The organism is Ruthenibacterium lactatiformans (assembly GCF_000949455.1).
GTDB lineage: Bacteria > Bacillota > Clostridia > Oscillospirales > Ruminococcaceae > Ruthenibacterium > Ruthenibacterium lactatiformans.
The window spans coordinates 1-56,645 of sequence record NZ_JXXK01000011.1; the positions used below are offsets into that span (position 1 = coordinate 1).

Consider the following 56,645-nt stretch of genomic DNA (forward strand, 5'->3'; position numbering starts at 1 on the left):
TGATGCTGATGGGTTTTCCCTCCAGGATGTTGTGGGCCATATCGTACAGCACGCCGTACCGCAGGTCCACCGCGTAGTTCAAACGGTACACCGCCACCCGCGTGCCGTAGGTCTTTGCCGCGTACTCAAACATCCGCTCGCGCCCCTGGCAGGACATGCAGTACTCGCCCACCGGCTCCGTCCGCGTCTCCTCCGTGGCACCCCCGCTGTGCACACCCACCTTCGGGTACAGGTTCCCGCTGGAGAACACCACGATGCGGCTGTTTTGGTACCGCTCGGCTACCCGGCTGGGCAGCCAGGTGTTCATCGCCCAGGTGGCGTATTCATTGCCGTCCGTGCCGAACTTTTTGCCCGCCATGTAGATGACGTTCTCCGCGTCCGGCAGACTGTCCAGCGCGCCGGGCGCCAGCAGGTCCGCGCTGATCATCTCCACCCCGTTCTCCCGCAGCAGCTCCACCACCAGCGGGTCGCTGAAGCGCGACACCGCGATGACTCGCTTTTCCACTCCCGCTGCCCGCAGCGCGTTCTTTGCCAGAACGCACAGCGTCGGCCCCATTTTTCCGCCCGCGCCCAGCACCAGGATGTCTCCCTCCAACCTTCCCAGCTCCACGCTCAGCGCCTCGCTCGGCGTCGTCAGCATTTTGTTCAGTCTTTCTTCCGTCCACATTTCCGTCGTTCCCCTCTCTCTATTCAACAAACTGTCCGCGTGCCATAACGGCTTTCACGTTCAGCTGCTTGTCCATCAGCACGATGTCCGCGTCAAAGCCCGGCGCAAGGCTCCCCTTCCTGTCCGCCAGGCCGATCACTCTGGCCGGCGTGGCCGTGGCCATCGCCACCGCATCCCATAACGGCACCCCCGCCAGATGCACCATATTGCGCACAAGACGGTCCATTGTGGCGACGCTGCCTGCAAACGCCTGACGGTCCGGCAGCTTCATCACGCCGTCCTCCAAAACCGTTTCCATGCCGTTGGCCTGCCGCAGCACCGAGCCGTCCGGCAAATCGCTTCCTGCAGCGAACAGCGCATCTGTGATGAGCGATATCCGGTCTGCACCCTTGCATTTGACGATCAGCCGCAGCAGCTCCGGCGGCAGATGCTTACCGTCTGCGATGACCTGAACGGTGAACGCATCCTCCAGCAGCCCCGCCTCCACCACGCCGCCGAAGCGGTAGCCGTTTTTGCGGTGCACCATGGAACAGCCGGAATAAATATGGGTGATATCGGTAAAGCCGCACGCCAGCGCCCGGCGGCAGGTCTCGTAATCAGCGTCCGAATGAGCAATGCTCGCCACGACGCCGCGGGCCCGCAGCGCCTCGCCCAAGGCCATTGCGCCGGGCAGCTCGGGCGCTGCGCCCATGATACGCACGCCGCCGGGCCATTCGTCCAGCAGCCTGTCCCACAGCCCCGACGTGGGCAGGGACAGCGCGTCCGGGCTTTGAGCCCCGCTTTGCGCGGGCGAAAGGAACGGGCCTTCCAGATGGACACCCGCGATGGTGCATTCCGTTGTGGCGGCCTGTGCCTGCCGTACCGCGCGGATCATGCGCAGCGTCAGTTCCGGCGATGCGGCAAGCGTGGTGGGCAGCAGCGTGGTGGTGCCGTGACGGGCATGAGCCGCACAGCCGGCCCGGATCCGTTCGGGCGTGGCGTCCATGAATTCCACCCCGCCACCCCCGTGCAGATGGATGTCGATGAAACCGGGCGCGGCGTATGCGCCCTTTGCGTCGACGCTCCTCACGCCCGGCTCTTCCGCAGGCAGCGTATCGTAAACGGCGGTAATCGCACCATCCTCTGCGTCGATGGCGCTGTGGGGCACCAGCCCTGTGCGCGTTATGCGCGTAACATCATACAAACGGATACGCATTTTTTATTCCTCCTTAAGCAGTACATGCAGCGCCGCGGCATCCTGCAAAAATTGTTCCTCATTGTCCCCCATCACGAACTCCAGCGTGGCATACCGCTGTGTGCCGTCCTTTTGGGCCGCGGCAAAATAGGCGTGCCAGTCAGCTGTTCCCTCCGCCAGAGGGCGGCAGGCGCCTTCTCTGTCCCGATGATAAACGTGCAGATTTTCCACTCGGCCTTCCAGCGCGTGCAGCGCGTGCAGATTTTCTGCGGCCGTAAGGCCAACAGGCGGCTGCCAGAGCGTGCGCAGCCCCGGCGCTTCACCCAGCAGAGCCAGCGCTGAAGCCAGCGTATCCGTAAGCGTATCGGCATGGTACTCTGTCGCTACCACGCATCCGGCCTGCGCCGCCCGTTCCGCAGCGCGGGCAAGGCAGGCGGTCACGGCGCGCCGTTCTTCCTGCGTGCAGAGCGCGCTGCCCTGCCGCCCGGCCCAAACGCGGATCACACGGCATCCAAGTGAAAGCGCAGTTTCCAGCACGGGACCGAAATCCTCCTCTGCACCTGCCCGGTAATACGAGCCATAAGCGGATACGGTGAGCCCGTTTTCCCGCGTACAGTGCAGCGCCGCACGCGCCGCTTGGGCGTTTCCCGGCGGCACATGGATGTCCCCGCCCCACTCGATGGCGTCGAGCCCGGCGCGGCGGGCAAGCTCCGCCACCTCACAAACGGATTTCCGCCGAAATGTAACGGATGCAACGCTAGTTTTCATAAATCTGCTTCCCCCTCATTTTTAAAAATTCCTTGACAAAACAAAACCAGAATGAAAGAATAAATTATGACTTCGGGCCCGCCGTCCCCACCTTGACACAGAAAGGAGCCCCTCCCTTGAAAAAATGGCGCAACTTGTCCTTGAACCTTAAATTGATGGCCTGCTTTCTCTCGGCTATCTTCGTGCTCTCTGCATTTCATCTCGGCTCCTACATGCGTCTGCTGAACACCATGACCCACGAAGCGGAAGCCAGCGCCAACGAACGGATGACAAGCGCTGTGACCCGGCTTGACGAGAGCCTTTCCCATATCCGCAACAGTTATTTCTCCCTGACCTATACCCCCGCCTTCCGCACGGCCAGCAGGTCCGGAGATCCATCGGAATACGAGCTGGTGGACCTGTATGACAAAGCTGAACTTTATCTGGGCAACAACGAAAATATTTCTGCGTTCGCCATCTTTTTCCGTAACAGCAGCAAGGTCGTTACATCCAGCGGAAACTATCTGGATACCGAGTTCTTTTCCCGTTATTATACAAGCACGCAGTATGACGCGAATTTCTGGCGTGAAGAAAAACTGGCCGCCTTTGCCCAGCGGTATTATCCCGCCGCCGCGTTTTCCCGCAACAGCCCTCTTTCAACCAGGCCCGGCAGCGATCTTCTGCCGGTTGCCTTCAAGCCGTACTGGAACAGCAACATCATGGTGCTGCTGTTTTTGGATATTGATGCGCTCTGCGCCGAAGCGGACCAGTATCTGACGGAAGATTTTTACCTTTTCAGCACGGATGGGCGGATGCTGTATTCCGCCCAGGAAGAGCCTGTGCTCACCGCGCTGCCAGAGCGGAAGGACGCGCTGTTTGAAGCACCGGAAGGCGGTTATACGGCCCAGCGCCCTTCTTCTCATGGGGATTTCATCTATCTCAAACAGCTTCCTAAAAACACTGTGGTGGGCCAGATTACAAACAGCCTGTACTTTAGCCTGTTCACCGCGGCGGCGGCGCTGATTTTTGGCGCTGCCATCGCCGTCGTATCGGTGTGGCGCGTTCTCCATCCCGTGCAGGACATCCTGCAGCTTTTTTCCAGCGGCGATGCGCCGCCCTCCGGCAAGGTGGACGAGCTGCATTATATCCAGGCAAACGTGGAGACCATGCTGCGCCAGCGCGAACAGTATGTACAGCAGATATCCAAAAAGGACGCGGCGCTTTCAGGCTTCCTGCTCCAGTCCCAATTGAAAAATATTTATGTGGAGCTGGACGTGCCGGACCAGATATCCAGTGCCGAGGATCTCGTTTTCTATATTCTCTATTTCCGTATCCATTACCGCAACGGTGCGCTGGATACCATCACCGCCGAGCCGCCGGCCGTGTCGCATATGCTCCTGGAGAACCTGCGGCAGACCCTGTCGCTGCTGTTCGTCACGGCACTGATCTTCCAGCTGGAGCCCAACCAGTTCGTGGCCAAGGTCAGCCTGCCCGCTGCCCGGCAGGATATTAGCGATCAAATGCAGTATCTGCTGCAACGGCTGGACAATGAACGGGAATTTGCATTTTTTACTGTGGTCCAAAGCGGCGCGCTGGGTGCGGACGGCGATTTTACCGCCATCTATGACCAGGTGCTGGACGCGGCGCAATACGCTGTTGTGGAAGACCGCACCCAGCTTCTGCACCTGCCGCTGGGGCTGGATGTTGTGAACACGTTCTTTTTCCCTTCGGAGATGGAGCAGCAGCTCCGCGCCCTGGTATGCGGCGGTCATTCGGACGAAGCCGCGGCGTTGGCCGAACGCATCATCGCGCAAAATCTTTCCGCAGGGATCCGCCGCATTCATATGATCCTGTTGGGCTCCGCCATCGCGAACGTTACGCTGCGAGCCTTGTCCGACCTGCACCTTGAGGGAGGCCTGCCCAACCTGAACAGCGGCAGCGTATACAATGAGCTGCCCCAATGCGACACTGCACAGGATTACCGTGAGCTGATGTCCGGCTTCGTGCGCAGCGCGGCTTTGTGCGCAGCCGCCCAGCCACGGGCCGAGGAACCGATTCTCGAAGGCGTTCAGGCATTTTTGGAAAAAAACTATCAGCGTGAATTTTCCATGGATGAGCTTGCAGAAGCGCTCCATCTTTCCAAAAGCTATCTGTCTACCTATTATAAAAGCAAGACCGGAGCGAACCTGAGCGACCGCATCCAGTGCTTCCGGATTCAGAAAGCGGTGGAGCTTCTGGCGGACCCCAAGCTGCGCATCGGCGATATCGGCGCGCTGGTGGGGATCAATAACGTCAACACTTTCCTGCGGCAATTCAAAAAATACACCGGTATGACGCCAAGGGAATACAGGCTCCGTAAGCTTTCCATGCAGTAAGCCGCACCGGGACGGCCCGTCACGACGGGCCGTCCCTTTTTATTATCCTGTCACGACACATCCGCTTTGTCCATCGTCAATCAATTGGGTTATCATCAAATAATTGGATTTTGTTTTTTTCGGTGCAGATGATAAAAATCGTTTTGATTGTAAATTGATTTTAGCACATTCTGCGGTTACGATAAAGACACCGGTGATGCATCACGTCAATTAAAACAAACTTTTTGAAAAGGAAGGATCGATACGATGAAAAAGCATTTGCATAAAGGCATTGCGCTTCTTTGTTCCGCCGCGATCGCCGCGGGGATGCTCGTTGGCTGTTCCTCCGGGTCCTCCAGCGCAGCGGCGCCCGGCTCCTCTTCTTCTGCCTCTGCTTCCGTTTCCAATTCCGAAAGCGGCCCTCTGTTTTCCGAGCCTGTCACGTTATCCATGCTGACACCCTCTCACGCGAGCTGGCCGTTCCAGGAAGACTGGTATGTTGTTGATTTGATCAAGGAATACACCAATGTCGATTTAAAAGTGACCGCTGTCGATACCAGCGGGTTCAAAGAAAAGCTGAATCTGACCATGGCATCCGGCGAATTGCCTGACTTGATGTTTCTGACGAATAATACCACTGTGCAGCAATATGCGCCGCAGGGAGCCTTCATTAACATCCTGGATCATCTTGATAAAATGCCGAATTTCAAGGCCTGGTACGAGGAGAACCAGCAATATGCCGCCAACTATCTGTCCGCCGACGGCGGCCTGTATCAGTTCCCGCAGCAGGGGGTAGAAGAAACCGAACGCCGCGGCTGGCTGTACCGTGCCGACATTTTCGAAGAATTGGGCCTGGAAATGCCGACCAACAAGGACGAATTTTATGATGTCCTTGTCAAGCTGAAGGAAGCTTATCCTGACAGTTACCCGCTGGCTTTCCGCTCCTTCGCCGGATCCATGGACCAGATGAACATGATTGCACCGTCCTGGGGAACCTATTATTTGTACTTTGGCTATGACTATGACGCCCAGGAGTGGACCTTCGGCCCCACTTCTCCCGAATTCAAAGAAATGCTTGAATTTTATAACAAGCTTTACAAAGAGGGCCTGCTGCTGCCCAACTTCCTGACCATCGACACCAAGGGCTGGCAGGACGTAATGGCCAACAGCGATTCTTTCATCACCATCGATTACCTCAGCCGCATCGACTTCTTCAACAAAGCCATGCGTGAGAGCAACCCTGAGTTCACGATGGCCTATATGGTACCGCCCGCATTCAACGAGGATGTCGGCAACCAGTTCGCGTATTCCGCAAAGGTTTTGCTCGGCTTTGTCGTTTCCAGCCAGACAAAACATCTGGACGAAGCGCTTGCTTACATTGACTGGATGTACTCCGACGAGGGACGGGAGCTTTTGACCTGGGGCCGCCCGGGTGACCTGTATACAGAAGATGCCGCAGGCAACCGCACTTGGAAAGAATTTTCCACAGCTGCCGAGATGAAACAGGCCACCGGCTTTGAGACATTCGGATTCTATCAGCGCTATGATTTCAACGGCGAGCTTTCCACCTTCTCTCCGGAGTGCCGCTCCGCCACCGAAGAAGCCCGTAAGTATGATCTTCCCCAGCAGCCTGTACTGGCTTTCAACGATGAAGAGCAAAGCATCGTCAACACGGTCGGCACCAACGTCAAGACGTTTGTGGACGAACAGGTATCCAAATTCCTGCTGGGCGAACGCAGCTTTGACGAATGGGACAGCTACGTCGCAGAGGTTGAAGCGCTGGGCCTCGCAGATCTGAAAGCGGTTCATGAATCCAGCTATGCGCGTGTTCTGGCTTTGCTGGAGGGCTGATCAGCCCTCCTCCCCCCAGTCTGCTTTGTCGCCTCTTGATTTGATTTTTTTCAAATCATTCGATTTTACTCGCGTTCAACATATTTTGAGAAAATCGTTCTAGGCGAGCGCAGCATGGACGAATGGGACACTTATGTCGCTGAGATCGAGGCCATGGGGCTGGATGAGCTGAAGGCCATCCATGAATCCAGCTACGCCCGCGTTCTGGCCGCACAGCAGGGTTAACGTTACCCCCTATCCATAAAAAATCTACCCGAATTTGATTTGTAAGGGCCATGCGCAGGCGGCGTCCGCCGTGGGCCGCGCATGGCCCCTCATTTTGGAAAGCGAGGATCGCTATGTTCTCCGTTGGTATGATCGGCGCCGGCATCATCGGCGCAAGCCATCTGGCCGCTGTTGCGGGCCACCCCGACACGCGCCTGGCGGCCGTGGCGGATATCGCGCCCGGCCGCGCGCAGCAGGCGGCCGCACCCTACGGCGCGCACGCTTATGAAAGCTATGAAGAAATGCTGGAGCGGGAAAAGCTGGAGCTTGTGATCATTAATCTTCCCCACGGCCTGCATGAAGCATGTGTTTTGGCCTGTGCGGAAAAAGGAATCCATATCCTGCTGGAAAAACCCATGTCCGTTTCCTACGCCTCCTGCCTCCGGATGAACGAGGCCTGCGAAAAAAACGGAGTTCTTTTGCAGGTGGGCCATGTGCAGCGCTATATTCCCCAGAACCGGGCCGCCCGCGCGCTGATTGAGAGCGGAAAGCTTGGCGCGCTTGCCATGATCAGCGATCTGCGCACCAACAACTATTTTCAGCCCGGCCGTCCGCGCTGGTTTTTGGAAAAAGCGATGGCTGGGGGCGGCATTTCCATAAATTATGCCGCCCATTCCCTGGATAAGATTTGTTATCTGACGCAAAGCGATATCGCATGGGCCACGGGAAGCTGCACCTATTTGCAGCCCGGCACCGATGTGGACGGCAGCGCGCAGATGCTGCTGCGCACCAGCAGCGGTATCAGCGCTTCCATTTCCCTGTGCGGCTATTCCGTGGTGCCCATCGACGAAACGATGCTGTTTTTTGCCAATGGCTCCCTGCGTCTTCACACCGGCAGCGACTTGTCGGTCACCTGCGGCAGCGGCTATGAAACCGTCGATACCAGCAGTTATCCCAACGCATTTGAAGCGCAATGGGCAGACTTCATTTCCGGCGTGCGCGCCGGACGTATCCTGTATTGCGACGGCACTTACGGAGCGTCCATCGTGCGCACCATCGAGCTACTCTATCACTAAAAGGGGGTCATCTGTGTGACAAGCACTTCCACCACAGCAAAACGCCGTTTTTCTTTCCGCCGTAAGGCGGCATCCCCGCTGGCCGACGGCCACCACAAAAAAACGTTCTGGCAGCGCGTTTACAGGGACCGCTATCTGCTCCTTCTGTTCCTGCCCTGCCTGATTTACTACATCCTTTTCAAATATGTTCCCATGTGGGGCGTGCTGATCTCATTTAAGGATTTTAAGCCCTTTATCGGCTTTATGGGCAGCGACTGGGTGGGGCTGAAGCACTATGTAAACTTTTTCTCCAACCCGGATGCCTGGCGCATCATCCGCAACACGCTGTTTCTGGGCGTGTATTCCCTTGTATGGTGTTTCCCGTTCCCCATTATCTTTGCTCTGGCGCTGAACGAGGTCACCCGTACCCGGTTCAAAAAGTTTGTCCAAACCATCAGCTATATGCCGCACTTTTTATCTGCCGTGGTCGTCTGCGGCATGCTTGTGAGCTTCCTCTCCCCCATCCGCGGCATTATCAATACCATCATTACAATGTTCGGCGGAGAAGCCATCAACTTTTTGTCCAGTCCTGCCTGGTTCCGCACCATTTATGTGGCATCCGAAGTCTGGCAGACATTGGGCTGGGGCGCCATTGTCTATCTGGCTGCTATCAGTAATGTGGACCCGCAGTATTATGAAGCCGCCAAGCTGGATGGTGCCTCCCGTCTGCGCCAGATCTGGTCCATCACACTGCCCTGCATCGCCCCCACTGTGGCGACGATGCTGATCCTGCGCGTGGGCTCCATTCTGGAAGTCGGCCTCGAAAAGGTGCTGCTCCTGTATTCTCCCACCATCTACGAGACCTCCGACATCATCGCTACTTATGTTTACCGGCAGGGCATGGTATCCGGCAATATGAGCTACGCATCGGCCATCGGCCTGTTCAGTTCGATCATCAACCTCGTCCTGCTTGTCACTGCGAACTATTTCTCCAAAAAGTTCAGCGACACCGGGCTTTTCTGATGCTGAAGGAGGGCTTTTAAATGTTGACAAAAAAGAAATTCCGTTTTTCACTTTTTGATTTCTTTCTATATATCTTTATGATCATTGTCGTGCTGCTTGTCCTGCTGCCGATGATCCATATGCTGGCGGTCTCGTTCTCGTCGGACGTTTACGTCATGCAGAGCAAAGTAGGGCTTTGGCCCAAGGGCTTCACAGCCAAAACCTACGGCTATGTGTTCGAGGACGACCGTATTTTCCGTTCCTACGGCAACACCATCCTGTACACTGTGCTGGGCACCACCATCTCTCTGAGCATCACGGCCATGGGCGCTTACGCGCTGAGCGCCAAGCGCATGATCGGCCACAAGTTCTTTTCCATGATGATCGTATTCACGATGTTCTTCCAGGGCGGCATGATCCCCACCTATCTGGTAGTGAAAAGCTATGGGCTGCTGGATACCATCTGGGGCGTGATTCTGCCCGGCGCCGTGTCCACCTGGAATTTTATCGTCATGCGCAGCTTCTTTGACAACTATCCCTCTGAGATAGAGGAATCCGGCAAAGTGGACGGGCTTACGGACGCGGGCGTTTTCTTCCGCCTGGTGCTTCCCACCTCCAAGGCGGTGCTTGCCACCATCGGCCTTTACTATGCCGTGAGCCTTTGGAACGCCTATTTCATTCCGTTCATCTATCTGAACGACCCCGATCTGTTCTCTTTGCAGCTCATCCTGCACGAGCTGCTGTCGGCCGGTTCGTCCAACAATGCCACCGTGGGCGTGGGCGACGTGCTTGTCGTGGAAGAATCGCTGAAATATGCTACTGTTCTGGTGTCCATCGCGCCCATCATGTGCGTGTATCCGTTCCTGCAAAAATACTTTGTCAAAGGCGTCATGATCGGCGCTGTTAAGGGCTGACCGCCCCAAGGAGGAAATTTACCATGGAACCTGTCCGTTCTTTTTGCAAGGATTCTCTTGCCGTCCGCATCTATGCCGACCGCACCGCAATGGGCGCGGCGGCCGCGAGGGACGGGGCTGCTCTGCTGCGCCGTCTGCTGGCGCAGCAGGACACCGTGCGCGCCGTATTTGCCGCCGCTCCTTCTCAGAATGAATTTCTGGAAGCACTGTGCGCCGCGCCGGATATCGACTGGAAACGCGTTACCGCATTCCACATGGATGAATATGTGGGCCTGGATGCAGCGGCGCCCCAAGGCTTCGGCAACTTTTTGCGCGCCCGCGTGTTCGACCGTTTGCCCTTTGGCCAAGTATGCTATCTGAACGGCAACGCGCCCGACATTGAGGCCGAATGCAGCCGCTACGCCGGGCTGCTGGCACAGGCGCCAATCGACATTGTATTCATGGGCATCGGTGAAAACGGCCATATCGCTTTCAATGACCCGCCTGTGGCGGAATTCGACGATCCGGCCGCGGTAAAGGTTGTCGCCCTGGACGAAGTGTGCCGCAACCAGCAGGTACACGACGGATGCTTTGCTGATATCGGCCAGGTGCCCACCCACGCCTTGACACTGACAGTACCCACGCTGGCCGGCGCAAAGCATCATCTGTGCATCGTTCCCGCGCCCACCAAAGCAAAAGCTGTCCGCGACACTCTGGAAGGGCCTGTCTCCACCGCGTGCCCGGCATCCATCCTTCGCACCTGCCCTGGTGCGGTGCTTTATCTGGAGCGCGAGAGCGCCCATCTTCTGACGGAGGTATAAGATCATGAACCTGTTTTTCATCCCCCAGCCCCAGCGGTGCATCTGTCTGACCGGAAGCGCGGACATTGGGCGGGAAACGCCTGTTGTGCTCTGCATGCCGCAGCCGGACGAGCGGCTGGTGCTGGCTGCCGGGAAACTGTTTGAACATGTGCGCACGGAACAGGGGCCTTTCGCGCTGTATTCGGAAAACAGCTTTGCCCCCGAGTGTCCCGTACGGCGTCCGGAGGGATACTTACTGAATGTGCGCGGCCCCGCCGTTCAACTTGCCGCTCATGATGCGCCGGGGTTGTTTTACGGTATACAGACGCTGCGCCAGTATCTGGAAATGCCGGAGCATCCCGCGATGGAGATCAACGATTGGCCTGAACTGGCGATGCGCAGCGATTATCTGGATATGCGCGGCCTGTTTCCAAAGTTCGAGAATCTTTTGAAATATGTGGAGGAAATGGCCCGGTATAAGCTGAACACGCTGGTGATCGAATACGAAGATAAGCTGCCCCGCAGCCGGAAGGAATTCTGTCATCCGCTGGATGCTCTGACGCCGGAGCAGCATGCGCTGCTTTTGAAAACGGCCCACGACCATTTTATCGATGTGATCCCGCTGCAGCAGAGCTTCGGCCATTTGGAGTATGCGCTCAAGCTGCCGGAGTACCAGCATCTGCGCGAACTGCCGGAGGCTCCCGGCGAGATGTGTCCGCTTCGGGAAGGCTCGTTTGAGCTGGCGGCCTCTTTGATCGAGGAAACAGCGCGCCTGCACCCGGACAGCCGGTACCTGCACCTGGGCTGCGACGAAGTGTGGAGCCTGGGCCAAAGCCCGGAATGCAGGGCCAGCGGCAAAAGCCGCGGACGCATCGCCATTGAATTCATCAACCGTCTGGCGGAAAAGGTCCTCTCTCTGGGCAAAACGCCCATCGTGTGGCACGACATGCTGGCCAACGTGTGGAAAGACGGCGATATGGGCGAAGCAGGCAACTATGACGAACTCGCTCTCATCAACAAAAACATCGTGGTGGCCATCTGGCTGTACAGCCCCGACCGTGTGAACATCGTTGCGCCGCGCCTGATGGAAACTCTGCACGCCCACGGCATAAAAACGCTGCCCTGCTGCGCTATCCGCGCCAGCGATCGCTGCGGTATGCAGAATTATCCCTGCATCGAACAACGCTTGCGCAATGTGGACGCCTGGTGTGAACTGATCGCTCAAAGCCGCTGCGACGGCATGGTAAACACCAACTGGTGCAGCACCTTCTCCTTCGGCAATCCTTATGGACTGTTCGAGACGAGCCGCTACACGGCTTTCTACGCCGCGGACCGCTGCTGGAACCTGCGCGCAAACAGCGCGGCTTTTCTGGAACGCTTTATGGGCGTTTACCACGGAGCGTATAAAATTGAGTTGACAACGGGCGCGGAGCGGCGGTACGATTACTACAAATTGATGGGGCAGTATCTGCCTCTTGTAACGCGCAACAAAGACACCGCCCGTCTCATCGATGTCATGTACCGGCAGGAATATGCTGCCTCGGTGAATTTTGCCGCGTTCCGCGGGGATCTTTTCCCGAACAGCAAAGTGGAACTGGATTGCCTGCGGGAACGCGCGCCCAAACAGTATGCCAATCTGCACAGGATAGAAGCGGAGCTGCGCGAGATCCTCGCCCGCTTGCTGACCCCGGAAATGGCTGAACTGTTTTTTGAATCCCGCAGCTATCCGAACCGGTTGTACCAGCGTGAACTGGAGCGTATCCTGGAGATGCCTCTGGCCTAAAATTGTCAAAATTGGGAGAGATGAATATGGACCTGAAAATTGCGCTTTCCGGCGAGCTTCCCGCCCGCTGCAGCGATGCACTGGCCGCCCTTGCGCCGGAACTCGGCATGGTACCCGCGGCGGAAGGGGTGCCTGTGCGTGGGCACCGGGGCGCAGCTCTTGCCGTTTGCTGCGACGGAGCATCCGTCACCATAGAGTGGGCGCAGCCCATCCAGTTCTACCGTGCGCTCAGCCTGCTGCCCCGTCCGCTGGCAGCTTGCGATATCCGGGAAGAGCCCTGCTTTGAGACGGTCGGCATGATGTTCGACACCTCGCGCAACGCAGTACTGCGGCCCGATACGCTCCGCAGCTTTTTGCGCAAGATGGCGCTGATGGGCATGAACCTGGGCATGATGTACACCGAGGATACCTACGAGGTTCCCGGCCAACCCTATTTTGGCTACCAGCGCGGCCGTTATACCTACGAGGAGCTGCACGCTCTGGATGACTATGCCGATATGCTGGGCATTGAACTTTGTCCCTGCGTGCAGACGTTGGGACATCTGAACCGTGCGCTGCACTGGCCCGCGATGCGGCGCCTGCAGGACAACGACGAAGTACTTTTAGCGGACAGCGAGGAGACCTATTCCTTTCTTCGGCAGATTCTCACTGCCGCCAGCGCGCCCTACCGCTCCAAACGTATCCACATCGGTATGGACGAAGCTCATGGCGTGGGCATGGGCGCTCATCTGCGTCTGCACGGCTATGAAAAGCCCTATGATATTTTGCGCCGTCATTTGAAGCGCGTATTGGATATCGTAAACGAACTGGGCCTTTCTCCCATGATGTGGAGCGATATGTATTTCCGCCTGGAATCCCCCACCAACGGATATTATGACGGGCCGATGCCCTCTCAGCAGGCCGTGGATGCCGTGGTTCCCGGCGTGGAGCTTGTCTACTGGGATTACTACCATATGCGCGAGGCGGAATACGACGAACAGCTGAAAAAGCACGATGCGCTGCATGCGCCCACGGTGTTCGCGGGCGGTATCTGGACCTGGTGCGGCCCTGCGCCCGATTACGACAAAACGCGCACCGCCACGCTGGCCGGCCTCTCCGCCTGCCGCAAGGCCGGGGTCCCTCTCGTGTTCGCCACAGCCTGGGGCGACAACGGCGCAGAAGCAAACCTCTACACCGCCCTGCTGGGCATGCAGATGTTTGCCGAATTTACCTACCACGGCTCCTTTGAGGATGAATGGCTGGCGCAGCGTATGCGCGTCTGCTGCCAGGCGGACGCCCGGGCGTTCTGGGACCTGACGCTGTTCAATCATATGGAAGGCATGCGCTCGGGCGAATTCCGCCCGGTGAACGCCGCGAAAATGCTGCTGTATCAGGACCCGCTGGTCCAGTTGTTTACCAAAGACACCCAGGGCTTTGCGCTGTCCCGCCATTACGCCGCTCTGGCTCCGCGTTATGAAGCCTATGCGGCCGAGGGCGGCGCGTTCGCCCCGCTGTGGCAATTTTATGCGATGCTGGCAGACGTTCTTGCAAAAAAATGCGTTTGGCATGAACAAGCCTCACAGGCTGTCGTCAGCCATGATACAGCACTGGCAAAACAACTTGCGGACGGCCTTACGGAGACCATCGGCGCGGTGGAAGCGCTGCGCCTCGCCTGGCTTTCGCTTTGGAACGCCACCAACAAACCGCACGGCTTTGAAGTGATCGACGGCCGTTTGGGAGGCGTTGCCGCGCGGCTGGATACCGCACAGCGCCGGATGCGTGCATTCGCGGCAGGTGAGTGTGACACCATTCCCGAACTGGCCGAACCGGCGCTGCCGTATACGCTTCTCCCGGACGGAACGTTGGACGGGAGCTACCGTGTAGGCGAGATCCTCTCCGCCTGCAAGATCGATGGGTAGGCCCGGCCGGGCCAAAAAGGAGGCGTTTGTATGAACGCAAGCTCTTTTGTTTCCCCGCCGCAGCTTTTGGCACTGGCGCGGGAACTTGAACTGCCCTCCTGCGTCTGCGAACAGCTTGTTCAAACGGCTGTACCGGCGCTGCTGGATGCCTGTGCGGCACAATGTATGGCGCTCACCGCACCGGACACTGCATTTCCTGCCTGGAAGCACTTGGAAGCCCAGTTTTCCGGGCGTGACCCGGATGGCATGCAGATTTTGGCGCTGTATTTGGCAGCTGCCTGCCGCACGCGGGAAAAATACCGTATGATGTGCATTCCGGACGAAATCTTTCGCGACACTATGGGCTGTTTCTCCCGTTTTTTGCGGGAGGCCAAAGCCCGTTCCGGCCGGTTCATATTTGACCGTGCCTTTTGGGCATGGCGGCACCTCGCGTGCCGCTTGTTCCGGCTGGGTACGCTGGAATTTGAATACCGAGCAGCCGGCGCGGATGAGCCCCTCCCATCCGGTATTGGCCCGGGCACCCCTGTGCTGTCGGTGCATATCCCCTCTGACGCCCGGCTTTCAGACGACGCGCTGCCCGGCTCGTACGGACAGGCCGATGAATTTTTTGCTTTGCACGGCCCGGCACTGTGTAAAAGCGGCATGCCCCGCGCTGTGCTGTGCGGCACCTGGCTGCTCTCGCCCGCGCTGCGTGCGCTGCTGTCCCCGGACTCCGGCATTTCCCGTTTTGGCAGGGATTATAACATCTATGCGGCCGACACTGACAGCGAATCTTTTTATCTCTGGCTGTTCGGCGGCAAAAAGCCCCTTGCTCTGCTTCCCAGGCAAACCAGCCTACAGCGAGCCGTGGCGGCACACCTGGAGCAAGGCGGGTATATCGGGTCCGGCTACGGAATCAAAAAGTAAAACGAATCTCTTGGCTCATTTTCTTTTGCAAAGCAGCCGTGCATCCTTGGCGGATGTGCGGCTGTTTTTTTATATTTTCGCTGCTCTGGCAAGTGCACAGGAAAAACGCACAGATCCGGAGAGGCAACATTGTTGTTCTTTTCCGGTCGCGCCATCTGCTGCCATGTCCTCGTGCAGATCCGTGATGGCGTCGCCCTTGCTGGCGAAGCACATGGACGTGAACGGCGTACCGCCCGCCGCCTGGGGCCACACGCCGGCCGTATGGTCCACAAAATAGGTGTCGAAGCCCTGCCGCCTGATCTCGTCCGCGGAAAGGCCCTTTGTCAGCTGGTATACAATGGCGCTCACCATCTCCAGATGGGCCAGCTCCTCGGTTCCGATATCCGTCAGCAGGCCCGCCACGCCGCGCCAGGGCATGGTGTAGCGCTGGGACAAATAGCGCATGCTCGCGCCCAGCTCGCCGTCCGGGCCGCCGTACTGGGTGATGATCACCTTTGCCGCCGCCGCGTTAGGCGTTTTGATCCTGACCGGGAATTGCAGGCGTTTCTCATAGCTCCACATCGTTTTCGTCCTCCGTTTCCCACGGCCAGGGCGCGCACGTCCAGTTCCAGGTACACGTGCCGCCTGCGTCATAGAAGTTTACAGGCCCGATGAGCCGTTCGTACTGCTTTACCGCGATGCCGCGCCGGGCGCGCACTTCCTCGTGGGCCGCAAGGGCCGCTTTGTCACAGGGGTGCGTGTCCAGAAACAGGCGCAGGTCGTCCATTGCAAAGCTGAGCTGGGCAAGTTCGCGCTCCACCTTGGATACACAGGTGCATTCAGTGTTCATACCGCACCTCCGGAGGACAAAACGGCAGGTCCAGCGCCGCGAACAGCGTGCCGCGGCACAACGCCTCGGACACCGGATAGATCTGTTCAAAGCGCTGCATCGGCACTGTGGCAATGGCCAGATGGCAGCGGCAGCTCTGCCCTGCGTTTTGCAGGTCGTTTTCGTTCATGGTCTTCAATCGCTCCTTTCTGTTGATCGCGGCGCGGGCCGCAAGCACCCGGCCGCCTGCTCTATGGTATGACGCCGCACGCCGTTCCCGTGCGCCCCGTTCGGCGGCCGGATCTGCCCGTTTTGCTTCCGGAGCGCTTTTTTGAACGCTCTGATGCTCTGTGCCGCCGCGCGCCCCGGAAAATGGCTGAGAAAACGATCTGTAAATTTTTTTGCGGGGCGGTCCTTCCTCTCCGCAGGAAGGAGGGCGCGGCCGGCAGACCGGAGGCATTCCGCCGCGCCGCTGTGCGTCTTAATACAAAATTAATCTGTCAGGGGGGCTTGTGCGCCCCGGTCAATGCCGTATAATGAAACTTGACCGGCCGGTCAAACCTGCGGCGGAACGGGAGGGACTGCCTTGAACGAAAAATTTTTCACACTGTCTCCGGAAAAGCAGGCGCGCATTACGAACGCCGCGCTGGAGGTGTTCGCCCGCAACGATTACAAGCACGCCTCCACCGACGATATCGCGGCTAAGGCAGGCATCTCTAAGGGGCTTCTGTTTTACTATTTCCGCAACAAGCAGTCGCTGTACCTGTATCTGTACGACTATGCGCTGGAGCAGGTGCGCGGGCAGGTGCTGCGGCAGAAGCTGGACGGCGTGACGGATTTTTTCGAGCTGATGCACATCGGCGCACGGGCCAAGCTGGAACTGCTGACGCGCTGCCCTTATCTGTTGGAATTTTCCATCCGCGCCTTCTACTCCCGGGGCGAGGCTGTTTCCGACGCGGTACAGGCCAGGCTGAACGGGGACCTCACCGGCAGCTTCGCGCAGTATTTTTCCAACATCGATTTTTCCAAATTCCGTCCCGGTGTGGACCCTGCCCAGCTTCTGCGCATGCTGACCTGGATGACCGAGGGCTACATGAACGAAAAGCAGCGCGCCGGCGTGCCGGTGCGGCTTGAGGATATCCTGGCCGATTACAGCGGCTGGGAAGAAATGTTCCGCAAGATCGCCTACAAGGAGGAATATTTATGAGCGTGATCGCGCTTTCGCACATCACAAAGGATTACGGCGGCGGGCACGGCGTGTTCGACGTTTCGTTCGCCGTGGAGCAGGGAGAGGTGTTCGGCTTTCTTGGCCCAAACGGCGCAGGAAAAACCACCACCATCCGCCAGTTGATGGGGTTCCTTGCGCCGGATTCCGGCACCTGCACGATCAACGGCCTTGACTGCCGCACACAGACTGCGGCCATTCAAAAAAATATGGGCTATATTCCGGGCGAGCCCGCCCTGCCCGACGATATGCGCGGCGGCGAGTTCATCCGCTTTCTGGCCGCCTACCGCGGCATGCGGGGCACGGGCCGCGCCGGAGAGCTTTGCGAGCGCTTTGAGTTGGACGCCTCGGGCCGGATACGGCGCATGTCCAAGGGAATGAAGCAGAAGGTGGCCATTGTATGCGCGCTGATGCATGACCCGGCGGTGCTCATCCTCGATGAACCCACCAGCGGATTGGACCCGCTGATGCAGAACCGCTTCATCGACCTGATCCTGGAGGAAAAGCAGCGCGGCAAGACCGTACTGATGTCCTCCCATATGTTCGAGGAGGTGGAACGCACCTGCGCCCGCGTGGGGATTCTGCGGGAGGGGCGCCTGGCCGCCGTGGAGGAGATCGGCACACTGAAGGCGCGTCGCAGCCGCACCTATTCCGTCACGCTTTCCACACCGGATGCCGCGGCAGCTTTTGCGGCCGCGCCCGGCCTGCGGGTGCAGGCTGCGCAGGGCTGCACGGTGACGGTGCGCGTGCGGGACGGCATGTCCGCTCTGACCACCGCGATGGCCCGGTTTCCGGTGACGTCCATCGACGCGCCGCGTCAAAGTCTGGAGGACGTGTTCCTGCACTATTACGGAAAGGAGGCGCAGAGCTGATGAACGGTGTGCTTTTCCGGCGCAGCGCAAGATCGCTGTGGAAAACATGGGTGGTTTTTGCGGCCGTGCTTTCGCTGTATGTGTCCATGATCACAGCCATGTTCGACCCCAAGCTCAACGCCACACTGGACGAGATCGTGACGGCCATGCCTCAGCTCATGAATATGGTGGGCATGCAGGCGGGCAGCAGCTCGCTGGGCGGGTTCCTCATCAACTATCTGTACGGCTTTCTGCTGCTGCTTCTGCCTCTGGTATTTTCCATTCTGGCGGCGAACCGGCTGGTCGCGCGCTGGGTGGACACGGGCAGTATGGCCTATCTGCTGGCCTCGCCCAACACCCGGGCGCGGGTAGCGCGCACCCAGGCGCTGGTGCTCATTGCGGGCGGTACGCTGCTTACCGCCTACTGTACGGCGCTGGCCGTGGGCTGCGCCGCCGCGATGTTTCCCGGCGAGCTGGATGTCCCCGCCTATCTCGTGGTGAACGCCGGGCTGCTGTGCCTGCATCTGGCGCTGGGCGGGTTCTGCTTTTTCGCCTCCTGCCTGTTCAACGAGAGCCGCCTTTCCGTGGCGCTGGGCGCGGGCGTTCCCGTGCTGTTTTTCCTCATCCGCATGCTGGCCAACATGGGCGGCCGGCTGGAAAAATTGAAATACGCCACCGTGTTCACCCTGTTTGACCCCACCGGCCTTTTCCGCGGCGACGGCGCCGCGTACGCAGGCGCGGCCGTGCTGCTGGCGCTGGGGCTTGGTTTTTACGCGCTGGGCACGGCCGTGTTCAGCCGGCGGGACCTGCCGCTGTAACGCCTAATGCCGTACTGAGCCGCGCTTCGAGAGCCGGCTCTCTATACGCCCCGGCGTCAGCCCTGCAGGGTGACGCGGAGTTGTTCTGAATGAAAAAAGGGCGTGTTTGCACCAGAGGCCGTGCTTTCGGCGCGGTTGTCTGCACCAGAACCCCTACACAGCCATCTGCACTTGCCCGCGGGCGCGCCGCCATCCCGTTTCGCGGCACCCTCCGCGTGGCTTGCACTTTACTTCGCAAAGGCCCAATGGCTTTTCTCCGAGCGTTTTTCCTTTTTGTTTTTTCTGCAATCCGTGCCGCACTCTCTCCGGGCGCGGCTTTTTCTGTATGCCGTCCGGCCTTTTCTATGCCCGGACCCCGGAAAAGACTGTTTTTTCGGCAAGTTATGTAAAGGAAATGTAAAATCATGTCCTTTCCCTCTGGCTTTTGTCAGGAACTGCCATTATACTTGTAAAGGTATAGTAAGTTTTTTGTAAAAAGAAAGCGAGGGCTTTGCTTGACGATCTCCCTGAGTGAATTTCTGGCGCAGCTTGCCGCGAACCCGGTTCTGGCCGTCACAGTGGCGCTGACGCTGGGCGTGGTGCTGGTGAACGGCTGGACGGATGCGCCCAATGCCATCGCCACCTGTGTTTCCACCCGCGCGATGAGCGCGCGCAGCGCCATTTTAATGGCGGCTGTCTTTAACTTCCTGGGCGTTCTGGTGATGACCATGGTGAACGCCAGCGTCGCGGCCACCATCTACAACATGGTGGATTTCGGCGGCAACACCGCAGACGCGCTGACGGCGCTGTGCGCGGCGCTCGTAGCCATCGTGGCATGGGCCACGGCCGCCTGGTGGTTCGGCATCCCCACCAGCGAGAGCCACGCCCTGATCGCCGGGCTGTCCGGTGCGGCCATCGCGCTGCACGGAGGCTTTGCGGGCATCAACGGCGGCGAATGGATCAAGGTCCTGTACGGCCTGGTTCTGTCTACTCTGCTGGGCTTCGCATTCGGCTGGGCCGCGGCCAGGCTGGTGGAGTTCCTGTGCAAAAACATGGACCGGCGGCGCACCACGGGCTTTTTCGGCGGCGCACAAATCGCGGGCGGCGCGGCTATGGCGTTCATGCACGGCGCACAGGACGGCCAAAAGTTTATGGGCGTTTTCATGCTGGGCATCTTTCTGGCCAACGGACAGGACAACGTCACCAATTTCCAGATCCCGCTGTGGCTGATGGTATTGTGCAGTGCCGTAATGGCTCTGGGCACTTCCATCGGCGGCTACCGCATCATCAAGGCTGTGGGCATGGATATGGTGAAGCTGGAAAAATACCAGGGCTTTGCCGCCGACATGGCGGGCGCGGCCTGCCTGCTGCTTTCCTCGCTGACTGGCATCCCTGTTTCAACAACGCACACCAAGACCACCGCCATTATGGGCGTGGGCGCGGCGCGGCGGCTGTCCAGCGTGAACTGGGGCGTGGTAAAGGAAATGGGGCTGACGTGGGCGCTGACGTTCCCCGGGTGCGGGGCCATTGGCTTTTTGATGGCACGGCTGTTCATGTGGCTGTTCTGAGAATAGGAAGGAGAACGTGAAAATGGCACGAAAAAAGGAAACGGATTATTTTGAGGCCTTTGTGGGCGGCGTAAATTCCGCCTGCGCTGCGGCGGACATGCTTTGCACGGTGTTTGACCACTATGAGCCGGAGGCGCTGCCCGGGCATATCGAGGCTATGCACAAAATCGAGCACTCGGCCGATATCGCAAAGCACGGCACGATGGAACAGCTTGTGCGTGAGTTCCTGCCCCCCATTGACCGGGAAGATATCATGGAGCTTTCCGGCACCATCGACGACGTGACAGACAGCATTGAGGATGTTCTGCTGCGGCTGTATATGTTCAATATCCGCACGCTGCGGCCCGAGGCGCAGGCTTTTGCACAGGTCATCGCAGACTGCTGCGCCGCACTCAAGACCATGATGGAGGAGTTTCCCAATTTCCGCAGATCCAAGACCATCCACACCCAGATCGTTGAGATAAACGGCCTGGAGGAGCAAGGCGATAAGCTGTACACAGACGCCATGCACACGCTGTACGCGGATGCCAGCACGCCCGTGGACGTGATGGCTTGGACGGCGCTGTTCGACCGCCTGGAAAAATGCTGCGACAAATGCGAGGATGTGGCCGATGTTGTGGAGCGCGTCATCCTGAAAAACAGCTGAGGCTGCAGCTTTATGATAAACGGAAAGGGCCTGTGCGGTTTTCCACCGCGCAGGCCTCTTTTGTTGAAAACTTTTCATTCCTTTCATCCGGCTTTCCGCCGCATGCATCAGTATTCTCTCCGGCTGTTTTCATCCCGTGTACGGGAAGCGCGGTACTGGCCCAGCAGGCCGTCGTATTTTTTGCCGCTGATGCGGTAATACAATTCGAACCCCAGCGTCATTGTCAGAAGCACCGCCAGGAAAATCAGGGAAAACAGCGCCCATGCGCCCGGCTGCGCTGCGGGCAGCCAGCCGAACCCGGCGGCAATGGCCGAAAGCACCGCCAGATACGGCACTGCAAATACGAACAGCCGCAGCGTATAGCGCAGCCTTTTGATAACAAGCTCTGTAAACGCGACGATCTGCAGCACGCCGCCCGCCAGCGACAGCAGCAGAAACGAAAACAGGTAGTTATCGGGCAGACCGCCCCAGCCGAAGACCAGATCCAGAACGGCATACACGCACATAGTGGCCGTAAAAATATAGCATGCGGCCGTCTTTACAGGCATTACGATATCAAAAAATTTTTTCACAGCAAACACTCCTTTTCCGGTATAGGGCTCACAGCCCCAACTTTGCCTTGAGGGCAGGCACATACTGGCGCGACGCCACCACCACCTCGCCGTTGGACATCGTCACCCGCATTCGCCCGCCGAAGTCCGGACGCAGCGCCGCCACATGGGCAAAATTTAGCAGCACCGATTTACCCGCGCGCACAAAATCCCGCGCGGCAAGCTGCTCCTCCAGTTCGTACAGGCGCAGGGGCGTTTCATATACGGCGTCCGCTGTATAAAGAAACGTCTTTTTGTCCGCCGTGTCGGCATACAGCACGTCTGCCGCCGCCAGAACGTAGGTGGCGCCGTCCCTTTCTCCGGTGAGCTTCGCGTCGTAAACGCGCAGGCGCGCCAAAAGTGAAAGCACTGTGTCGTCAAGCTGCCTGCAGCGCACCACCACCTCGATGTCCGCGCAGGCCGGGTCCTCACAGATACGGATGTTCAACAGCCCCTCCCCCTTTGTTTGTGTTTATCCCGCGGCCGCATCTTTATGATACACACCCCGGCCCGCCGCTGCAAGCGCTCCGGAGCAAGCTGCGCAAAACAGGCCCTCACCTGCACAAAAAAGGCCTGCCGCGCAGGCTTGCCGCCGCAGAACAGATGTGTTACCATGAAGAAAACATGCAGGGGAAGTGCTTTTTTGAAAGAAAACAAATACGATGACAGCGTATTTTTCGAGCAGTACAGCCATATGCCCCGTTCCGAGCAGGGGCTTTCCGCCGCAGGCGAATGGCCGGCACTGAAAGCGCTGCTGCCGGAGCTCGCCGGCAAGCGCGTGCTGGACCTTGGCTGTGGTTTCGGATGGCATTGCCGGTACGCGGCCGAGCATGGCGCGGCCCGTGTGCTTGGGACGGACCTTTCCCAACGCATGCTGGAACGCGCCCGCGCCATGACCGACAGCCCCGTCGTGGAATACCGGCGCGCGGCCATTGAGGATACGCGGCCCGCCCCTGCGGCCTGGGACGTCGTTCTCAGTTCACTGGCGCTGCATTATGTGGAAGATTACGCGGGCGTGTGCCGCATGGTCTGGGACGCGCTGTCCCCCGGCGGATGGTTTATTTTTTCGGCGGAACATCCGGTGTTCACGGCCCAGGGGCCGCAGGACTGGCAGAGGGACGCAGGCGGCGCCCCGCTGCACTGGCCCGTGGACCGATACTTTGAGCAGGGACCCCGGGACGCGGTGTTTTTAGGCGAGCATATGCGCAAATACCACCGCACCGTTACGGGCTATGTGCAGCCGCTTCTGGCGCGTGGCTTCGCGCTGGAGGCGCTGGTGGAGCCGCAGCCTGCGCGGGAGATGCTGGACGCCGTGCCCGGTATGGCCGACGAGCTGCGGCGGCCGATGATGCTCATTCTCAAAGCGCGCAAGCCGCGGCGGAGCGGACGAGAACAGGAATAAGTCATAACCACCGGCGAATGAACTGTTCCAGAAGAAAAAGACAGAAATAAAACCACCATTGATAGGATAAAGAAGGATTAGACAAACAGGCGTCGTTTTTGGAAAGGAGAGAGCTTGGAGTAAAGCTGAATGCGTTCATGGTTGTAAAAAGCGATATAACTATCAATGAGCGTTTGTGCTTCGCGGATGGTCTCCGTCTTGAAAAGACGAATGCATTCGGATTTGAGAATGGAAAAGAAATTTTCTGCCATAGCATTGTCGTATGGGTTCGCCCGTCTTGACATAGACGGAGTAATGCCGTATTGTGTAGTTAGGGCAAAATAGCTTTGAGAAGCATATTGAAAGCCTTGGTCACTGTGGAGTAGCAGCTCTGCAGTGACCTCTTCTTTTTCTATTGCCGTGCGGATCGTATCCAGCACCAGTTTGATACTTTGGCGGGTGCTGGTTTTGTAGGCGACGATGCTTAAGTCAAACAAATCGCGGATGACGGAAAGGTAAAGAGTTCCCTGCTTGGTTGGAATATAACTGATATCGGTTACCCATTTTTGATTGGGTCTGTCAGCATAGAAATTGCGATTCAACAGATTCGCATAAGTTCGTGTTTCCCCTGCCGGTGGTTTCCTTACTCAAGAAAAATATGCGGCGGCCGGGTTCCGGCCGCCGCATATTCATATCTCTTTCTGTTCCGCCGCCAGCGCGCGCTGTGCCGCGCGGTAGGCGCTGGGCGTCTGCCCCGCTTTTTTCTTGAACACCTTCGTAAAATAGTTCACGTCTGAAAAGCCCACCGCCGCGGCAATCTGCCCAATGGGCAGCTGCGCGCGCCCGCGCAGCAGGCGCTTGGCCTCCGCAATGCGCTTTTCCGAAACATATTCCGGCAGGCTTTTGCCCACCTCGCGGTTGAATTGGCTGGAAAGATAGCTGGCGTTCACACCCAGCTGCCGGGCAATGGCCTCCAGCGAAATGCCCTCGGCCAAATTGAATTGCACATAAGTGAGCATGCTTCGCACATTGGGGGAATAGCTGGCCATGGAACGCGTCTGCGCCAGACGACAGTAATCCTCCACGATCTCCCGCCGCATGGGATAAAGGTCGGCCTCCTGCTCCACCGCCTCGATGCGCATGGCCCATTTGGCGCTGATTGCGTCGATATAAAACGGATGCACCTGCGCGGCCTCCACAGCCTTGCGCATCAGCGTATTGAGCACGATGAACAGGTTTTTCCGGTTGCGCAGCTTATTGGGCACCCGCTCCAGCCGCAGAGTTGTCTCCTCCACCATGTCGGCGGCGCGCATATCGCCGCGGGCCACCGCTTCCATAAGCCTGCGCTCTCCCTCATACCGCCGTGCAATGGCGTCTGCGCGCACCTGCATGGAATCCTCCTCAAATACGGGACAGGGGGACGGGTCCTCCGGGGAGATATCCCGGCTGCTGAAAGCGCTGGACGCAAGGCTCTCGCCGTACACGCCCGCCGCCAGTACGCCCAGTGCGGCGCGCACCTTGCCGCGGCTCAGCGTGGGAAGGTCTCTGTAATAAACGCCGTACTGTTCTTTCAGGCCCAGCGGCACGCCCTGGGACGCCAGAATCTCCTCCAGCTGCGCGCCGTCCGCCCGCTCGGGCAGATAGGGACCGATGAGCACGAAGCCGTCCCCTTTCCAAAGCGCCAGCGCCGTGAAGCATATGCCGAAAGGGGTTTTGATCTCGCACGGGATGCCGGGAACACAGTCGAACAGGACGCCGCCGAACAGCACCTCGTCGTAGCTTTTTGCCACGGCGGACGGGATGCGCGCGCGGTCCAGCGAATCGCTTGGCGCCAGCTTGCGCGTCAGATAAGTAAAATTTGTATTGAGCAGAAGATGCACAAGCTCCACATAAGGGGTCAGACGCTCCAGCACTTCCATGCACAGTTCCTCCCGATATTGTATTTCGTGGTTTCAGTATAGCACAGTTTCGCAAGATATGTCATTGACTTATCCGATTTTCTTTGTTAATTTTAAATAAAATCGAAAGATTTTTCAGGTTATTTTTTACCAATTCGCAATCACTCTTCTTTTGGTGCAAGGCTGCACAAAATAATCAATCGGAACAAAACAAAAAGAAAGGATCTGATCGAATGCCCGTGGATATGCGTGCAAAGCCCTATTACCTGGATGACGAGGCTGTGCAGTGGGTGGAGGACACCATCGCCTCGATGTCGCTTGAGGAAAAGATCGGCCAGCTGTTTTTCAACATGGGTTCCTCCCGCACCGAGGAATATTTGAAAATGACCGTTGACAAATACCACATCGGCGGTATCCGCTACAACCCCGGCACCGCGGCCGAGGTGCATGAGCAGAACCGTATTCTGCAGGAAAATTCCAAAATTCCTCTCATCATCGCCTGCAATACCGAGAACGGCGGCAACGGTGCGTGCAGCAACGGCACAATGATCGGCGCACAGACAAAGATCGGCGCGACGGGCGACGCAAAATACGCCAAAGCGCTTGGCAAAATGGCCAACACGGAGGCCGCGGCCATCGGCTGCAACCTCAGTTTCGCTCCGGTTTCCGATATTTACTACAACTGGCACAACCCCGTCGTCGGCCTGCGCACCTACGGCAACGATCCGCAGCGCGTGATGGAAATGACCCAGGCCTACATGGAGGGCGCGCACGAGGTGCCCGGCTTCTGCTGCGCGGCCAAGCACTTCCCCGGCGACGGCCTGGATGACCGTGACCAGCATGTTGCCAACAGCGTCAACACCTTTTCCTGCGAGGAATGGGACGCCACCTTCGGCAAAATCTACGCAAACCTCATCGACAACGGGCTGGAGGCCATCATGGCCGGACATATCATGCTTCCAAGCTATACCCGTGCCATGAACCCGGACATCAAGGACGACGACATCATGCCGGCCACGCTGTCTAAGGAGTTGCTGACGGACCTGCTCAAGGGCAAAATGGGCTTCAATGGCATGGTGCTCACAGACGCCAGCCATATGGTGGGCCTCACCTGCCGCATGAAGCGCAGCGACATGATCCCCGCCGCCATTGCCGCAGGCTGCGACATGTTCCTGTTCTTCAACGACATGGACGAAGACTTCGCCTCCATGATGAACGGTTACAAAAACGGCGTCATCACCGACGAACGCCTGGACGACGCCCTGCACCGCATCCTGGCGCTGAAAGCCCACATGGGTCTGCACAAAAAGGCACGGACAGAGCTTGTTCCCCCCGCCGCCGAGATGGAAAGGGTTATCGGCTGCGCCGCGCACAGGGCCATGCAGAAAGAAATCTCCGAGCATGCGCTGACGCTGGTGAAATACAAGGACGCGGACGTGCTGCCCATGACGCCGGAAAAGTACAGGCGCATCATGATCGTGTACGTCACCGGGCTGGAGGCCAAAGGCCTGGGCGGCGCGATGAAAAAGCTGATGGGCGGCGGCAAAAACGCAGCCGAGAGCCTGAAAGAAAAGCTGGAAGCCAAAGGCTTTGAAGTAACGCTGTACGAAAGCCCGATGGACAAGATTCAAAAGCGCATCGCCGCGGGCGAAAAAGTGGATTTCAACATCTACTTCGCAGGCAAGGATACCATTGCGGATTTTGTGGGCGCACAGGATCTTATCATCACACTTGTGGACGTGGCCGGCGGCTTCCAGGCCGTAGCGCGCCCGGGCTTCGGCATGACAAAGGGCGGCGGCGAGATCCCCTGGTATGTGTTCGAGCTCCCTGTTATCGTCATCGGCTGCCAGCAGCCGACGATCCTGGCGGACATTCCCCAGGCCCGCACCTATATCAACACCTACGATTCCGCTCCCGCTACGCTGGATGTGCTGGTGGACGAGCTGATGGCCGGGCCGGAAGCTTTCAAGGGCAAAGACCCCATCGACAGCTTCTGCGGCATGTGGGACACGCATCTGTGAATCTTTTGGAAAAAAGCGCGCGGGCATAATGCGGCCCGCGCGCCTTTCCTGCTTTCCGGCCCCTGCAACCATATGAACCTTTCAAATCCAAGGAGGAAGATTATGTCTGAAAATCCGTTCTCCGCGTTCACTCCAAAAAAAGAATGGCTTGTGTGCGTGGATTCCGACGGCTGCGCCATGGACACCATGGATTCCAAGCACCATCAGGCCTTCTGCCCACAGCTCATCCGTGTGTACGGGCTGGAGGAATACGCCGGGCTCATCACCCCCCACTGGATGGAAGTGAACCTGTACAGCCGCACCCGCGGCGTGAACCGCTTTAAAGGGCTTGCCGCCACGATGCGCATGCTGGCGGAACACGGCGTGCGTGTCCCCGGCGCGGACGAGCTGTGCACCTGGGTGGAAAAGGCCCCCAAGCTTTCAAACCCGGCGCTGGAGGAAGCCGTTGCGGCCGGCGGCGGCGCGGGCCTGCAAAAAGCGTTGGAATGGAGCCGCGCCGTCAACGCGGCCATCGCCGCCATGGGCGATGATTCGCGGCCGTTTCCCGGCTGCAGAGAGGCCCTGGCGGCGATCCATGTGCTGACGGACACCGCCGTTGTTTCCAGCGCCAACAGCGAGGCTTTGGCGGAAGAATGGACGCGCCACGGTCTTGTCCAGCATATGGACGTCGTTCTGGGCCAGGACGCAGGCACCAAAGAGGCCTGCCTTTCGGCGCTTTCTGCCAAGGGCTATGCGCCGGGCCATGTGCTGATGGTTGGCGACGCCCTGGGCGACCTTGCCGCCGCGCAGCACGCAGACGCGCTGTTCTATCCCATTCTCGTAGGCAAGGAAAAAACGAGCTGGGAGCGCCTTGTCTCCGAAGCGCTGCCCCGTTTCCTGGCGGGCACTTTTGCGGGTGCATATCAGGAACAGCTTCTGGCCGAGCAGCGGGAAATTCTGAAATAAGCCTTTGACTCCGCACCGCAAAGCCTGCGCTTTCCGCGGCCCGGAAAATATGGCTCTCAGGCCATGTATCGTTGAAAACAGGCTTAACACAGTATTTCCTCTGTTCCTTCTCATAAAATATTCAACCCTGCTTCACTAAATTTTTAAAGGGTCATTCGGAGAAATTTTTATTGCGGAATAATGAAGAATGCCCGGCCCCGTGCTGCTTTACGGGGCCGGGCATTCTTTTTTTACAGTTATTTTGGGCTGCTTACGCCCGGTCCGCCGCTTTCCGCGCGCAAACGGCCGCCGCGCACAGCGCAAGGGCGTTCAGCGCCAGCGTCACGCACAGCAGCACGGCCGATGCGAACGCAGCCGCCTGCGCCGTATCCAAAAAAGCTCCCACATCCTCAATGCGCGAAAGATGCGCATGATAACGCAATTGAAGATACAGCGCCGCCGCACAGGCGGCAAAGCTGACGCATACCAAAGGCAGCGCCGGATGCAGCGCGCGCGGCCGGGCCGCCGTGCGGATCATCGCCGCCACGGGCAGCATCCAGGCCAAAAGGCCCAAAGCCAGGCTGGCAAGGTTCATCCAGCCCGCGCCGATCCCTGCAAAAAATTCCATTGTGTGCTCCTTTCCCGCGCCGCAGGAAAGATTGCACCGTCACCGCTCCTCAATGGTATAAGTGAACTCGTACTGCTTCTGCAGCGCTTTCACCTTATCCTCGTTGTCTTCGATGAACGTGGGCGTATAAACGGATTTTCCCTCTTTCTTATACGCCTCCATGATCTCCTGCAGCTTGTCCCAGCATTCGTCTTTCTTTTCGTAATCCTCCGCGAGGTTGATGATGAATTCGCGGTGTTTGGGAATGCGTGCCTTCATGTCGTTTCCTCTCCTTTGTCATTCAATGAAATGCCAAAGGAAATTGTACGCAAAAAGCGCGCCTGCGTCAAGTGTGCGGCCGCCGCGCGGCCGTCAGAAATGCATTTCGTAGTAATACCAGCCGCTGCGCAGCCTCTCGGTGTAATACCAGTTGTCCCCCTCCGTTTCTTCCCAGCACCAGCCCGCGCCCGACGGAGCGAGCGTCATATCCCCTGTGCCGCCGAAGCCCAGCGGAACATCCCCGGGCGAATAATAGAAACCATTATAGCTTGTCTGGGATGCAAAGCCCGAGACCCCGCATTCAAACTGTACCTGTCCGGTACGGCTGTCATAAGAGATGCGGTCCACTCCCGGATATTCTGCGTCACCGGCGGCGCCTGCCAGAGCGATCTCACCCGCCAGCGCCTCCAGCGCCTGTACGTCCCGCTCCACCAGAGCCGCCACCGACGCCTGTGAAGCAAGCCCGCAGGCCGTAAGAAAAAGCACCAGGCAGCAAACAGCCGCAGAGCAAAGCTTTTTCCTCATATTTCTTTCCCCCTTTTTCGCGCATTGTACATCCAAACCCGATGGGGCATGTCCCGGCGGCAAAATGTGGGCCATGATTTCGGTCCGCAGGCGTGCTTGACGATGCCATGCGCAAAACTGCTCTTTTCGGAGCGGTATTTTGTTACACGAGGGGGCGCAGCTCCTGCTCCATCACGTCCGGGTCCAGCGTGCCCGCCTGTACACGGGCGGCATTATAAGTGCTGATGCCGTCCCCCACCGGCAGCACACACAACAGCGCAAACAGCACTGCACCCAGAAACACCGCGACGCGCACCAACGCCACAGTGCGGAACTGCCGCAGGATGACGCACACGAATACGCAGGCCATCCAGACCAGAAACACGCTTGCAAGCACGCGCTTCACTGTCAGGCCGTAAGCCGCGATATAAAGCGCCATTTTTGCAGCTGCCGTGGCCAGCAGCAGCAGCGTCAGCGCCGAAAGCGCGGTATTGCATACCCGCAGCAGACAGTTTTCCGCAGCCTGCGCACGGCTCATCACATTGGCGGCCAGCAGAATAACGATGTTGATGGCCGCCACACGGCACAATTCAAAAAAGCCCTGACGCGCATACTCGGAATAAGAAAATCCCTCAGGCAGTGCGCCCCAAAATGCGCCGAACAGATATTTCGCCTGCATGGAGATAAACAACAGATACACCGCGCACAGCACGAACAAAGCCGTAAGGACTGTGGAGCGGGGCGCGAACCGCAGGCCCCGCTGCACCGCGCACACCTCCTTTTTGTCGTAAACACAGGCGCGGCGGCCGCGCACGGCGCCATATACAAGGCCATACAGGTACAGAGCCGTGGGCAGCGCAAAAAACACTTTCACGACAAACTCCGTCCAGGAATCCCTCCAGCCGGAAAACCATGCGGCAAGGCGGCCTACAAAACCCGAAAGCAGCGATGCAAAGCCGTCATCTGCCGCCATCAGCAGCGGCAGCACGAAGCACAGGCACAGCAGCGCCAGCGCCACGCCGCCCAGCACCCCCAGCAGGCGTTTGCCCCGGCTTCGCTCTCCCGGCTCAGAACGGGCCGCGCGCACACGGCGGCCAAGCCCTTTCAAGCCAAAAACAAACGCCGCAGGCAGACGCATGAAGTTGCCCCAGGGCAGAACAAACAGAGCGTTGAGCACGTCCAGCGGCAGCCAATTAGAGGTCTTTCCACTTTTCAACAGACGGCCCGTGGCGCTCAGCGTCCAGTATTCCGCTGTGAACAGCAGCGCGCCGTAATGGACGGCTCCCAACAGTCCGCCGCCGTAGGGCAGTGCATAGCCAAGCCCCAGGCAAAGCAGTACCGCCAGCCAGAACCAGCTTTCCCGGGGCGGGCGCAGCTTTGCAAGATACACATAAGCCAGTACCGCGCCCGCAAAAAGTGCCGTGAACAGAGCGGTGCCCGTGCCCGCATTGCCGAACCACCGCCAGCCGCTCCAGAGCTGAAGCTCCCAGAACAGCCAGCCCACGGCCAGGAAACCACAGGCAAACGCCGCGTCCACTCCGGTGAAGCCGGGCGTCTTTTCTGTCCGGCCGACGGCGGAACCCCCGTACTGACCGGGCGCACCAAGCGGTGCGGCGGCCTCCTGCACGGCATTCTCCTGCGCCGCGGGCTTCACGGCCCTTGAAAACGGCGCACTTTTACAAGGCGGGCACGGCATGCCCGCCGTCTTTTTCTCCTGTTCCATTTTGTCAGTCCTCCGTGTAGTCTAAAATGTCCGCCGGCTTGCAGTCCAACGCCTTGCACAGCGCCTCCAGCGTGGAAAAACGAATGGCCTTCGCCTTATTGTTTTTGAGGATGGAGAGATTCGCGGGCGTGATGCCGACGCGTTCGGCCAACTCTCCCGCACTCATTTTCCGGCGCGCCATCATCACGTCGATGTTCACCACAATGGGCATTTCGGCACGTCCTTTCTCAAATCGTATAGTCGTTTTCATCTTTGAGCCGAACCGCCTCGGCAAAGACATTCTTCACCACGCGCAAAATCAGGCCAACAAATGCCGCAGCCGCGCTGACGATGAGGAACGGCATATAGTACAGCGCACTGAACAGACATACCAGCCCGGCCGCGATGCAGCACCAGGACAACAGGCGCAGGATGGAGACGTTCTCCGGGATAAAAACCTCGCCCTCGCTGATGTTGCGCAGCAAACGCCACAGGCCGTACAGTGCCGCAGCGGCGGGCACGGCCGCCGTATAGGTGCTGACGAGGAACAACTCGAATTTTCCGGCCAGATCCTGCACGCGCAGACGGATGAGCAGCCGGAACAACCATGGTGCACCGATGCAAACTCCTGCCAGAATGAGCATAAAAAGGCAGACGCAGAATTTGGAAAGCTTGACACTTTTGTCTTTGTTCCAGTTCATAACGATTCCTCCACCGATTGTCGTTGGGGTCAGTATATCATAGTATTTTCTGAAATACAAGTATTTTTTATTGTTTATCAATATATTTTTATTCTTGTTCGATTTTTTGACGTTTTTCCTGCCCGGTATACCGGAGCTCAAAGATTGAAAAATTCTTTTAGGCGAAGTGTTTTCCACACAGCAGCGGCCGTATGTTGAAAACTTTCCGAACATTTTCTGCGGGACGTCCTGCGCTTTCGCCGGTGCTGTTGTGCGAAGAGGAGGCCCGATTGAACGGAAGGGGGTGTTCAGTCTACGATTATTTTTTCTTCAACCGTTTCTGATGCTCTTTGCTCCAAAAGTAAATAAGCAGCGGCCAATAAAAAAGCCTTGTCCGTTTCACAAACAGGCGCGGTCTTTTGGGAAGAAAAAATTTTCAGTTTCAGCGACGATGGCCTGAGTTTGTTTCCGTGTCCGGCGGACGCGGAAAAACGAAAGTTTTCAACATGCGGCCGCTGCTGTGTGGAAAACCTTCCCGGTACGAAAAAACGCTCCTTTCTGAAAACAGAAAGGAGCGCCGATGGCAGTTATATGCGCTTACAGTTCGATTTTGCCGTACAGAGGCAGATCCGCGCCGTCGTTGATGGTCTCAGTGCGCTTGGGTACCGTGGGCGCGGCGCTTGGGTCGCGCGGGCGGTCCGCAAATTCACGGGCCGGAGTGCTGGTGCGGGCCGCGTATTCCCCGTCTTTGCGGGGCGGGCGCGGGCCGCGCGCGCCGTCACGGCCGCCGCGTCCTGCGGGGCGGCCGCCCTTGCCGCCTTTGCCGCCGCGGTTATCCCGCGGGGGGCGGGCGCTGGGATTGGTGCTGGAAATAACAACACGGCGGTTTGCGCCCTCACCGATGGACTCGCTCTTTACGCCCTCCATCTCGCTGATGGCGGAATGGATGATGCGGCGCTCATAGGGATTCATGGGCTCCAGCGTGTGGCCGCGGCCCGTGCGGGCCACCTTCGCGCCGATGCGCTTTGCCAGCGCTGTCAGGTTTGCCTCGCGCTTGGAGCGGTAATGGTTGATGTCCAGACCGATCTTCATGTAGTCGCCGCCCGCGCGGTTTGCCACAAGGCTTGTGAGGTAGCTCAGCGCTTCCATCACTTCGCCCCGGTGGCCGATCAGCGTACCGGCGCTCTCGCCCTCAACCTTCAGGATGGTGGCCTCGCCCTGTTTGACGGGCGTGATGGTCAGGCCCTGCGCACCCATTTTTGCGCAGATCTCCTTCAGATACTCCACCGCTTCGCGGGCCTTAGGGCTCTGCTCCAGGTCGATGGGCTCCTCAACAGGCCCTGCAGCGGGCTGCTCCGGCTGTGCGGCAGGGGCCCCGGCCTTGGGGGCGTCCGGCGACTCGGCTGCTTTCGGCGCGGCCTTTGGCAAAGGCTTTTCTTCCTTGGGCGCCGGCGCCTCAGGGACTTCCTCATCCTCCACATAGGCGCGCACCTTGGCCGGGATGCTCTTGAACAGCCTGCGCTGGGGCAGCTCCAGCACTTCAATGCCCGCCTCTTCGGCGCTTACGCCCAACTCGGCCAGCGCCAGCTCGGTGGCGTCCTCCACCGTTCTGCCTGTTTTGATCACTTCACGCATGGAAATATCCCTCCTTGAAAGCCCGGGGGCTTATTCGTCTTTGTAGCGTTCTTCGTCCAGCTCACGGGCGCGGGCAAGGCGGATGCGCGCAAGCTCTGCTTCGCTTACTTCCTTTACCTGTTCCCTGCCGTCGTCTGTGGTCACTTTTACCTGTTTCTTTTTCTTCTTTTCCGCGCGTTTTGCTTCTATTTCCGCCTGGACCTGCTTTTTCATCTCTTCAGGGTCGTACATTTTCTTCAGGATAATGGACTGTACGAGCATCACAACGTTGGAAGCGGTGTAGTACAGAGAGAAGCCGACCGGCACCGTAAAGCCAAAGTACACGAACATCAGGCTCATGATCCAGGGCATCCACTTCATGGCGCCCTGCATCTCCTGTCCGCTCATCTTCATGGTGATGATCTGGGAAAGGATCATCGTCACCACCGAGAGGATGGGGATGATCATCAGCATCAGGCTGGCCGCGTCAAAAGCAAAATGGGGCACCCGGGAAAGGTCGATGCCCAGGAACATAAAGTTAAAATCGCTGATGCTGGCGATCTGGTCCGCGCTGAACACACTGGAAAACACGTCCGGCGAGGATTTGACCGCGTTGATGATGTCGTTCTGAACCGTAAAATTGTTTGCCATCAGGTTCATGCCCAGTGCGCTGTTCGCAAGCTCCACGGCTTTGTCGATCAGTTCCTTTGGCACACGCAGGATGTACTGCAGCGGACGGTAAACAACTTCGATGAGGCCGAAAAGCACCAGAAAGTTCACAGCCATGGGCAGGCAGCCCGCCGTCATGGACATGCCCGTCTCCTGCTGGAACTTCATCAGTTCCTCCTGCTGGCGGTTCTTGTCATTGGCCCATTTTTTCTGTATCTCCTGCATCATGGGCTGATATGCCGACATCCGGGCCGTGCTCTTCTGCTGCTTGACGCTGAGCGGGAACATCAGGATCTTCGTGAGCAGCGTGAAGATGATGAGCGTCCAGCCGTAGCTCGGGATCAGCTTGTAGATCCATTCCATAATGATGCCGAGAAGGGGTGCGAGGAAACCTAAGAAATTCATATTCGCTGTCCTATTCTGCCCTGCGCCCGGGCGTTTTTTTATGTGAAGTGGGACGCGCCGTGCGCATGCGGCGCGTATTTCGGTGTCCGTGCGGAAAGCGGCGCAGCCTCATTCCTTATTCCCTCTCCCCACCATCCTCAGCCGGAGCCTGTCCGGGCCGCAGCGGAGTGGGCGGGTCATTGCGCCATTTTCCCTTTGGGGGAACCGGGTCCAGCCCCGGCCTGCCGAAGGGGTTGCAGCGCAGAATGCGCCAGGCTGCCAAAAGGCTGCCTTTGAGCGCGCCGTGCACCCGCAGCGCTTCGATGGCATAAGCCGAGCAGGTGGGATAAAAGCGGCAGTTATCACCCAAAAGCGGCGAAATAAATTTTTGATAGCCTTTTATCAGAAAAATGAGAAAGCGCTTCACCATAAACTCATTCCTGCACAAGGCCGGCGGCGCGCAGCTGCCTTTCCAGTGTTTTCGCCACCTGTGTGCTTTTCAGGCGCGGTGTCTGGCCGCGGGCCACCAGCACCAGGTCGTACCCGCCCACGTCCGGCGGCAGCACCTCGTACAGCGCGGCCCGCAGAACGCGGCGCGCGCGGTTGCGCGTTACGGCGTTGCCTATTTTTTTGCTTGCGGTGATGCCCACGCGCGTGCGGCCCAGACGATTTTTGTTCACATACAGCACCACATGCGGGTGCACGAACGATTTTCCGCGCGTGTATGCGCGCGCGAACTCATTGTTGCGTGTCAGGGGATGATAACGCATGGGTAAGGCCCTTTCATTTCATGGTATACGCAAAAAGGCCACCTGCCAGTGGCCTTGCTTCACGGCGGCGCCGCAGGGCGCGCCGTTTTCTTTTTTCCGCATCCCGGTCGGGACGCAGACGCATTTGCGCGGGCCGGCAGAAACGCCGGCCCGAACGCTGCTGAGCGCCGCCTTCTCAGGCAGCCAGCTTCGCGCGGCCTTTGGCGCGGCGGGCGGCCAGGACCTTGCGGCCGTTGCTGCTCTTGCTGCGGGCCAAAAAGCCGTGCTTTGTGGCGCGGTGGCGCTTCTTGGGCTGGAATGTACGTTTCATAAAAAAAGCTCCTCCCTGATGGAACCACAACATCTTGTAGTACCGTCTCTGCTCTTGTCTAGAAAGCCGTCTCTGCTGGCAGAGACAGCCTTGCAACATAAGAGTATAACCGAAAAAGCGGCTCTGTGTCAACACTTTTCTGCCTTTTTCCACCCGCCTGCATCCGCCGCCGGGGGACACGCGCGGTTTTTTCCGTCCGCATGTTTCAAACAGACCGCGTGCGGCAACGCTATCAGGGTATTCTATATTGTAAATAAAGTAATGTAGAGGAAAGAATTGTTCTGTATGAAAAAATGTGATATAATCTTATCAATATTGCATTGAATTGTTTGGGAGTTGTTTTTCATACTATGAGTTCATTCGACGAGGTTTTCGCCGCTGTAAAGGAGTACTGCAAGGAACGCCTTGTGCTGGCGACTTACAATCTTTTCATCGACGGCATCGAGCCAGTGTCCTTTGAGGGCAGTGTGGCCACGCTTTCCGTGCGCTCGGATTTTGTAAAGGGCATCGTGGAGACGCGCTATAAGGACCTTTTGCGTGAGGCGTTCAAGGAATTGCTGGGTTTTGACATCGATGTGGAGCTCACCATCCCGGCGCCTGTCGAACAGGCGCCCGCCGAGGTGCCCGGCGGCGGCAATTATGAATTTACGTTTGAAAACTTCATCGTCGGCTCCACCAACAAGTTTGCCCACGCAGCCGCGCAGGCCGTTGCGGCGAACCCATCCGGCGCTTATAACCCGCTGTTCATCTGGGGCGGTTCGGGCCTGGGCAAAACGCACCTTCTCGGCGCCATCCAGTTTGAAATCCATAAAAATTTCCCGGATTATAACATCGTATACGTGGACGGTGAAAAATTTACCAACGAGATCATCAGCGCCATCCACGACAACACCACGGCGGAATTTCACAACAAATACCGCGCGGCCGACGTGCTGCTGGTGGACGATATCCAGTTCATCGGCGGCAAGGAATCCACGCAGGAGGAATTTTTCCACACCTTCAACACGCTGTATAACGCTGGCAAGCAGATCGTGCTTGTCAGCGACCGTCCCCCAAAGGAGATCAAGAGCCTGGAGGAGCGCCTGCGCACCCGTTTCGAAATGGGCCTGACGGCGGACATCCAGCCGCCGGATTTTGAGACGCGCGTGGCCATCATCCGCCGCAAGGCTGATCTGCTGGGCCTGGAAATGCCGGACGAAGTGGCCGAGTACATCGCCAACCGATTGAAAAACAACATCCGTCAGCTGGAGGGCGCGGTGAAAAAGCTGAACGCCTACCGTAAGCTGGAAGGCATCCAGCCCGTCATCGGCGCGGCTCAAAACGCCATCAAGGATATCCTGAACGAAACACAGCCCGTTCCCATCACCGTGGAGAAAATATTGTCCGAGGTGGCGCGCACTTACAATACGACGGCCGACATGCTGCGCGGGCCGTCCCGGCGCTCCAATGTTTCCAGCGCCCGCAAGGTGAGCATGTATGTAGTGCGGGAGATCACCGGCATGAGCATGGAGGACATCGGCAGCGAATTCGGCGGGCGGGACCACTCCACCGTTGTGTATTCCATCAACGATATGCAGAAAAAGCTGGAAACGGATACCCGCCTGCGGGAGACCGTGGAGGACATCATCAAAAACGTGCGGACCTGACGTAAAATCAGAGCTGCCGGGTCGGATAAGTTTTCAACATAATTTTCAACTTTCAACAATCGTTTTCCACGGCTTTCAAAACCCTAAAATTCTCCGTGTTGAAATCCAACAAAAATTCAACACCGTTTTCACGCCCCAAAAACCTGGAAAAAACCGCGGCGGAATGCGCATGTATCAAACACATTCAACAAATCCACAGCCCCTATTACTACGTCTATTCACATATTTCTCTTTTAGGCTTATTTTTCAAAAATCCAAACAAAGGAGAACTTCCTCATGAAAATGATCTGTGACCGCACCCTGCTGTCTAACGCCGTGGCAGGCGTGTCCAAAGCCGTCACCCAGCGCAGCTCCATTCCGGTGCTGGAAGGCATCCTGATGAAAGCTGAGGGCTTCAGCCTGACGCTTACCGGCTACGACCTGGAAATGGGCATCACCACAAGCATCGAGGCAAACGTACTGGAGCCGGGCGAGGTCGTGCTTTCAGCCAAACTGCTGGGCGACATGGTGCGCCGCCTGTCCAGCAGCGAAGTGGAGATAACCGCCACCGAAACAAACGCCACCACCATCAAGGGCGGCATTACGGAATTCGATATCATGGGTATGAACCCCGGCGACTTCCCCGAGCTGCCCAGCCCCGGCGCGGACCATACGCTGGACCTGGAAACACCCACTTTCCGCGAAATGGTGGAGACCACGCTGTTCGCCGTTTCCCAAGACGACAAAAAACCCGCCCACACCGGCGAACTGTTCGCCATAGAACCGGATAAGCTGACAGTCGTCGCGCTGGACGGCTACCGGCTGGCCATCATCGAAAAACCCGTAAAGGCCGCAAAAGACATCAACATCATCATCCCGGCCAAAACGCTGGCGGAAGCCATCAAGCTGTTCACCGACGACGACGAGGTGGTCCACATTGCGGCCAACCGCCGTTTTGTGGTGTTTTCTTCCCGCACCTACACGGTCATCAGCCGACTGATCGAAGGGGATTTTCTCGATTACAAGCGCGTCATCCCCGAGGGCTATCACACCCGTGTTACCGTGGACGTGCGTGATTTTTCAAATTCCATCGAGCGCGCAAGCCTCATCATCACCGAGCGTCTGAAAAACCCGCTGCGCATCACCTTCGACGGCAACATCACCGTGCGATGTCAGACAACGCTGGGCAAGGTTGTCGACGAACTGGATGCAGAAATTGAGGGTGAACCTGTGGAGATCGGCTTCAACAACCGTTACCTGCTGGATGCACTGCGGTATTCCCGCTGCGACAAGCTGGTGTTTGAGGTGAGCGGTCCGCTCTCGCCTGTAAAAGTACTGCCCAAGGACGGCGGCGACTTTTTGTTCCTCGTTCTGCCTGTGAGGTTCAAAAATGACTGACCGTATCGTCATCCATACCGAGTTCATCAAGCTGGACGCGCTGCTGAAATACGCGGGCCTGTGTGAAACGGGCGGCGAAGCCAAGTCCGTGGTACAGGAGGGACTCGTCTGTGTGAACGGCGAGACCTGCACCATGCGCGGCAAAAAAATACGCCCGGGCGACCGCGTCTCCTTCGGCGGAAGTGAAATCGAGGTAGCTGGCGCGTGATCCTGAAAGCTCTGGAGGTCGAAAATTACCGCAACATTCCGGCGGCGCGTTTTGAGCCAGGCCGGGAGCTGACCGTCATCTGCGGAAAAAACGGCCAAGGCAAGACAAATCTGCTGGAGGCTGTGTGGCTGCTGACCGGAGGCAAAAGCTTCCGCGGCGCAAAGGATGCGGAACTAATTCGTGAAAATGCCGGATACGCCGTTGCGGAGGGCGAAACGCAGGGCTTTGGCAAAGAGAGCCGCATCCGCGTTTTTGTGGGCGGGCAGCCGGGCGCGCGCAAGGCGCGCACTGTGCGCGTCAACGGCGTGGATTACGGGCGCGCGGCCAACGCGGCGGGAACATTCACGGCCGTTGTGTTCGACCCCGGCCACCTGAGCCTCGTGAAGGGAAGTCCGGAGGGACGGCGGCGTTTTCTGGATGCAGCGTTATGTCAGCTTTATCCGGGCTATGTGACGCTTCTGCGTCGGTATTCCCGGCTGGTGACGCAAAAGAACGCCCTTTTGAAAAGCTACTGGCAGACGCCGGATGCGAACGGTCTGCTGGATGTGTTCGACGAAAAGCTGGCCGAGAGCGGTGCGGCTGTCAGCGCAAAAAGACAGGAATATCTTGCGCTCATCGAGCCGGAGATCACGGGGACATACCGGGACATCGCCAGCGGCAGCGAAACGCTGGCCATTCAGTACGAGCCGTCTTTCGAGCCGGAAAAGGGCCTTGCGCCCGTGCTGCGGGAAAGCCGGGCGCGGGACATCGCGGCAGGCTTCTGTACGGCGGGACCTCACCGGGAGGATTTTTCCATTTCCATCGACGGCCGGGCGGCAAAGGTTTTCGCCAGCCAGGGGCAGCAGCGCAGCGCTGTGCTCAGCCTGAAGCTGGCCGAGGCTGCGGGCGCGCAAAAAATCACGGGCGAGCATCCTGTGATGCTGCTGGACGACGTGCTTTCCGAGCTGGATGAAACGCGGCAGTCTTACCTGCTCAGCCGAATGGAGCACCGCCAGACCATCGTTACCGCCTGTGATCCGGATCTGTTCCGCAGAACCAGCGGCCGGGTATACCGCATGGAGGGCGGCATACTGCACGCGCTGTAAAAGCGCGGCTGCAGCACAAAACGCATCACCCAAAAACGGAGGTTTTTATGTATCTTCATCTCGGACAGGAGAGCATTGTGCGCACCCGGGACATCCTCGGGATATTCGATTTGGACACTGCTTCGCTTTCCCGGCACACCCGCGATTATCTTGCGGCCGCCGAGAAAGCAGGCCGTGTGGTAACTGTGACGGGTGAGCTGCCCAAAAGCTTTATCGTAACTACGGGAGAATCGCCCGCCGTATACATCAGCCAGATCTCCGCGGGCACGCTGAAAAAGCGCAGCGGGTATGTGGACGGCATCAGCAACATCGAAAAATAGGGAGCCGCCGGAAAATAGAGCGGCTCCCAGGTTCCGCGCCGCCGCGGCTTTCTTCGTGTAAAGCCCGCGCCGCGTTTGAAATACCACCTCTTTCCCCGCCCGCCCCCTGTGGCGGACGGCGGAAAAATTATAAGTTTGGAGAATGTGTCATGTCAGAACAGCAACATCCGCAGCATGAATACGACGGCAGCCAGATCCAGGTGCTGGAGGGCCTCGAGGCCGTCCGCAAGCGCCCGGGCATGTATATCGGCTCCACCGGGCCGCGCGGCCTGCACCATCTGGTGTACGAAATCGTGGACAACGCCATCGACGAGGCGCTCGCCGGCTTCTGCGACCATATCGAGGTCAATATCCGGGAGGGCAATATCATCCGCGTAACGGACAACGGCCGCGGCATCCCTGTGGATATCCAGCCGAAATTGGGCATCCCGGCTGTTACCGTGGTATTCACCATCCTGCACGCGGGCGGCAAATTTGGCGGTGACAATTCCGGGTACAAGGTCGCCGGCGGTCTGCACGGCGTGGGCGCCAGCGTCGTTAACGCGCTGAGCGAATGGCTCAATGTCGTGGTGCGCAAGGACGGCGTGGCATACAAACAGAGTTTTAAGCGCGGTGTGGCTGACGCCGACCTGCAGAATCTGGGCCCCACGGACGAACCGAACGGAACGACGGTCACGTTCAAGCCGGACCCTGAGATGTTCGAGGTGCTGGACTACGATTATGACACTCTGAACACACGCCTGCGCGAAGAGGCGTTCTTGAATGCCGGCGTGCGCATCACGCTGACGGACGAGCGCGCCGGGCAGGAAAAGCAGGAGAGCATGTGCTACGAGGGCGGCATCCGCAGCTTTGTGGACCACATCCACCAAAAGCGGCAGCTTGAGGTGCTGCACCCGGACGTAATATATCTGAAGGGGCAGCTTAACGACTCCATCGCCGAAGTGGCGCTTCAGTATAACAACAGCTACAACGAGCTGATCCTTTCCTTTGCAAACAATGTAAACACTCCGGACGGCGGTACCCATGAGGAGGGCTTTAAATCCGCGCTCACCCGTGTGTTCAACGATTTCGGCCGTGAAAAGGGTTATATCAAGGAGAAGGACGACAACCTTTCCGGCTCGGACGTGCGCGAAGGCCTGACAGCCGTCATCAGCGTGAAGCTGACGGAGGCGCAGTTCGAAGGACAGACAAAGGCGAAGCTGGGCAATACCGAGATAAGGGGCCTTGTCTCCGGCATCGTGTACGACAAGCTGAAGGAATTTTTTGAAGAAAATCCGGCGGTGGCAAAGGCCATTTATGAAAAAGCCATGCAGGCCGCCCGTGCCCGCGAGGCCGCCAAAAAAGCGCGCGAGCTGGTGCGCCGCAAGTCTGCGCTGGAAAACAGCCGTATGCCCGGCAAGCTGGCGGACTGCCGTGAGAAGGACCCCACGAAAACAGAAATCTACATCGTGGAGGGCGATTCCGCCGGCGGCAGCGCCAAGATGGGGCGCGATTCCAAAATACAGGCTATCCTTCCGCTGTGGGGTAAGATGCTCAACGTGGAAAAGGCGCGCATTGACAAAATTTACGGCAACGATAAGCTTACTCCTGTTGTGACGGCGCTGGGCTGCGGCTTGGGCGAGGAGTTCGACGTCTCCAAGCTGCGCTACCACAAGGTATTCATCATGGCCGATGCCGACGTGGACGGCAGCCATATCTGCACGCTGCTGCTCACGTTCTTCTTCCGGTATATGCGTCCGCTCATTGAAGGAGGTTATGTGTATATCGCACAGCCGCCGCTGTTCAAGCTGCAGAAGGGCAAGCAGGTACGCTACGCGTACAACGAGCCTGAAATGAGCCAGATCTCCGCCGAGATGGGCCAGGGCACCAAGGTGAGCCGTTACAAAGGCCTTGGCGAAATGAATCCCGAACAGCTTTGGGAGACCACGATGGACCCGGAGCACCGTGTGATCGTGCAGATCACCATCGAGGACGCGATGGCCGCCGACGAGGCGTTCACAATCCTGATGGGCGACAAGGTGGAGCCGCGCAAAGAGTTCATTGAAAGGAACGCCCAGTACGCGAATCTGGATGTCTGACGGCGTGGCCCGTCGGACAATGCCGTATAAAAAGCGCACGGCTGCAGGGCAGCACGGCGCACAAGTGCCTTTGAAAGATAGGAAGATAACATGATTGATAACACGATAACCGAAGGGACGAGGCTCATCGTCCGGGACATCAAGGAGGAAATGGAGTCCGCCTTCATCGACTATTCGATGTCCGTCATCACGGCCCGCGCGCTGCCTGACGTGCGCGACGGCCTGAAGCCCGTGCACCGGCGTATTCTGTACACGATGCACGAGCGCGGCAACGACCCGTCTCATCCCACCAAAAAGTCCGCCGATACGGTCGGCGCGGTGCTGGGCTCGTACCATCCCCACGGCGACGCATCCGTATATGACGCGATGGTGCGTCTGGCGCAGGATTTCTCCATGCGGTACCCGCTTGTGGAGGGACAGGGAAACTTCGGTTCTGTGGACGGCGACCCCCCTGCCGCCTACCGTTACACTGAGGCCCGCATGAGCAAGATGAGCGTGGACCTCATGCGCGATATCGAAAAGGATACCGTGGATTTCGTGCCGAACTTCGACGAGTCCAAGCAGGAACCCAGCGTGCTGCCCTGCCGCGTGCCGAACCTGCTCATCAACGGCTCCAGCGGCATTGCCGTGGGTATGGCCACCAATATTCCGCCCCACAACATGCGGGAGGTCATCGACGGCATCGTCGCGCTGATCCATGACCCGGACATCGACCTGGCCGGCCTGATGGAGCACATCAAGGGGCCGGACTTCCCCACCGGCGGCGTCATTATGGGCCGCAGCGGCATCCGTGCCGCATATGCCACGGGCCGCGGCAAAATCACGCTGCGCGGCCGTGCTGCCATCGAAGAAAAATCCAACGGGCGTTTTCAGATCATCATCACCGAGATCCCCTATATGGTGAACAAAGCGCGCATGATCGAAAACATCGCGGACCTTGTGAAAGAAAAGCGGATCGACGGCATTTCCGACCTGAACGACGAATCCAACCGCGAAGGCATGCGCGTGGTGGTGGAACTCAAGCGCGAGGCGAACCCCCAGGTGGTGCTCAACCAATTGTACCGCTTTACTCAATTGCAGGACACCGTTGGCGTTATCATGCTGGCGCTGGACAAGGGCGTGCCCAAGGTAATGACGCTCAAAGAGATGCTTCAGAAATATCTGGCGTTTCAGGATGAGGTCATCCGCAGGCGCACCCAGTTCGACCTGAAGAAGGCCGAGGAGCGCGCTCATATTCTGGAGGGCCTGCGCCGTGCCGTGGACATCGTGGATGAGATCATCGCCGCGATTCGCGCGTGCAAGGGCGGCAAGCCCGAGGCAAAAGCCGCCATCATGGAAAAATTCGGTTTTGACGACCCGCAGGCAACAGCCATCGTCAATTTCCAACTGGGCCAGTTGGCGGGCCTTGAGATTTTGAAAATAGAGAACGAATTGGGCGACCTGCATACGAAGATCGACGACTGGCGCGGCATTCTGGCCGACGATGCAAAGGTGCTGCAGGTGGTGGAGGATGAGCTGAACGCCATGCGTGAAAAGTACGGCGATGACCGCCGTACCGAGATTGCCCATGTCTCCGGCGAAGTGGATATTGAGGATCTCATCCCCGAGGAGGAAAGCGTGTTCACGTTGACGCACGCAGGCTACATCAAGCGGCAGCCGTCGGATACGTATCAGGCGCAGCGCCGCGGCGGCCGCGGCATCACAGCCTTGTCCCGCAAGGATGAAGATTTTGTGGAAGAGCTGTTCCTTGCCTCTACGCATGACTATATCCTGTTTGTAACGGATATGGGCCGCGTGTACCGGCTGAAAGGATACCAGGTGTACGAGGGCAGCCGTACCAGCCGCGGCGTGAACATTGTGAACCTGCTGCCTCTGCAGGACGGCGAACAGGTGACAAGCATGCTGCGCGTGCCCGGCGGCGACAACGCCGAAGGCTATTTGACGATGGTCACAAAAGCGGGCGTCATCAAGCGCACGGCTCTGGCAAATTACAGCAACATCCGCAAAAACGGACTTATCGCCATCAACCTGAACGAGGGAGACTCCCTTGCGTGGACTCGTATCACCAGCGGCGAAGACGAGCTGATCGTTGCGACGCGGAACGGCATGGCCATCCGCATCAGTGAGAACGACGCCCGTCCGCTGGGCCGCACGGCCACAGGCGTCCGCGCCATCCGCCTGAAAGAGGGCGACAGCGTTGTGGGCGTGGGTGTCGTACGTGAGGGCGCAACGGTGCTCACCGTTACGGAAGAAGGCAAGGGGCGGCGCACGGACGTGCGGGATTACCGAACCCAGTACCGCGGCGGCCTGGGAATCCGGAACTACGGCAGCAAAGGCCACGTCGCGGGGCTTAAGGTCATCGACGACACCGACGATATCATTCTCATCAGCCTGGAGGGCATCATCATCCGCATGCATGTGGAGGATATCAACGTGCAGAGCCGCTATGGTTCGGGTGTGCGCGTGATGCGCCTGGGCGAGGGCGACCGCGTGGTGACGGTTGCCCGCACCGAGCATTCCGACGAGGAGGAGACCGCAAAGCCCGAGGACGACGGCGCCGAGGAGGAGCTTTCCGCCGAAGAGCTGGCGGCTCTGGAGGCTGAGGAAGCGCAGAATGCCGCCGGCGAAGAGGACGCGGCGCCGGAGGACGGCGAGTAAGCTTTCCGCTCCGGCAGAAAAGAGCCCGGCTGAAAAGCAGCCGCAGCAAGGAACCGTCCCCCGGCCGGGGAAAAAATAAGGATGGAAGGGTTGCTTTTTGAAACAGGGAAAACAGATCTCAGCGGTGCTGTTCGGAGTTTTGGCCGTATTTCAGATGTTCATTGTGCGGTACATGATGAACAATGCCGCGCTCACGGGCGTGCCCATTATGGTTTTGGCGGAGATCGCGGCCGCGCCCGTTTTTGCGGCCGCGTGCGTGTGGCTGTTCAGCCGAGACGGCGTGCTTTCTCCCGTGGGCAAAAAGGTGCTTGCGGGCAGCGCGCTGTTCTATCTGCTGTTTATTGCGGTGTACTATGATCTGGAGGTCAATCTGATCCTTTCCGGCCTGTCCACCCTCGGGCAGGAATTGGCGAATGGTTTGACGCCGGGCTATCTCGGCATGGCGGCGAAGGTGGTGCTGCTGGTGCTGGCCGTCGGGTTTGCCGTAACGGCGCCGAAAAAGCCCGGCGAGCCGTCGGAGCTGAAGGAAGTGCTCCAGGAGGCGGCCGAGGCGATGAGCCTGGACAAGGAAACCATGGAAAAAGAAGTGGAACAGGCGGTTTCCGCCTTTGAAGAAAACATCGGCGCCGAAGAACTGGACGGCGGCGAGAAACAGTAAAAGGAGAAGCGTCCTATGGATATGAAAAACTGGAATGTAGACAAAACACAGATCGCCGCCCAGCAGGAGGCACTGAAAAAAAGCATGAATTTTGCTTATGTGGGCCACGGCCCAAAAGCCACGGGCTTTATGGCAAAGCAGTTTAAACGTAAGCCGGGCCTGTATGCGCGCTGTGTGCAGTGCGGCTATTACATGCCTCTGGATGCCAAGGGCGAGGAGACCTGCCTTTGCGGAAACCTGCGCCGCGACGAGCACAGCTTTAAAAGCGATCTGCCCGCCACTGAAGTGGAAATCTTCAAGGGCACGAAGCGGTAAGAGGGCGCAAAAAAGCGACATACGGCCGCCCGTGCGCGGAGAGGAGCGCTTCTCTCCCGCCCGGACGGCTTTCCCTGTTTTATTCGGATCAAAGGAGGCCGTATCGTGACAGCGGCGGAGTACCTTGCCTCGGAGCCTGTGGGCAATGCAGATCTTTTGGAGATGCTGCGCCGGGGCACGGCGGATGTTTTATACTGCACACAGCACGCGCTGGCCATGCATGAGCGTGTCAGCGGCGCGGCGGTGCTTTGCGCCGAAACAGAGCGGGAGGCGCGCGCGGCGCTGGAACATCTGCCCCGCACCGGGCTTTATGTGGCCCACGGTGCGTTGTGTGCCCGCCTTCTTCGGGAGGAAACAGGCTGTACAGGCGGACAAAAGTGCCGTCAGGCACGGTATTTGCGGCCTGTGCCGCCCGCGCCCGTGCCGGGCGTGGAACTGCGCATTCTGGATGAAAGCCATACAGACCTTGTGTTTGAACACTATCACATGGCGCCGGGCCGAGATTATGTAGCGGAACGCCTTGCCGCGGGCGCAATGACGGGCGCATTTTTGGATGGCGTGCTGGCGGGCTTCATTGGCATCCACGAGGAAGGCAGCATCGGTATGCTGGAGGTCCTGCCGGCTTATCGGCGGCGCGGCCTTGGCTACGCCCTGGAGGCGGGAGCCATCCGCCGCGCACTGAAGGAGGGCGCTATCCCCTATTGTCAAGTCATTGAGGGCAATACGGCTTCTATGGAGCTGCAGAAAAAGCTGGGTCTGGAATTTTCAGATGGGTTTGTGTATTGGCTGTTTTGAATGGGTGGCTGATATGAAAAAAATTACTGTTCAGGATAGAGCAGAGAAATTTATTAACGAGCTTGGAAAGTATGCAGTGGGAAATTTTAAATATTGGTTTCCCTTTTGTAAACTGCAGAAAAATATTTCCGTCATTGCATATGACCTTGATAGAATATATAAAGAGAATTGTATTGAACAAATCGAAAGGGTATTACATACTTGCAAAATTTGTGTTGCAGATTCTTTTCAGAATCAAATGAATAATCCAAGATTTAAAAAAAATATATGATAAGGTTGCTTTATGAAAAAGATGGCATAGGATATAATTTCCCTTGGTACGTAGAAACATTTTACTATGACCCCTCAAGAAGGTGGATGATTTATGTGTCTCATGAAGGAACAATAACTTTTACCGGAAACGAAATTACACAAGCAGCGAATAGAATAATTTCATCTCAATATATGATAAAATGATTTTTACTGCGGAAAATTTTTTTATATTAAAACAAAATCCACTATAATTGGCATTGTTGGATTTTCTTGAGGTATTTGTACATTTGTGCTACAATAAAACGAATTTGAAAAGAAAGGGGCATGCGGGCCTTGGTGCAGCAGAATGGGACCATCGCGGCCATTGCTACGCCGCCGGGCGTGGGGGGCATCGCCGTCGTGCGTATTTCCGGCAGCGGGGCTTACAGCGTGGCCGAAGCGGTATTCCGGCCCAAAAATCCGAATAAAAGCCTGCGTGCCGCGTCGGGTTATACAGCGCTGTTCGGCCATTTTGTGGAGGACGGGGCGCTGTGCGACGAGGTGGTAGCGCTTTGCTTCCGCGCGCCTCACAGCTATACGGGCGAGGATGTGGTGGAGCTTTCCTGCCACGGCGGCAGCGCCGTGAGCGCGCGCCTGCTGCGCGCCTGCTGTGCGGCTGGCGCAGCTCCGGCCGGGCCGGGCGAATTTACAAAACGCGCGTTTTTGTCCGGGCGTATCTCGCTCACACAGGCGGAAGCTGTAATGGATCTGATCAACGCTACCTCCCGGCAGGCCGCCGCTGCCGCCGCTGCCGCCATGGAAGGAGCGCTGTACGCAAAGATAAAATCTGTACAGGAAAACCTTGTGTCGCTCGCCGGACATATCGCTGCCTATACGGATTATCCGGAGGAAGATGTACCGGAGCTTTCGATGGGGGCGCTGGAAGCTTCCCTCGGGTGCGCGAAGGCAGCGCTGGATAAGCTGATTGCGGGCTATGATGCGGGCGCGGTGCTGCGCCGCGGTGTGGACACAGCCATCATCGGCAGCCCAAACGTGGGCAAAAGCACGCTGCTGAACCTGCTCTCCGGTTTTGAGCGTGCCATCGTTACGCCCGTGGCGGGTACCACACGGGACGTGGTGGAGCAGGAGATCCAGCTGGCCGGGGTTCGTCTGCTTCTGGCGGATACGGCGGGTATCCGGGACACCGACGATCTGGTGGAGGCGGAAGGCATCCGCCGCAGCTACCGCCACTTGGAACGCGCCGGCCTGGTCCTTGCAGTGTTCGACGGCTCCGCGCCTCTCTCCCCCGCCGATCTTTCGCTGGCGGAAAAGTGCGCGGGCCGGCCGGCCGTGGCGATCCTCAATAAAACGGACCTGCCGCAGCAGGCGGATGAAGAAAGTTTGCGGCCTTATTTCAGCACGGTGGTGAACATCAGCGCGAAGGACGCGGCGTTTCTTCCGGCGGTGGAGCAGGCGGTCACAGACGCGCTTCATTTGGCGGAAGCGGACCCCGACGCAGGGCTTCTGGCAAATGAGCGCCAGCTCGCTGCCGCCCGCACAGCACAGGCTGCGCTTGCGGACGCGCTGGAGGCTGTAAACGGCGGATACACGCTGGACGCAGCGGGCGTATGCGTGGATGACGCTCTGCGTGCGCTGTACGAATTGACTGGGGAAAATGCCGGGGATGATGTGATCGACGAAGTATTTTCTAGGTTTTGTGTCGGTAAATAAAGTACAATAATTGAAATTATATTATAATATTACAAATTGTATTATATTTTGGTCGTTTCTTTACAAGAAAACAAAGCGCACGGAAAGACGACCTTTCGGAAAGGAATGGAAAAATGGATTCTGCTGCGTTGGCACAGGCATTGTGGGCGGATATCGGCGCGCAGCGGTGGGATGCGCTGGCCGCATATTTCCTGCCTGGTGCGCTGATTTTCTGGCATAACACCGACGAGTGCTTCACCGCAGAGGAATTTGTGCGGGCCAACCGTGAATATCCCGGGAACTGGCGGATAGAGATAGAACGTGTCCATGCACTGGCGGATGCGGCGGCAACAGCCGTGCGGGTATACGGTCCGGATGGAACTTCTTTCCACGCCGCGTCATTTTTTACGTTCCGGCACGGAAAAATCGTCCGCCTGGATGAATATTGGGGCGATGACGGCCCCGCGCCGGAGTGGCGGCGCGCGCTGGGCATCGGCAGGCCCATCCAAAGGGAGGACCGGTATGGCGGCGAATGATTATCTGATGCGTCAGATCGAGGATATGGCCCGTTTTTTGGGGAAAGTGCTGTTCGTCAAAACCGAAGAGACGATTCCGTTGTTCGACGAACAGGGCAATGTACTGGAGAGCGGTTTGCTTTATAAGCGCCTGTGTGCCATGCTGGAGGAGGGCGATGCAAACAGCGCGGAAAATCTGCTGTTTGACGAAGTGGAAGCTCATCCCGACCCGGCATATTTGCAGGTGGCTGTGCAGTTCTATGCCGATTTGCAGCATTGGACGGACGCGGCGCTGGAAGCGGCTGATTTTTCCCGTCAGGAGGTTTTGGACGGCCTTGCAGCCGTGAAGGAGCTGTATGAGAAAAGGGCCGGTGGGTAGAAAGCGAAAGAATAAGACAGGAGAACTGCAGTATGACGGAATTTCGGTATGACACACAGCTCCTGATCGAGGGCGAAAACCTGGATGAGGACACGGTGCACGACCATTTCATCCGGCACTTTAAAGGCGACTGCCTGCTGGCCGTGGGGGATGAAAATCTCATCAAAATACATTTTCACACAAACGAACCCTGGCAGGTACTGGAATATTGTGCGGGACTGGGGGAAATTTTCGATATCGTGGTGGAGGATATGGACCGGCAGGCGCGCGGCTTAAAGGGCTGAGCGGCAGGCCGGACAAAGAAACGGGGCAAACGGACATTGGATATTTTAGGCGGTTATGAAGTTGTGGTCATCGGTGCAGGGCACGCGGGAATAGAAGCCGCCTGCGCCGCGGCGAAGCTGGGTGCGAAGACGGCGCTGTTCACGCTCACGCTGGACGGCATCGGGAATCTGCCCTGCAATCCGTCCATCGGAGGCACGGCCAAGGGACATCTTGTGCGGGAGATCGACGCGCTGGGCGGTGTGATGGGGATTGCGGCGGACGCCACTTTTTTGCAGAGCCGCATGCTGAACATGGGAAAAGGGCCGGCCGTCCATTCCCTGCGCGTGCAAACGGACAGGCGCAAATACCACGCCTATATGAAGCAGCTGCTGGAAAAGACGCAGAATCTGGAAGTCAAGCAGGCCGAGATCACGGCTGTGGACATCCGGGACGACGCGGTGTGCGGAGTGTGCACGCATCTGGGCGGATATTACAGGGCTGACGCCGTGATCGTTGCGACAGGAACTTATCTGGGCGGCCGTATTTTTGTGGGCGAGGCCAGCTATGCCAGCGGGCCGGACGGCCAGCATGCCGCCTGCGCGCTGACAGAGAGCCTGCGCGCCGCGGGCGTGCCGCTGCGCCGTTTCAAGACCGGAACGCCGGCCCGGGTACACCGGCGCAGCATCGATTTTTCAAAGCTCACCCGCCAGCCCGGGGACGAGAGCATCCAGCCTTTTTCCTTTCTGACAAAGAGCGAGATGAAAAATAAGGTGGATTGCTATATAGCCTTCACCAATGAGGAGACGCATCGTGTTATCCATGCGAACCTGCACCGCAGCCCGTTGTACGGCGGAAAGATCGAGGGCGTCGGTCCGCGATATTGTCCGTCTATTGAGGACAAGGTGGTGCGCTTTGCGGAAAAGCCGCGGCACCAGATATTTGTGGAGCCGTGCGGGCTGGACACCGAGGAAATGTACCTGCAGGGTATGAGCTCCAGCCTGCCCGAGGCTGTGCAGAATGAAATGTACCGTACCATAGAGGGCTTCGAGCATTTGGAGATCATGCGCCCGGCTTACGCCATCGAGTATGATTGTGCTGACCCTACGGCGCTTGCACCCACGCTGGAGTTCAAGGAGATACGCGGCCTGTATGGCGCGGGCCAGTTCAACGGCACATCCGGCTACGAGGAAGCGGCGGCTCAGGGCCTGCTGGCGGGCCTCAACGCGGCGCGCGCGGTACAGGGCAGGCCGGGCATTGTGCTTAAACGGCAGGAAAGCTATATCGGCACGCTGGTGGACGACCTTGTGACGAAGGGCGTGCTGGACCCTTACCGCATGATGACGAGCCGCAGCGAATACCGCCTGTATCTCCGGCAGGACAACGCCGACGAGCGGCTCACGCCGCTGGGCCGGGAGATTGGTTTGGTGGACGACGCGCGCTGGGCGGAGTTCAACCATCGCCGGGCCGTGCGCCGGGAGGAAGCTGCCCGCCTGACAAAAGTGGTTGTGCGTCCTGCGGATGCGAACCCGGTCCTTGCGGAAAAAGGCGAACCGCTTCTCACAAGCGGGGCCTCGGCCGCAGAGCTTCTGCGACGCCCCGCGTTGCGTTATACCGACATTGCACGGATGCTGCCGGAAAACCCGGACGTCACGCCCTTTATCGCCTATTGCCTGGAAACGGAGATCAAATATGAGGGCTATATCAAACGCCAGCAGAGCCAGATCGGCGCGGTGAAACGGCAGGAAGAAACGCCGATTCCCGAGGATTTTGATTACGCGCCGTTAACGGGCTTGCGTCTGGAGGCTCGGGAGAAGCTGGCGAAGATACGTCCCCGTTCCGTGGGGCAGGCGGCGCGGATTCCGGGCGTCGGCCCGGCGGATGTTGCCTGCCTTGCGGTGGAGCTGGCGAAACGGCGCAGAAGTGAGGGAAAGGAATAAAAGCTATGATTGATACAGAGCGCCTCATCCGGAAGGCGGCGGCTTACGGCATCGACGCAGCTCCCGTGGTACGGAAGCTGGACGAATATGCCGCGCTGCTGGTGGAATACAATCAAAAAGTAAACCTTACCGCCATTACGGATGCCGAAGGCATTGAGGACCGTCATTTCATCGACAGCCTGCTGCTGGCCGCGCGCCCGGAGGTGTGCGGGCGTATGGTGGATGTTGGCACGGGCGCAGGGTTTCCCGGCATTGTGGCGAAGCTGTTTCGCCCGGAGCTGGATCTGACGCTGATGGAGCCGACGGGCAAGCGGGTCGATTTTTTGAAATATGCCTGCAGTGCGCTGGGCGTGGAAGCCGAATTCGCCAAGGAGCGCGCAGAGGAAGCCGCGCGCAAGCAATGGCGCGAGAGCTTTGACGTGGCCACGGCCCGGGCCGTGGCCGCACTGCCGGTGCTGGCCGAGTATTGCCTGCCCTTGCTGAGGCGGGGCGGCGTGTTCATTGCCATGAAAGGCAGCGGCGCGGATGAGGAAATTGATGCCGCGCAGGGTGCGGTTGCCAAGCTGGGCGGGAAATATGCGGGCCGTCAGGATGTGACGTTGCCCGACGGTTCGGCCCGGACGCTTATTTTGTATGAAAAAATATCGCAAACTCCGCCTGTTTACCCAAGAAACGGCGGCAAAATCGCAAAAGCCCCGTTGAAATGACATCCGGTTGTCGAATGATGTAAATGGAAATAACTGGAAATATTAGCGTATCCGTGCTACAATTTGTCTTGTTGCAAGATGTTGGCGCGGATACGCTTTTTTCTTTTCACTTTTCGGCGTATTTCCCGCGTGCAAAGGAGGAACCCGATTTGGCGAAAGAGAAACCAGCGGAACAGACGAAGGTATGGCTGCTTCCCATTGAAAAAATCACACCGTCGCCTTTTCAGGCGCGCACAGTATTTGATGAAGGCGAGATCAAAAAACTGGCGGTGAGTATTTTGCAAAACGGACTGCTGCAGCCCATCAGTGTCCGCCCTACAGTAGACGGGCGGTATCAGCTGATTGCCGGGGAACGCCGTCTGCGGGCATGCAAGCTGACGGGTATGGAAACGATCCCCGCGATTATCTATCATTTTGAGGATGAAAAGACGGCTGCTCTGAGTTTGCTGGAGAACCTGCAGCGGGAACAGCTGGGGCCGTTTGAACAAGCACGTGCATTACGTGACCTGTTGAATCTTTGGAATTGCACGCAGGAGGCGGGTGCACGCAGGCTGGGTATTGCGCAGCCTACACTGGCCAATAAGCTGCGCCTCTTGACTTTGACGCAGGAACAGCAGGATATCTGTACCGAAGCAAACCTGACGGAACGCCATGCACGGGCGGTGCTTCGGCTGCCGACTTCAGAGCTGCGCACAAAGGCGCTTCGCACAGCAGCAGAGCGGGGTTATAATGTACAGCAGACCGAGGCGTTGGTGGAGCGGGTCCTTTCTCACAAATCAAAACCGAAGCGCACTGTTATGGTGCGGGATGTGCGTATTTTTGTAAATACCATAGACCGTGCCGTAAAGATGATGACGGGAAGCGGTATTCCGGCAACGGCTGAAAAGCGTGAACAGGCGGATTACATAGAGTATGTGGTGCGAATTCCGACACACCGGCCCGTCAATTGAATATTTTTAAGATTAAGCCGGCCGTCTTACCGTACAAGAGCCTCTCACAGTCGTGCTCCTGTGAATTTTGTAAAGTTTGTATACGGCCCTTTAAACTTGCGTTCTCCTTCTTCTCCATCCAAACGCCGGGCGGATGTTCCACGTGGAACATCCGCCCGGCGTTTTTATATGGATTGTTCCACGTGGAACAAATGTTTTGCAGGAAAAGGAAAATGCATATGTTCCACGTGGAACATTTTGCGGAAAAGGCCTTTTAAAGCCCCCCAAGCTGTGTTATACTAAAACACAGCGGTGTAAGCAGAAAAAGCTGCCTTTAAAATCATAGTGTTGAATGTATACAGAAGACCGGAGGGAAAACCGTTGGGAAAAGTGATCGCAGTCGCCAATCAAAAAGGCGGGGTGGGAAAAACCACAACAGCCGTAAATCTGGCGTCCAGTGTTGCGGCGCAGGGCAAGCATGTTCTGATTGTTGACCTGGACCCGCAAGGCAATACTACCAGCGGCTTCGGCGTGACAAAGCGCAGCGTAGAAACCAGTGTGTATCAGCTTTTAACCGGGGAGGCACCGGCCTCTGCGGGCATTCAGCACACAAAATACCGTGTGGACCTGATTGCCTCCAATATCCAATTGTCCGGTGCAGGCCTGGAATTGGTAAATATGCAACGTCGGGAATCCCGTCTGCGGGAAGCCTTGACTCCGGTCCTGAATCAATACGATTTTATTTTTATCGACTGTCCCCCTTCCCTGGACCTGCTCACTCTCAACGGGCTGTGTGCCTGCGATACGGTATTGGTCCCCATTCAGTGTGAATTTTTTGCGCTGGAAGGGCTGTCGGAGCTGATGAACACCATCCGAAATGTCAAAAAGATCTATAACCCTTACATCGAGATAGAAGGCGTACTGCTGACGATGTACGACGGAAGGCTGAATTTGACGCTTCAGGTCGTGCAGGAAGTGAAAAAATACTTTGGTAATAAGGTTTATAAGACAACGATTCCACGCAATGTACGGCTTTCAGAAGCGCCCAGCTTCGGCGCGCCCATCAATTACTACGACGGCGCGTCCAAAGGTGCAGAAGCATACGCTTATCTTGCGGCGGAATTCATCAAAAACAATAAGAAAGGCGGTGCGTGACGCATGGCAAAAAAAGGAGGCCTCGGCAGAGGTCTTGACATCCTGTTTCAGGATACAGGCGCGGGCGGCGGCGATGAAGGCGTCAGCACGCTGCGTCTTGCGGAAATAGAGCCGGACAAAAATCAGCCGCGCAAAGCGTTTGACGATACGGCATTGTCCGAGCTTGCGGCCAGTATTACAGAGCACGGCGTTTTGCAGCCCATCGTGGTGCGTCCGTCCCCCGCAGGGGGATATATCATTGTAGCGGGCGAACGCCGCTGGCGTGCTGCGCGCCTGGCGGGCCTGACGGAGATCCCTGCATTGATCAAGGATATCTCGGACACACAGGCCATGGAGATTGCTCTCATTGAAAATCTTCAGCGCGAGGACCTGGACCCCGTGGAAGAGGCTTTGGGATACCGTCAGCTCATGGAACGGTGCAGCTATACGCAGGAGGCGGCCGCAGCACGGCTTTCCAAAAGCCGCAGCGCGGTGGCAAACAGTCTTCGCCTTCTGAACCTGCCGGAAAAAGCGCTGGGATATCTGCGCGCGGGCAAGCTGTCTGCCGGGCATGCGAAAGCTGTACTCTCGCTGGAAAGCCGCGAGGCGCAGCAGCAGGCGGCAGACATCATCGTCAAAGAAGGGCTGAATGTACGCCAGGCAGAAGCGCTTTGCAAAAAAATGGCGAAAAAACCCCGTCCTAAGCGGGAACTCACCCTCCCTCCCCTGCCCTGTGAGGTGGAATTGAGCCTGAAAGAGGCTCTGGGTACTGAAGTACATGTGCAGTACAAAGAAGGCAAAGGCAGCCTGAATGTGAGTTTCTATTCCGACGAACAGCTTAGGGCGTTTGCGAATCTCTTGGGAAAATATGAAAAGGAGCGAAATCTATAATGCTGGATATCAAATTTGTACGGGAAAACCCCGAACTTGTAAAGGAAAATATCAAAAAGAAATTTCAGGACAGCAAGCTGCTGCTGGTGGATGAAGTGATCGCGCTGGATGCCGAATACCGCGCAGCCATTACCGAGGGCGATGGGCTGCGCGCACAGCGCAATAAGCTGTCCAAAAGCATTGGTGCGCTGATGGCACAAGGCAAAAAGGACGAAGCGGAAGCTGTGAAAAAGCAGGTCACCGAGCAGGCGGACCGCCTGAAAGAGTTGGAGATGCGTGAGGCGGAGCTTCAGGAGGAAGTACGCCAGCGGATGCTTGTCATCCCCAATATGCTGGACCCCAGTGTACCCATCGGCCGCGACGACAGCGAGAATGTGGAGGTACAGCGTTTTGGTGAGCCTGTTGTGCCGGATTTTGAAATCCCCTATCATACCGAGATCATGGAACGCTTTGGCGGTATCGACCTGGACAGCGCCCGCCGTGTGGCGGGCAATGGGTTCTATTACCTGCTTGGGGATATTGCCCGCCTGCATGAAGCCGTTCTGGCATATGCCCGGGATTTTATGATCGAAAAGGGCTTCACCTATGTCATTCCCCCGTTCATGATGCATGGCAGCGTGGTGCAGGGTGTAATGAGCTTTCCCGAAATGGACGCCATGATGTATAAGATCGAAGGCGAAGATCTGTATCTCATCGGTACGTCTGAACACACGATGATCGGCCGTTTTGTAGACCAGCTCATCCCTGAGGCCCAGCTTCCGCTGACGCTCACCAGCTATTCCCCCTGCTTCCGCAAGGAAAAAGGCGCTCACGGCTTGGAGGAGCGCGGCATTTACCGTATCCACCAGTTTGAAAAGCAGGAAATGATCGTGCTCTGCAAGCCGGAGGACAGCATGGCATGGTACGAAAAGCTGTGGCGCAACAGTGTGGAGCTGTTCCGCAGCCTGGATATCCCGGTGCGACAGCTGGAATGCTGCTCCGGGGACCTGGCGGATCTGAAGGTGAAGAGCTGCGACATCGAAGCGTGGAGCCCCCGCCAGCAGAAATATTTCGAGGTATGCAGCTGCTCAAATCTGGGCGACGCACAGAGCCGCCGCCTGAAGATCCGCATCAAAGGCGAGGACGGGAAAAACTATCTGCCGCATACGCTGAACAATACCTGTGTGGCTCCGCCCCGCATGCTTATCGCGTTTTTGGAAAATAATTTGCGTGCTGACGGCAGCGTGCGCATTCCCGAGGTGCTACG

The 56,645-nt window shown here is 57.9% G+C and carries 58 protein-coding genes and 1 pseudogene (1 of these 59 running past the window's edge); 38 read left to right on the forward strand and 21 right to left on the reverse strand.

Annotated elements, in window-relative coordinates; genetic code table 11:
* The 3 genes from TQ39_RS09000 to TQ39_RS09010 all read right to left on the reverse strand — a co-directional run.
* Nucleotides 1-667 (reverse strand): NAD-dependent epimerase/dehydratase family protein (locus tag TQ39_RS09000; protein ID WP_050005312.1); only part of this gene is annotated, 667 nt, incomplete at its 3' end.
* A gap of 19 nt (nucleotides 668-686) precedes the next feature.
* Nucleotides 687-1,862: an N-acetylglucosamine-6-phosphate deacetylase gene (gene nagA / locus TQ39_RS09005; RefSeq protein ID WP_050005313.1), complete on the reverse strand. Its 1,176-nt coding sequence runs from the start codon at nucleotides 1,860-1,862 to the stop codon at nucleotides 687-689.
* A gap of 3 nt (nucleotides 1,863-1,865) precedes the next feature.
* Nucleotides 1,866-2,609: a sugar phosphate isomerase/epimerase family protein gene (locus TQ39_RS09010; RefSeq protein WP_050005314.1), complete on the reverse strand. Its 744-nt coding sequence runs from the start codon at nucleotides 2,607-2,609 to the stop codon at nucleotides 1,866-1,868.
* Nucleotides 2,610-2,725: 116 nt separating this feature from the next.
* On the opposite strand from TQ39_RS09010, the gene TQ39_RS09015 reads away from it, so the two are divergent.
* From TQ39_RS09015 to TQ39_RS09055, 9 genes are all read left to right on the forward strand, one after another.
* The gene (locus TQ39_RS09015) at nucleotides 2,726-4,963 is read left to right on the forward strand and encodes a helix-turn-helix domain-containing protein (RefSeq protein ID WP_050005315.1); all 2,238 of its coding nucleotides are present in this window, start codon (nucleotides 2,726-2,728) and stop codon (nucleotides 4,961-4,963) included.
* 246 nt (nucleotides 4,964-5,209) lie between these two features.
* Entirely contained in the window at nucleotides 5,210-6,793 is a 1,584-nt protein-coding gene (locus tag TQ39_RS09020; RefSeq protein ID WP_050005316.1) for an extracellular solute-binding protein, read from the forward strand.
* A gap of 338 nt (nucleotides 6,794-7,131) precedes the next feature.
* Nucleotides 7,132-8,073: a Gfo/Idh/MocA family protein gene (locus TQ39_RS09025; RefSeq protein WP_050005317.1), complete on the forward strand. Its 942-nt coding sequence runs from the start codon at nucleotides 7,132-7,134 to the stop codon at nucleotides 8,071-8,073.
* Nucleotides 8,074-8,088: 15 nt separating this feature from the next.
* Entirely contained in the window at nucleotides 8,089-9,075 is a 987-nt protein-coding gene (locus TQ39_RS09030) for an ABC transporter permease (RefSeq protein ID WP_242853479.1), read from the forward strand.
* Between the two features lie 20 nt (nucleotides 9,076-9,095).
* Entirely contained in the window at nucleotides 9,096-9,968 is an 873-nt protein-coding gene (locus TQ39_RS09035) for a carbohydrate ABC transporter permease (protein WP_050005318.1), read from the forward strand.
* Nucleotides 9,969-9,991: 23 nt separating this feature from the next.
* Nucleotides 9,992-10,768 (forward strand): glucosamine-6-phosphate deaminase, encoded by a 777-nt coding sequence (locus TQ39_RS09040; RefSeq protein WP_050005319.1) that lies wholly within the window; start codon nucleotides 9,992-9,994, stop codon nucleotides 10,766-10,768.
* A gap of 4 nt (nucleotides 10,769-10,772) precedes the next feature.
* Complete coding sequence (locus tag TQ39_RS09045; protein WP_050005320.1) at nucleotides 10,773-12,530, forward strand: family 20 glycosylhydrolase; 1,758 nt, start codon at nucleotides 10,773-10,775, stop codon at nucleotides 12,528-12,530.
* Nucleotides 12,531-12,556: 26 nt separating this feature from the next.
* Nucleotides 12,557-14,428 carry a beta-N-acetylhexosaminidase gene (locus tag TQ39_RS09050; protein ID WP_050005321.1) on the forward strand — a complete coding sequence of 624 codons (1,872 nt, stop codon included), beginning with the start codon at nucleotides 12,557-12,559 and terminating at the stop codon, nucleotides 14,426-14,428.
* A 30-nt stretch (nucleotides 14,429-14,458) separates the two neighbouring features.
* Entirely contained in the window at nucleotides 14,459-15,334 is an 876-nt protein-coding gene (locus TQ39_RS09055) for an acyltransferase domain-containing protein (protein WP_050005322.1), read from the forward strand.
* Nucleotides 15,335-15,403: 69 nt separating this feature from the next.
* Here the strand turns inward: TQ39_RS09055 and TQ39_RS09060 are convergent, their stop codons facing one another.
* From TQ39_RS09060 to TQ39_RS09070, 3 genes are read right to left on the reverse strand one after another with little or no spacing between them, the layout of a single operon-like run.
* On the reverse strand, nucleotides 15,404-15,895 hold the full coding sequence (locus TQ39_RS09060) for a manganese catalase family protein (protein ID WP_349191050.1): 492 nt from the start codon (nucleotides 15,893-15,895) through the stop codon (nucleotides 15,404-15,406).
* Nucleotides 15,882-16,163 carry a spore coat protein CotJB gene (locus TQ39_RS09065; RefSeq protein WP_009323727.1) on the reverse strand — a complete coding sequence of 94 codons (282 nt, stop codon included), beginning with the start codon at nucleotides 16,161-16,163 and terminating at the stop codon, nucleotides 15,882-15,884. The genes TQ39_RS09060 and TQ39_RS09065 overlap by 14 nt, the downstream gene beginning before the upstream one ends.
* On the reverse strand, nucleotides 16,153-16,332 hold the full coding sequence (locus TQ39_RS09070; RefSeq protein ID WP_009323726.1) for a spore coat associated protein CotJA: 180 nt from the start codon (nucleotides 16,330-16,332) through the stop codon (nucleotides 16,153-16,155). The genes TQ39_RS09065 and TQ39_RS09070 overlap by 11 nt, the downstream gene beginning before the upstream one ends.
* 396 nt (nucleotides 16,333-16,728) lie before the next feature.
* Here TQ39_RS09070 and TQ39_RS09080 point away from each other — a divergent pair, with 396 nt between their 5' ends.
* From TQ39_RS09080 to TQ39_RS09100, 5 genes are all read left to right on the forward strand, one after another.
* Complete coding sequence (locus tag TQ39_RS09080) at nucleotides 16,729-17,349, forward strand: TetR/AcrR family transcriptional regulator (RefSeq protein ID WP_050005324.1); 621 nt, start codon at nucleotides 16,729-16,731, stop codon at nucleotides 17,347-17,349.
* Entirely contained in the window at nucleotides 17,346-18,239 is an 894-nt protein-coding gene (locus tag TQ39_RS09085; RefSeq protein WP_050005325.1) for an ABC transporter ATP-binding protein, read from the forward strand. Before TQ39_RS09080 ends, TQ39_RS09085 begins: the two co-directional genes overlap by 4 nt.
* Nucleotides 18,239-19,036: an ABC transporter permease subunit gene (locus tag TQ39_RS09090; RefSeq protein WP_050005326.1), complete on the forward strand. Its 798-nt coding sequence runs from the start codon at nucleotides 18,239-18,241 to the stop codon at nucleotides 19,034-19,036. Before TQ39_RS09085 ends, TQ39_RS09090 begins: the two co-directional genes overlap by 1 nt.
* 494 nt (nucleotides 19,037-19,530) lie before the next feature.
* A complete protein-coding gene (locus TQ39_RS09095) occupies nucleotides 19,531-20,583 on the forward strand; it encodes an inorganic phosphate transporter (RefSeq protein WP_009323722.1) in 1,053 nt (350 codons plus the stop codon).
* Nucleotides 20,584-20,605: 22 nt separating this feature from the next.
* A complete protein-coding gene (locus TQ39_RS09100; RefSeq protein WP_009323721.1) occupies nucleotides 20,606-21,229 on the forward strand; it encodes a DUF47 domain-containing protein in 624 nt (207 codons plus the stop codon).
* Between the two features lie 107 nt (nucleotides 21,230-21,336).
* On the opposite strand, the gene TQ39_RS09105 is transcribed toward TQ39_RS09100, so the two are convergent.
* Nucleotides 21,337-21,801, reverse strand: a complete 465-nt coding sequence (locus TQ39_RS09105; RefSeq protein ID WP_009323720.1) for a hypothetical protein — start codon at nucleotides 21,799-21,801, stop codon at nucleotides 21,337-21,339.
* A gap of 28 nt (nucleotides 21,802-21,829) precedes the next feature.
* Nucleotides 21,830-22,267, reverse strand: a complete 438-nt coding sequence (locus tag TQ39_RS09110; RefSeq protein WP_009323719.1) for a LytTR family DNA-binding domain-containing protein — start codon at nucleotides 22,265-22,267, stop codon at nucleotides 21,830-21,832.
* Nucleotides 22,268-22,462: 195 nt separating this feature from the next.
* Here TQ39_RS09110 and TQ39_RS09120 point away from each other — a divergent pair, with 195 nt between their 5' ends.
* On the forward strand, nucleotides 22,463-23,221 hold the full coding sequence (locus TQ39_RS09120; protein ID WP_050005328.1) for a class I SAM-dependent methyltransferase: 759 nt from the start codon (nucleotides 22,463-22,465) through the stop codon (nucleotides 23,219-23,221).
* Nucleotides 23,222-23,298: 77 nt separating this feature from the next.
* Here the strand turns inward: TQ39_RS09120 and TQ39_RS09125 are convergent.
* A pseudogene (locus TQ39_RS09125) lies at nucleotides 23,299-23,814 on the reverse strand (IS3 family transposase); the annotation flags it as partial.
* A gap of 75 nt (nucleotides 23,815-23,889) precedes the next feature.
* Nucleotides 23,890-25,119: a helix-turn-helix domain-containing protein gene (locus tag TQ39_RS09130; RefSeq protein ID WP_050005329.1), complete on the reverse strand. Its 1,230-nt coding sequence runs from the start codon at nucleotides 25,117-25,119 to the stop codon at nucleotides 23,890-23,892.
* A gap of 212 nt (nucleotides 25,120-25,331) precedes the next feature.
* Here TQ39_RS09130 and TQ39_RS09135 point away from each other — a divergent pair, with 212 nt between their 5' ends.
* Nucleotides 25,332-27,119, forward strand: coding sequence for a glycoside hydrolase family 3 protein (locus TQ39_RS09135; RefSeq protein WP_009323716.1), 1,788 nt, complete (start codon nucleotides 25,332-25,334; stop codon nucleotides 27,117-27,119).
* Between the two features lie 102 nt (nucleotides 27,120-27,221).
* Complete coding sequence (locus TQ39_RS09140) at nucleotides 27,222-28,064, forward strand: HAD family hydrolase (protein WP_009323715.1); 843 nt, start codon at nucleotides 27,222-27,224, stop codon at nucleotides 28,062-28,064.
* A gap of 250 nt (nucleotides 28,065-28,314) precedes the next feature.
* Here the strand turns inward: TQ39_RS09140 and TQ39_RS09145 are convergent, their stop codons facing one another.
* The 11 genes from TQ39_RS09145 to rpmH all read right to left on the reverse strand — a co-directional run bounded on the left by TQ39_RS09145 (nucleotide 28,315) and on the right by rpmH (nucleotide 35,562).
* Nucleotides 28,315-28,671, reverse strand: coding sequence for a hypothetical protein (locus tag TQ39_RS09145; RefSeq protein ID WP_009323714.1), 357 nt, complete (start codon nucleotides 28,669-28,671; stop codon nucleotides 28,315-28,317).
* A gap of 39 nt (nucleotides 28,672-28,710) precedes the next feature.
* A complete protein-coding gene (locus TQ39_RS09150; RefSeq protein ID WP_009323713.1) occupies nucleotides 28,711-28,929 on the reverse strand; it encodes a hypothetical protein in 219 nt (72 codons plus the stop codon).
* A 93-nt stretch (nucleotides 28,930-29,022) separates the two neighbouring features.
* Nucleotides 29,023-29,454 (reverse strand): hypothetical protein, encoded by a 432-nt coding sequence (locus TQ39_RS09155; protein WP_050005330.1) that lies wholly within the window; start codon nucleotides 29,452-29,454, stop codon nucleotides 29,023-29,025.
* Nucleotides 29,455-29,596: 142 nt separating this feature from the next.
* Nucleotides 29,597-31,156, reverse strand: coding sequence for a DUF4153 domain-containing protein (locus TQ39_RS09160; protein WP_050005331.1), 1,560 nt, complete (start codon nucleotides 31,154-31,156; stop codon nucleotides 29,597-29,599).
* A 4-nt stretch (nucleotides 31,157-31,160) separates the two neighbouring features.
* A complete protein-coding gene (locus TQ39_RS09165; protein WP_009323710.1) occupies nucleotides 31,161-31,367 on the reverse strand; it encodes a helix-turn-helix domain-containing protein in 207 nt (68 codons plus the stop codon).
* Nucleotides 31,368-31,383: 16 nt separating this feature from the next.
* Nucleotides 31,384-31,836 carry a DUF2975 domain-containing protein gene (locus TQ39_RS09170; RefSeq protein ID WP_009323709.1) on the reverse strand — a complete coding sequence of 151 codons (453 nt, stop codon included), beginning with the start codon at nucleotides 31,834-31,836 and terminating at the stop codon, nucleotides 31,384-31,386.
* A 576-nt stretch (nucleotides 31,837-32,412) separates the two neighbouring features.
* Nucleotides 32,413-33,450: an RNA-binding cell elongation regulator Jag/EloR gene (gene jag, locus TQ39_RS09175; RefSeq protein ID WP_050005332.1), complete on the reverse strand. Its 1,038-nt coding sequence runs from the start codon at nucleotides 33,448-33,450 to the stop codon at nucleotides 32,413-32,415.
* Nucleotides 33,451-33,480: 30 nt separating this feature from the next.
* Entirely contained in the window at nucleotides 33,481-34,503 is a 1,023-nt protein-coding gene (locus TQ39_RS09180) for a YidC/Oxa1 family membrane protein insertase (RefSeq protein ID WP_009323706.1), read from the reverse strand.
* A 115-nt stretch (nucleotides 34,504-34,618) separates the two neighbouring features.
* Nucleotides 34,619-34,912: a membrane protein insertion efficiency factor YidD gene (gene yidD / locus TQ39_RS09185; RefSeq protein WP_050005333.1), complete on the reverse strand. Its 294-nt coding sequence runs from the start codon at nucleotides 34,910-34,912 to the stop codon at nucleotides 34,619-34,621.
* A gap of 4 nt (nucleotides 34,913-34,916) precedes the next feature.
* A complete protein-coding gene (rnpA, locus tag TQ39_RS09190; RefSeq protein WP_009323704.1) occupies nucleotides 34,917-35,252 on the reverse strand; it encodes a ribonuclease P protein component in 336 nt (111 codons plus the stop codon).
* A 175-nt stretch (nucleotides 35,253-35,427) separates the two neighbouring features.
* Nucleotides 35,428-35,562 (reverse strand): 50S ribosomal protein L34, encoded by a 135-nt coding sequence (gene rpmH / locus TQ39_RS20260; protein WP_009323703.1) that lies wholly within the window; start codon nucleotides 35,560-35,562, stop codon nucleotides 35,428-35,430.
* Nucleotides 35,563-35,912: 350 nt separating this feature from the next.
* Between rpmH and dnaA the strand changes: the two genes are divergently transcribed.
* The 21 genes from dnaA to serS form a co-directional block, all read left to right on the forward strand.
* On the forward strand, nucleotides 35,913-37,208 hold the full coding sequence (dnaA, locus tag TQ39_RS09200; protein ID WP_009323702.1) for a chromosomal replication initiator protein DnaA: 1,296 nt from the start codon (nucleotides 35,913-35,915) through the stop codon (nucleotides 37,206-37,208).
* A gap of 276 nt (nucleotides 37,209-37,484) precedes the next feature.
* On the forward strand, nucleotides 37,485-38,585 hold the full coding sequence (gene dnaN, locus TQ39_RS09205; RefSeq protein WP_050005335.1) for a DNA polymerase III subunit beta: 1,101 nt from the start codon (nucleotides 37,485-37,487) through the stop codon (nucleotides 38,583-38,585).
* Nucleotides 38,578-38,793 (forward strand): RNA-binding S4 domain-containing protein, encoded by a 216-nt coding sequence (locus TQ39_RS09210; protein WP_050005336.1) that lies wholly within the window; start codon nucleotides 38,578-38,580, stop codon nucleotides 38,791-38,793. Before dnaN ends, TQ39_RS09210 begins: the two co-directional genes overlap by 8 nt.
* Complete coding sequence (gene recF, locus TQ39_RS09215) at nucleotides 38,790-39,878, forward strand: DNA replication/repair protein RecF (protein WP_050005337.1); 1,089 nt, start codon at nucleotides 38,790-38,792, stop codon at nucleotides 39,876-39,878. Before TQ39_RS09210 ends, recF begins: the two co-directional genes overlap by 4 nt.
* A gap of 47 nt (nucleotides 39,879-39,925) precedes the next feature.
* Complete coding sequence (remB, locus tag TQ39_RS09220; protein WP_009323698.1) at nucleotides 39,926-40,198, forward strand: extracellular matrix regulator RemB; 273 nt, start codon at nucleotides 39,926-39,928, stop codon at nucleotides 40,196-40,198.
* Nucleotides 40,199-40,347: 149 nt separating this feature from the next.
* Complete coding sequence (gyrB, locus tag TQ39_RS09225; protein WP_050005338.1) at nucleotides 40,348-42,276, forward strand: DNA topoisomerase (ATP-hydrolyzing) subunit B; 1,929 nt, start codon at nucleotides 40,348-40,350, stop codon at nucleotides 42,274-42,276.
* Between the two features lie 90 nt (nucleotides 42,277-42,366).
* Nucleotides 42,367-44,934 (forward strand): DNA gyrase subunit A, encoded by a 2,568-nt coding sequence (gyrA, locus tag TQ39_RS09230; protein WP_009323696.1) that lies wholly within the window; start codon nucleotides 42,367-42,369, stop codon nucleotides 44,932-44,934.
* Between the two features lie 97 nt (nucleotides 44,935-45,031).
* Nucleotides 45,032-45,592 carry a hypothetical protein gene (locus TQ39_RS09235; RefSeq protein ID WP_050005339.1) on the forward strand — a complete coding sequence of 187 codons (561 nt, stop codon included), beginning with the start codon at nucleotides 45,032-45,034 and terminating at the stop codon, nucleotides 45,590-45,592.
* A 15-nt stretch (nucleotides 45,593-45,607) separates the two neighbouring features.
* Nucleotides 45,608-45,907: a hypothetical protein gene (locus tag TQ39_RS09240; protein WP_009323694.1), complete on the forward strand. Its 300-nt coding sequence runs from the start codon at nucleotides 45,608-45,610 to the stop codon at nucleotides 45,905-45,907.
* A gap of 105 nt (nucleotides 45,908-46,012) precedes the next feature.
* Nucleotides 46,013-46,702: a GNAT family N-acetyltransferase gene (locus TQ39_RS09245; protein WP_009323693.1), complete on the forward strand. Its 690-nt coding sequence runs from the start codon at nucleotides 46,013-46,015 to the stop codon at nucleotides 46,700-46,702.
* A gap of 13 nt (nucleotides 46,703-46,715) precedes the next feature.
* Nucleotides 46,716-46,973: a hypothetical protein gene (locus tag TQ39_RS20845; protein WP_139056073.1), complete on the forward strand. Its 258-nt coding sequence runs from the start codon at nucleotides 46,716-46,718 to the stop codon at nucleotides 46,971-46,973.
* 305 nt (nucleotides 46,974-47,278) lie between these two features.
* On the forward strand, nucleotides 47,279-48,664 hold the full coding sequence (mnmE, locus tag TQ39_RS09250; RefSeq protein WP_009323692.1) for a tRNA uridine-5-carboxymethylaminomethyl(34) synthesis GTPase MnmE: 1,386 nt from the start codon (nucleotides 47,279-47,281) through the stop codon (nucleotides 48,662-48,664).
* Nucleotides 48,665-48,777: 113 nt separating this feature from the next.
* On the forward strand, nucleotides 48,778-49,179 hold the full coding sequence (locus TQ39_RS09255) for a nuclear transport factor 2 family protein (protein ID WP_009323691.1): 402 nt from the start codon (nucleotides 48,778-48,780) through the stop codon (nucleotides 49,177-49,179).
* Nucleotides 49,166-49,537: a DUF6483 family protein gene (locus TQ39_RS09260; protein ID WP_050005340.1), complete on the forward strand. Its 372-nt coding sequence runs from the start codon at nucleotides 49,166-49,168 to the stop codon at nucleotides 49,535-49,537. Before TQ39_RS09255 ends, TQ39_RS09260 begins: the two co-directional genes overlap by 14 nt.
* Before the next feature lie 32 nt (nucleotides 49,538-49,569).
* Nucleotides 49,570-49,821 carry a kinase to dihydroxyacetone kinase gene (locus TQ39_RS09265; protein ID WP_050005341.1) on the forward strand — a complete coding sequence of 84 codons (252 nt, stop codon included), beginning with the start codon at nucleotides 49,570-49,572 and terminating at the stop codon, nucleotides 49,819-49,821.
* A gap of 36 nt (nucleotides 49,822-49,857) precedes the next feature.
* Complete coding sequence (gene mnmG / locus TQ39_RS09270; RefSeq protein WP_050005342.1) at nucleotides 49,858-51,738, forward strand: tRNA uridine-5-carboxymethylaminomethyl(34) synthesis enzyme MnmG; 1,881 nt, start codon at nucleotides 49,858-49,860, stop codon at nucleotides 51,736-51,738.
* A 5-nt stretch (nucleotides 51,739-51,743) separates the two neighbouring features.
* Nucleotides 51,744-52,445, forward strand: coding sequence for a 16S rRNA (guanine(527)-N(7))-methyltransferase RsmG (gene rsmG / locus TQ39_RS09275; RefSeq protein WP_009323687.1), 702 nt, complete (start codon nucleotides 51,744-51,746; stop codon nucleotides 52,443-52,445).
* 149 nt (nucleotides 52,446-52,594) lie between these two features.
* Complete coding sequence (locus tag TQ39_RS09280; RefSeq protein WP_050005371.1) at nucleotides 52,595-53,395, forward strand: ParB/RepB/Spo0J family partition protein; 801 nt, start codon at nucleotides 52,595-52,597, stop codon at nucleotides 53,393-53,395.
* A gap of 360 nt (nucleotides 53,396-53,755) precedes the next feature.
* Entirely contained in the window at nucleotides 53,756-54,529 is a 774-nt protein-coding gene (locus tag TQ39_RS09285; RefSeq protein WP_050005343.1) for a ParA family protein, read from the forward strand.
* 3 nt (nucleotides 54,530-54,532) lie between these two features.
* Complete coding sequence (locus TQ39_RS09290) at nucleotides 54,533-55,399, forward strand: ParB/RepB/Spo0J family partition protein (RefSeq protein WP_009323684.1); 867 nt, start codon at nucleotides 54,533-54,535, stop codon at nucleotides 55,397-55,399.
* On the forward strand, nucleotides 55,399-56,645 hold the 5' portion of the coding sequence (gene serS / locus TQ39_RS09295; protein ID WP_009323683.1) for a serine--tRNA ligase. Its footprint extends 40 nt past the window's final position; the window shows 1,247 of its 1,287 coding nt (coding positions 1-1,247); its start codon is at nucleotides 55,399-55,401; its stop codon lies off the right edge, out of view. Before TQ39_RS09290 ends, serS begins: the two co-directional genes overlap by 1 nt.

Bases quoted from the DNA above. Each gene is read 5' to 3' on its own strand.
- TQ39_RS09070 (WP_009323726.1), bottom strand. From the start codon at position 16,332: ATGAACGAAAACGACCTGCAAAACGCAGGGCAGAGCTGCCGCTGCCAT.
- TQ39_RS09150 (WP_009323713.1), bottom strand. From the start codon at position 28,929: ATGAAGGCACGCATTCCCAAACACCGCGAATTCATCATCAACCTCGCG.
- TQ39_RS09160 (WP_050005331.1), bottom strand. From the start codon at position 31,156: ATGGAACAGGAGAAAAAGACGGCGGGCATGCCGTGCCCGCCTTGTAAA.
- TQ39_RS09090 (WP_050005326.1), top strand. From the start codon at position 18,239: ATGAACGGTGTGCTTTTCCGGCGCAGCGCAAGATCGCTGTGGAAAACA.
- TQ39_RS09140 (WP_009323715.1), top strand. From the start codon at position 27,222: ATGTCTGAAAATCCGTTCTCCGCGTTCACTCCAAAAAAAGAATGGCTT.
- TQ39_RS09100 (WP_009323721.1), top strand. From the start codon at position 20,606: ATGGCACGAAAAAAGGAAACGGATTATTTTGAGGCCTTTGTGGGCGGC.
- gyrB (WP_050005338.1), top strand. From the start codon at position 40,348: ATGTCAGAACAGCAACATCCGCAGCATGAATACGACGGCAGCCAGATC.
- TQ39_RS09170 (WP_009323709.1), bottom strand. From the start codon at position 31,836: ATGAACTGGAACAAAGACAAAAGTGTCAAGCTTTCCAAATTCTGCGTC.
- TQ39_RS09165 (WP_009323710.1), bottom strand. From the start codon at position 31,367: ATGCCCATTGTGGTGAACATCGACGTGATGATGGCGCGCCGGAAAATG.
- TQ39_RS09240 (WP_009323694.1), top strand. From the start codon at position 45,608: ATGGATATGAAAAACTGGAATGTAGACAAAACACAGATCGCCGCCCAG.
- TQ39_RS09155 (WP_050005330.1), bottom strand. From the start codon at position 29,454: ATGAGGAAAAAGCTTTGCTCTGCGGCTGTTTGCTGCCTGGTGCTTTTT.
- gyrA (WP_009323696.1), top strand. From the start codon at position 42,367: ATGATTGATAACACGATAACCGAAGGGACGAGGCTCATCGTCCGGGAC.
- TQ39_RS09055 (WP_050005322.1), top strand. From the start codon at position 14,459: ATGAACGCAAGCTCTTTTGTTTCCCCGCCGCAGCTTTTGGCACTGGCG.
- dnaN (WP_050005335.1), top strand. From the start codon at position 37,485: ATGAAAATGATCTGTGACCGCACCCTGCTGTCTAACGCCGTGGCAGGC.
- TQ39_RS09290 (WP_009323684.1), top strand. From the start codon at position 54,533: ATGGCAAAAAAAGGAGGCCTCGGCAGAGGTCTTGACATCCTGTTTCAG.
- TQ39_RS09130 (WP_050005329.1), bottom strand. From the start codon at position 25,119: ATGGAAGTGCTGGAGCGTCTGACCCCTTATGTGGAGCTTGTGCATCTT.
- jag (WP_050005332.1), bottom strand. From the start codon at position 33,450: ATGCGTGAAGTGATCAAAACAGGCAGAACGGTGGAGGACGCCACCGAG.
- TQ39_RS09020 (WP_050005316.1), top strand. From the start codon at position 5,210: ATGAAAAAGCATTTGCATAAAGGCATTGCGCTTCTTTGTTCCGCCGCG.
- mnmE (WP_009323692.1), top strand. From the start codon at position 47,279: ATGCGGGCCTTGGTGCAGCAGAATGGGACCATCGCGGCCATTGCTACG.
- rpmH (WP_009323703.1), bottom strand. From the start codon at position 35,562: ATGAAACGTACATTCCAGCCCAAGAAGCGCCACCGCGCCACAAAGCAC.
- dnaA (WP_009323702.1), top strand. From the start codon at position 35,913: ATGAGTTCATTCGACGAGGTTTTCGCCGCTGTAAAGGAGTACTGCAAG.
- TQ39_RS09135 (WP_009323716.1), top strand. From the start codon at position 25,332: ATGCCCGTGGATATGCGTGCAAAGCCCTATTACCTGGATGACGAGGCT.
- TQ39_RS09085 (WP_050005325.1), top strand. From the start codon at position 17,346: ATGAGCGTGATCGCGCTTTCGCACATCACAAAGGATTACGGCGGCGGG.
- TQ39_RS20845 (WP_139056073.1), top strand. From the start codon at position 46,716: ATGAAAAAAATTACTGTTCAGGATAGAGCAGAGAAATTTATTAACGAG.
- TQ39_RS09035 (WP_050005318.1), top strand. From the start codon at position 9,096: ATGTTGACAAAAAAGAAATTCCGTTTTTCACTTTTTGATTTCTTTCTA.
- nagA (WP_050005313.1), bottom strand. From the start codon at position 1,862: ATGCGTATCCGTTTGTATGATGTTACGCGCATAACGCGCACAGGGCTG.
- rsmG (WP_009323687.1), top strand. From the start codon at position 51,744: ATGATTGATACAGAGCGCCTCATCCGGAAGGCGGCGGCTTACGGCATC.
- TQ39_RS09210 (WP_050005336.1), top strand. From the start codon at position 38,578: ATGACTGACCGTATCGTCATCCATACCGAGTTCATCAAGCTGGACGCG.
- TQ39_RS09065 (WP_009323727.1), bottom strand. From the start codon at position 16,163: ATGAACACTGAATGCACCTGTGTATCCAAGGTGGAGCGCGAACTTGCC.
- remB (WP_009323698.1), top strand. From the start codon at position 39,926: ATGTATCTTCATCTCGGACAGGAGAGCATTGTGCGCACCCGGGACATC.
- TQ39_RS09010 (WP_050005314.1), bottom strand. From the start codon at position 2,609: ATGAAAACTAGCGTTGCATCCGTTACATTTCGGCGGAAATCCGTTTGT.
- TQ39_RS09265 (WP_050005341.1), top strand. From the start codon at position 49,570: ATGACGGAATTTCGGTATGACACACAGCTCCTGATCGAGGGCGAAAAC.
- TQ39_RS09025 (WP_050005317.1), top strand. From the start codon at position 7,132: ATGTTCTCCGTTGGTATGATCGGCGCCGGCATCATCGGCGCAAGCCAT.
- TQ39_RS09255 (WP_009323691.1), top strand. From the start codon at position 48,778: ATGGATTCTGCTGCGTTGGCACAGGCATTGTGGGCGGATATCGGCGCG.
- TQ39_RS09260 (WP_050005340.1), top strand. From the start codon at position 49,166: ATGGCGGCGAATGATTATCTGATGCGTCAGATCGAGGATATGGCCCGT.
- TQ39_RS09145 (WP_009323714.1), bottom strand. From the start codon at position 28,671: ATGGAATTTTTTGCAGGGATCGGCGCGGGCTGGATGAACCTTGCCAGC.
- TQ39_RS09045 (WP_050005320.1), top strand. From the start codon at position 10,773: ATGAACCTGTTTTTCATCCCCCAGCCCCAGCGGTGCATCTGTCTGACC.
- TQ39_RS09180 (WP_009323706.1), bottom strand. From the start codon at position 34,503: ATGAATTTCTTAGGTTTCCTCGCACCCCTTCTCGGCATCATTATGGAA.
- rnpA (WP_009323704.1), bottom strand. From the start codon at position 35,252: ATGCGTTATCATCCCCTGACACGCAACAATGAGTTCGCGCGCGCATAC.
- TQ39_RS09050 (WP_050005321.1), top strand. From the start codon at position 12,557: ATGGACCTGAAAATTGCGCTTTCCGGCGAGCTTCCCGCCCGCTGCAGC.
- TQ39_RS09040 (WP_050005319.1), top strand. From the start codon at position 9,992: ATGGAACCTGTCCGTTCTTTTTGCAAGGATTCTCTTGCCGTCCGCATC.
- TQ39_RS09060 (WP_349191050.1), bottom strand. From the start codon at position 15,895: ATGTGGAGCTATGAGAAACGCCTGCAATTCCCGGTCAGGATCAAAACG.
- yidD (WP_050005333.1), bottom strand. From the start codon at position 34,912: ATGGTGAAGCGCTTTCTCATTTTTCTGATAAAAGGCTATCAAAAATTT.